Annotated in this window: 53 protein-coding genes and 1 tRNA gene (1 of these 54 running past the window's edge); 24 read left to right on the forward strand and 30 right to left on the reverse strand. The window is 58.7% G+C overall.

The features are described 5' to 3' along the window. Positions 1 to 2215, reverse strand: a 2215-nt coding sequence (locus ACRQEC_RS06025) for a hypothetical protein (protein ID WP_435730302.1), incomplete at its 3' end; no start/stop codon positions are given. Positions 2216 to 2484: 269 nt separating this feature from the next. Beyond that, complete coding sequence (locus ACRQEC_RS06030) at positions 2485 to 3369, reverse strand: LysR family transcriptional regulator (protein ID WP_284904838.1); 885 nt, start codon at positions 3367 to 3369, stop codon at positions 2485 to 2487. Between the two features lie 186 nt (positions 3370 to 3555). Between ACRQEC_RS06030 and ACRQEC_RS06035 the strand changes: the two genes are divergently transcribed. Then, positions 3556 to 3629, forward strand: a tRNA-Met gene (locus ACRQEC_RS06035). Here ACRQEC_RS06035 and ACRQEC_RS06040 read toward each other — a convergent pair. After that, on the reverse strand, positions 3589 to 3927 hold the full coding sequence (locus ACRQEC_RS06040; protein WP_369281070.1) for a helix-turn-helix domain-containing protein: 339 nt from the start codon (positions 3925 to 3927) through the stop codon (positions 3589 to 3591). The genes ACRQEC_RS06035 and ACRQEC_RS06040 overlap by 41 nt on opposite strands. A 110-nt stretch (positions 3928 to 4037) precedes the next feature. On the opposite strand from ACRQEC_RS06040, the gene ACRQEC_RS06045 reads away from it, so the two are divergent. Next, positions 4038 to 4277, forward strand: coding sequence for a MerR family transcriptional regulator (locus ACRQEC_RS06045; protein ID WP_297556136.1), 240 nt, complete (start codon positions 4038 to 4040; stop codon positions 4275 to 4277). A 7-nt stretch (positions 4278 to 4284) separates the two neighbouring features. Then, positions 4285 to 4842, forward strand: coding sequence for a hypothetical protein (locus tag ACRQEC_RS06050; RefSeq protein ID WP_284890613.1), 558 nt, complete (start codon positions 4285 to 4287; stop codon positions 4840 to 4842). Between the two features lie 5 nt (positions 4843 to 4847). Here the strand turns inward: ACRQEC_RS06050 and ACRQEC_RS06055 are convergent, their stop codons facing one another. The 3 genes from ACRQEC_RS06055 to ACRQEC_RS06065 all read right to left on the reverse strand — a co-directional run bounded on the left by ACRQEC_RS06055 (position 4848) and on the right by ACRQEC_RS06065 (position 6736). After that, positions 4848 to 5726 (reverse strand): hypothetical protein, encoded by an 879-nt coding sequence (locus ACRQEC_RS06055; RefSeq protein ID WP_284890615.1) that lies wholly within the window; start codon positions 5724 to 5726, stop codon positions 4848 to 4850. A 152-nt stretch (positions 5727 to 5878) separates the two neighbouring features. Next, complete coding sequence (locus ACRQEC_RS06060; protein WP_284890617.1) at positions 5879 to 6181, reverse strand: hypothetical protein; 303 nt, start codon at positions 6179 to 6181, stop codon at positions 5879 to 5881. Between the two features lie 270 nt (positions 6182 to 6451). Then, positions 6452 to 6736, reverse strand: a complete 285-nt coding sequence (locus ACRQEC_RS06065; RefSeq protein WP_284890619.1) for a hypothetical protein — start codon at positions 6734 to 6736, stop codon at positions 6452 to 6454. A gap of 303 nt (positions 6737 to 7039) precedes the next feature. Between ACRQEC_RS06065 and ACRQEC_RS06070 the strand changes: the two genes are divergently transcribed. The 5 genes from ACRQEC_RS06070 (at position 7040) to ACRQEC_RS06090 (ending at position 14847) form a co-directional block, all read left to right on the forward strand. Next, complete coding sequence (locus ACRQEC_RS06070; protein WP_284890620.1) at positions 7040 to 7510, forward strand: hypothetical protein; 471 nt, start codon at positions 7040 to 7042, stop codon at positions 7508 to 7510. A gap of 1171 nt (positions 7511 to 8681) precedes the next feature. Next, the gene (locus ACRQEC_RS06075; RefSeq protein WP_320756976.1) at positions 8682 to 9065 is read left to right on the forward strand and encodes a hypothetical protein; all 384 of its coding nucleotides are present in this window, start codon (positions 8682 to 8684) and stop codon (positions 9063 to 9065) included. 69 nt (positions 9066 to 9134) lie between these two features. Beyond that, entirely contained in the window at positions 9135 to 10160 is a 1026-nt protein-coding gene (locus tag ACRQEC_RS06080; protein ID WP_284890622.1) for a hypothetical protein, read from the forward strand. A 265-nt stretch (positions 10161 to 10425) separates the two neighbouring features. Then, the gene (locus ACRQEC_RS06085) at positions 10426 to 13401 is read left to right on the forward strand and encodes a VaFE repeat-containing surface-anchored protein (RefSeq protein ID WP_284890623.1); all 2976 of its coding nucleotides are present in this window, start codon (positions 10426 to 10428) and stop codon (positions 13399 to 13401) included. Positions 13402 to 13554: 153 nt separating this feature from the next. Next, the gene (locus tag ACRQEC_RS06090) at positions 13555 to 14847 is read left to right on the forward strand and encodes a hypothetical protein (RefSeq protein WP_435731879.1); all 1293 of its coding nucleotides are present in this window, start codon (positions 13555 to 13557) and stop codon (positions 14845 to 14847) included. Here ACRQEC_RS06090 and ACRQEC_RS06095 read toward each other — a convergent pair. Further along, entirely contained in the window at positions 14805 to 15056 is a 252-nt protein-coding gene (locus ACRQEC_RS06095; protein WP_284890216.1) for a hypothetical protein, read from the reverse strand. The genes ACRQEC_RS06090 and ACRQEC_RS06095 overlap by 43 nt on opposite strands. A gap of 103 nt (positions 15057 to 15159) precedes the next feature. On the opposite strand from ACRQEC_RS06095, the gene ACRQEC_RS06100 reads away from it, so the two are divergent. The 11 genes from ACRQEC_RS06100 to ACRQEC_RS06150 all read left to right on the forward strand — a co-directional run bounded on the left by ACRQEC_RS06100 (position 15160) and on the right by ACRQEC_RS06150 (position 26751). Further along, complete coding sequence (locus tag ACRQEC_RS06100; RefSeq protein WP_284890217.1) at positions 15160 to 15747, forward strand: DUF6668 family protein; 588 nt, start codon at positions 15160 to 15162, stop codon at positions 15745 to 15747. 10 nt (positions 15748 to 15757) lie between these two features. Then, the gene (locus ACRQEC_RS06105; RefSeq protein WP_274733723.1) at positions 15758 to 16054 is read left to right on the forward strand and encodes a hypothetical protein; all 297 of its coding nucleotides are present in this window, start codon (positions 15758 to 15760) and stop codon (positions 16052 to 16054) included. A 44-nt stretch (positions 16055 to 16098) separates the two neighbouring features. Beyond that, the gene (locus tag ACRQEC_RS06110) at positions 16099 to 16830 is read left to right on the forward strand and encodes a DUF8175 domain-containg protein (protein ID WP_284890218.1); all 732 of its coding nucleotides are present in this window, start codon (positions 16099 to 16101) and stop codon (positions 16828 to 16830) included. Further along, entirely contained in the window at positions 16818 to 18407 is a 1590-nt protein-coding gene (locus ACRQEC_RS06115; protein WP_284890219.1) for a hypothetical protein, read from the forward strand. Before ACRQEC_RS06110 ends, ACRQEC_RS06115 begins: the two co-directional genes overlap by 13 nt. Continuing rightward, complete coding sequence (locus ACRQEC_RS06120; RefSeq protein WP_336620281.1) at positions 18404 to 19897, forward strand: SCO6880 family protein; 1494 nt, start codon at positions 18404 to 18406, stop codon at positions 19895 to 19897. The genes ACRQEC_RS06115 and ACRQEC_RS06120 overlap by 4 nt, the downstream gene beginning before the upstream one ends. Next, positions 19894 to 21360: a putative type IV secretion/conjugal transfer ATPase gene (locus ACRQEC_RS06125; protein ID WP_284890221.1), complete on the forward strand. Its 1467-nt coding sequence runs from the start codon at positions 19894 to 19896 to the stop codon at positions 21358 to 21360. Before ACRQEC_RS06120 ends, ACRQEC_RS06125 begins: the two co-directional genes overlap by 4 nt. Continuing rightward, positions 21353 to 21679, forward strand: coding sequence for a hypothetical protein (locus ACRQEC_RS06130; RefSeq protein WP_284890222.1), 327 nt, complete (start codon positions 21353 to 21355; stop codon positions 21677 to 21679). The genes ACRQEC_RS06125 and ACRQEC_RS06130 overlap by 8 nt, the downstream gene beginning before the upstream one ends. Then, positions 21669 to 23429 (forward strand): TraM recognition domain-containing protein, encoded by a 1761-nt coding sequence (locus tag ACRQEC_RS06135; protein ID WP_284890223.1) that lies wholly within the window; start codon positions 21669 to 21671, stop codon positions 23427 to 23429. The genes ACRQEC_RS06130 and ACRQEC_RS06135 overlap by 11 nt, the downstream gene beginning before the upstream one ends. 42 nt (positions 23430 to 23471) lie before the next feature. After that, complete coding sequence (locus ACRQEC_RS06140; protein WP_284890224.1) at positions 23472 to 24251, forward strand: hypothetical protein; 780 nt, start codon at positions 23472 to 23474, stop codon at positions 24249 to 24251. Between the two features lie 192 nt (positions 24252 to 24443). After that, complete coding sequence (locus ACRQEC_RS06145; RefSeq protein WP_284890225.1) at positions 24444 to 25865, forward strand: hypothetical protein; 1422 nt, start codon at positions 24444 to 24446, stop codon at positions 25863 to 25865. A 7-nt stretch (positions 25866 to 25872) separates the two neighbouring features. After that, on the forward strand, positions 25873 to 26751 hold the full coding sequence (locus ACRQEC_RS06150) for a DNA adenine methylase (protein ID WP_284890226.1): 879 nt from the start codon (positions 25873 to 25875) through the stop codon (positions 26749 to 26751). A gap of 43 nt (positions 26752 to 26794) precedes the next feature. Here ACRQEC_RS06150 and ACRQEC_RS06155 read toward each other — a convergent pair whose 3' ends face one another. Continuing rightward, positions 26795 to 27565, reverse strand: a complete 771-nt coding sequence (locus ACRQEC_RS06155) for a hypothetical protein (RefSeq protein WP_435713541.1) — start codon at positions 27563 to 27565, stop codon at positions 26795 to 26797. A 245-nt stretch (positions 27566 to 27810) separates the two neighbouring features. On the opposite strand from ACRQEC_RS06155, the gene ACRQEC_RS06160 reads away from it, so the two are divergent. The 3 genes from ACRQEC_RS06160 to ACRQEC_RS06170 all read left to right on the forward strand — a co-directional run bounded on the left by ACRQEC_RS06160 (position 27811) and on the right by ACRQEC_RS06170 (position 29963). Further along, the gene (locus ACRQEC_RS06160; RefSeq protein ID WP_284890228.1) at positions 27811 to 28551 is read left to right on the forward strand and encodes a BglII/BstYI family type II restriction endonuclease; all 741 of its coding nucleotides are present in this window, start codon (positions 27811 to 27813) and stop codon (positions 28549 to 28551) included. Between the two features lie 55 nt (positions 28552 to 28606). Further along, a complete protein-coding gene (locus tag ACRQEC_RS06165; RefSeq protein ID WP_284890229.1) occupies positions 28607 to 29446 on the forward strand; it encodes an MT-A70 family methyltransferase in 840 nt (279 codons plus the stop codon). 154 nt (positions 29447 to 29600) lie between these two features. Continuing rightward, positions 29601 to 29963: a helix-turn-helix domain-containing protein gene (locus ACRQEC_RS06170; protein ID WP_284890230.1), complete on the forward strand. Its 363-nt coding sequence runs from the start codon at positions 29601 to 29603 to the stop codon at positions 29961 to 29963. Between the two features lie 79 nt (positions 29964 to 30042). Here ACRQEC_RS06170 and ACRQEC_RS06175 read toward each other — a convergent pair whose 3' ends face one another. The 3 genes from ACRQEC_RS06175 to ACRQEC_RS06185 are packed head-to-tail and all read right to left on the reverse strand — an operon-like array spanning position 30043 to position 32818. Further along, entirely contained in the window at positions 30043 to 30483 is a 441-nt protein-coding gene (locus ACRQEC_RS06175; protein WP_284890231.1) for a DUF4913 domain-containing protein, read from the reverse strand. A 47-nt stretch (positions 30484 to 30530) separates the two neighbouring features. Then, complete coding sequence (locus ACRQEC_RS06180; protein ID WP_284890232.1) at positions 30531 to 32417, reverse strand: relaxase/mobilization nuclease domain-containing protein; 1887 nt, start codon at positions 32415 to 32417, stop codon at positions 30531 to 30533. Then, positions 32414 to 32818, reverse strand: a complete 405-nt coding sequence (locus tag ACRQEC_RS06185; protein WP_284890297.1) for a MobC family plasmid mobilization relaxosome protein — start codon at positions 32816 to 32818, stop codon at positions 32414 to 32416. The genes ACRQEC_RS06180 and ACRQEC_RS06185 overlap by 4 nt, the downstream gene beginning before the upstream one ends. Before the next feature lie 419 nt (positions 32819 to 33237). Between ACRQEC_RS06185 and ACRQEC_RS06190 the strand changes: the two genes are divergently transcribed. After that, on the forward strand, positions 33238 to 33582 hold the full coding sequence (locus tag ACRQEC_RS06190) for a hypothetical protein (RefSeq protein ID WP_284890233.1): 345 nt from the start codon (positions 33238 to 33240) through the stop codon (positions 33580 to 33582). 77 nt (positions 33583 to 33659) lie between these two features. Here ACRQEC_RS06190 and ACRQEC_RS06195 read toward each other — a convergent pair whose 3' ends face one another. From ACRQEC_RS06195 to ACRQEC_RS06285, 19 genes are all read right to left on the reverse strand, one after another. Continuing rightward, positions 33660 to 39710, reverse strand: a complete 6051-nt coding sequence (locus tag ACRQEC_RS06195; protein WP_435734862.1) for a helicase-like domain-containing protein — start codon at positions 39708 to 39710, stop codon at positions 33660 to 33662. Between the two features lie 206 nt (positions 39711 to 39916). After that, positions 39917 to 40570, reverse strand: a complete 654-nt coding sequence (locus tag ACRQEC_RS06200; protein ID WP_284890235.1) for a hypothetical protein — start codon at positions 40568 to 40570, stop codon at positions 39917 to 39919. 190 nt (positions 40571 to 40760) lie between these two features. Continuing rightward, on the reverse strand, positions 40761 to 41150 hold the full coding sequence (locus ACRQEC_RS06205) for a hypothetical protein (RefSeq protein ID WP_284890236.1): 390 nt from the start codon (positions 41148 to 41150) through the stop codon (positions 40761 to 40763). A 75-nt stretch (positions 41151 to 41225) separates the two neighbouring features. Then, on the reverse strand, positions 41226 to 41780 hold the full coding sequence (locus ACRQEC_RS06210) for a hypothetical protein (protein ID WP_284890237.1): 555 nt from the start codon (positions 41778 to 41780) through the stop codon (positions 41226 to 41228). Next, positions 41780 to 42811 (reverse strand): C40 family peptidase, encoded by a 1032-nt coding sequence (locus tag ACRQEC_RS06215; protein WP_284890238.1) that lies wholly within the window; start codon positions 42809 to 42811, stop codon positions 41780 to 41782. Before ACRQEC_RS06215 ends, ACRQEC_RS06210 begins: the two co-directional genes overlap by 1 nt. Positions 42812 to 42824: 13 nt before the next feature. Then, positions 42825 to 44915 carry a coiled-coil domain-containing protein gene (locus ACRQEC_RS06220; RefSeq protein WP_435731876.1) on the reverse strand — a complete coding sequence of 697 codons (2091 nt, stop codon included), beginning with the start codon at positions 44913 to 44915 and terminating at the stop codon, positions 42825 to 42827. Beyond that, on the reverse strand, positions 44902 to 45159 hold the full coding sequence (locus tag ACRQEC_RS06225; protein WP_284890240.1) for a hypothetical protein: 258 nt from the start codon (positions 45157 to 45159) through the stop codon (positions 44902 to 44904). The genes ACRQEC_RS06220 and ACRQEC_RS06225 overlap by 14 nt, the downstream gene beginning before the upstream one ends. Beyond that, entirely contained in the window at positions 45159 to 45527 is a 369-nt protein-coding gene (locus ACRQEC_RS06230) for a hypothetical protein (protein ID WP_284890241.1), read from the reverse strand. Before ACRQEC_RS06230 ends, ACRQEC_RS06225 begins: the two co-directional genes overlap by 1 nt. Continuing rightward, positions 45528 to 46046: a hypothetical protein gene (locus ACRQEC_RS06235; protein WP_284890242.1), complete on the reverse strand. Its 519-nt coding sequence runs from the start codon at positions 46044 to 46046 to the stop codon at positions 45528 to 45530. It lies immediately after the preceding gene. 26 nt (positions 46047 to 46072) lie between these two features. Continuing rightward, positions 46073 to 46432 carry a hypothetical protein gene (locus ACRQEC_RS06240; RefSeq protein WP_284890243.1) on the reverse strand — a complete coding sequence of 120 codons (360 nt, stop codon included), beginning with the start codon at positions 46430 to 46432 and terminating at the stop codon, positions 46073 to 46075. Beyond that, positions 46432 to 46740 carry a hypothetical protein gene (locus tag ACRQEC_RS06245; protein WP_279058347.1) on the reverse strand — a complete coding sequence of 103 codons (309 nt, stop codon included), beginning with the start codon at positions 46738 to 46740 and terminating at the stop codon, positions 46432 to 46434. Before ACRQEC_RS06245 ends, ACRQEC_RS06240 begins: the two co-directional genes overlap by 1 nt. 11 nt (positions 46741 to 46751) lie before the next feature. Next, positions 46752 to 47600 carry a ParA family protein gene (locus tag ACRQEC_RS06250; RefSeq protein WP_279058345.1) on the reverse strand — a complete coding sequence of 283 codons (849 nt, stop codon included), beginning with the start codon at positions 47598 to 47600 and terminating at the stop codon, positions 46752 to 46754. A gap of 13 nt (positions 47601 to 47613) precedes the next feature. After that, entirely contained in the window at positions 47614 to 48429 is an 816-nt protein-coding gene (locus tag ACRQEC_RS06255) for a tyrosine-type recombinase/integrase (protein WP_279058343.1), read from the reverse strand. 417 nt (positions 48430 to 48846) lie between these two features. Further along, a complete protein-coding gene (locus ACRQEC_RS06260) occupies positions 48847 to 49515 on the reverse strand; it encodes a hypothetical protein (RefSeq protein WP_284890244.1) in 669 nt (222 codons plus the stop codon). Next, complete coding sequence (locus ACRQEC_RS06265; RefSeq protein ID WP_284890245.1) at positions 49512 to 50129, reverse strand: S24/S26 family peptidase; 618 nt, start codon at positions 50127 to 50129, stop codon at positions 49512 to 49514. Before ACRQEC_RS06265 ends, ACRQEC_RS06260 begins: the two co-directional genes overlap by 4 nt. A gap of 52 nt (positions 50130 to 50181) precedes the next feature. Continuing rightward, entirely contained in the window at positions 50182 to 50751 is a 570-nt protein-coding gene (locus ACRQEC_RS06270; RefSeq protein WP_284890246.1) for a hypothetical protein, read from the reverse strand. Between the two features lie 576 nt (positions 50752 to 51327). Further along, positions 51328 to 52758 carry a Na+/H+ antiporter family protein gene (locus ACRQEC_RS06275; protein ID WP_284890247.1) on the reverse strand — a complete coding sequence of 477 codons (1431 nt, stop codon included), beginning with the start codon at positions 52756 to 52758 and terminating at the stop codon, positions 51328 to 51330. Between the two features lie 243 nt (positions 52759 to 53001). Then, positions 53002 to 56082 (reverse strand): UPF0182 family membrane protein, encoded by a 3081-nt coding sequence (locus ACRQEC_RS06280; protein WP_284890248.1) that lies wholly within the window; start codon positions 56080 to 56082, stop codon positions 53002 to 53004. Between the two features lie 142 nt (positions 56083 to 56224). Further along, positions 56225 to 57328, reverse strand: a complete 1104-nt coding sequence (locus ACRQEC_RS06285; protein WP_284890249.1) for a YlbL family protein — start codon at positions 57326 to 57328, stop codon at positions 56225 to 56227. A gap of 141 nt (positions 57329 to 57469) precedes the next feature. Here ACRQEC_RS06285 and ACRQEC_RS06290 point away from each other — a divergent pair, with 141 nt between their 5' ends. Next, positions 57470 to 57671: the start of a zinc-dependent metalloprotease gene (locus ACRQEC_RS06290; protein ID WP_284890250.1), read on the forward strand. It continues 1340 nt past the right edge of the window; 202 of the gene's 1542 nt are visible here — the first part of the coding sequence; the start codon lies at positions 57470 to 57472; its stop codon lies off the right edge, out of view.

The following is a 57671-nucleotide window of genomic DNA, read 5'->3' on the forward strand; positions in this document are numbered from 1 at the left end:
CAGGCTTACCATCACCATCACCCCAAGCCGGGCAACCATTATTAGAAGCCGGCCCAGCAACAGCAGGACACTGATCCTTCAGGTCCGGAGTGCCGTCATTATCACCATCGGCGTTCGGATCACGCACCGTAATCGGAGCAAGGAGAATCTTCTCGCCTGTTGGGGTGGTCATCTTGACCGGGATGAGGTACTCACCCGGCTCAGCTTCGCCCTTCTTCGGCGCAAGCGAAATAGTTCCATCCTCATTAACCGTCGCCCAGGGCTGCAAGCCAACCTTCACCTTGTTTTGGTCGACGTCAGCAAGCAGTTCCGCGGGGATCTTTGCGTTGTCATCAAGCGGAGCATACGACGCGCCGCGCGGCTTGGTCCCGTTCTCCTTATGGAGGGGCGAAGCAACAGTCTCGGTCGTGTCAAGGTCGACCAAAGTGTGCTTGTACTCCGGGGTGGGCTTCGCAGCAAACGCATCCTTGGCTAGCGCAGTATCGCGCGAGCCTTCAGGATAGATCGTCGCTGTATAGATCTCATCATGGTCAAGATCAGCCGGAACCGTGAGAGGACATGAGTCCACGACTCCCAGGTTTGAAGATGTGGAGATGCACTTATGTACCTCGTTACCTTCAGAATCCGTCCACACAATTTCGTGGCTACTCGAAGGCACAAAACCGGTTGCCTCAGTCTGGACAGTCACGCCAGGAGCCGCAGGCTTCGTGGTCTGGTTGTATTCCAGAACCTGGAAATCACGATCCTCCATGCGGAGGGCGAAATCCTGGTCGATGATATTACTCTGAGCGGCATCAGTGGCGTAGTCAGCAACCTCAGCACCGTACTGATAGAGGTTATCCGGGAAGTTATCGAGAGCACCACCAACGCCTTCAGGCAAGACGGGTGCTACATACATGTATTCGACGTTGATATGCCGCGAGCTCATGTTGCCCTTGGCCCACCAGCCTTGACCTTCCGGAACCGGATCCCCATGCTTACCCGCATTGACAATTCCCTTGCGGTAGTAGGTGTCACCCCACAGGCCCTGGAATTGAATATGGTAACGACCCTGAGCATCGGTCATAGCATAAACGGTTTCAGCGAAAGCGCTCTTACCAGTTTCTTGCTCGTACTTGGCCATAATCTCCCGCTGCGCAGCTTTAAACCGGTCACGGGTATAGCCGTTGTTGTTCTTCTTCCACTCGTCAAAGCGATTCGCGACCTCGTCCTGAACGTAGGTACCAACCACTTTAACATTGGGAACAGCGATATCACCTAGGCTGTCCTGGAACATGCGGACCGCTGCGGGTGCGCCAAAGAGGTTTCTTTGGTCATAGAAGACACGCCCCTTGACATAGCCGCCGCCTTGTCGATTTTTGCTTTCCTTCCAGGTATCTTCCGCCGGGAACATCTCGCTAATTTGCGGCCGTTCCTGGTAAGAAATATTGAAGTTTTCCGCAGCGGACTGGGGCATAGCATTCCACGTCCCCACGTAACGTTGCGTCATTCCGTTGGTCACGAAGACGCCGTCGGACTCCACAAACGAGTTCACATACTTCGCTTTATCGGGGTTATCCGACCAAATGCGCAAGCCCTGACCAACCTGAGCTTTCCACTCATGCTCAATCCCAAGGGCATCCGTCCATTTAGGAAGCTTGATCGAGTACTTGCCATCGGCCTTTGTTTCGGTCCAATAAACCGGTGAGACAGCACCCTTCAGCTTTTTATTCTTAAAGTCAACCCACTGGGCGTATACCTTGACGCCGGCTAATCCTTCGTCATTGCCGTCAAAAACTGCGACATTTCCGCCTCGGTCAAAGAAAACCCGGCCGTACACCGAACTTTGAATTTCACCAAGAACGCCATCTGATCGCTCTAGTTCATAAGCATGTGCAGAAGGAGCACTGAACGTTGGGGCGAGGCTCAGGCTGAGAGCTGCAGCCGTGATACCGGCCCACAACTTCTTGCGGAGAGTACCCCCCCCCCCGCGTTCGCGTGCCAGCCGGAGCGAAAATGCCGGGTGCCGAATTAGGCGCCCCCGTGTAGTGAGACATCTTTTCTCCATTGGTAGATAATCGGATGACTTGCGGGTGCGCATATCGCCACTTAGGTGAATTTTGTGAAAGAGATGCGCCTGAGCATCACCAAAACACAATAAGTAACGCGCCACACCAGCTAAATCATTCAGAATCGTAACATAACTATAAATTGCAAATTCGCGCTTTAATAACATTTTATTAATCGCACGATTACGATTCTGACCTGGTGTTTCGCATTTAAACACCCCCCCCCCGCAGGGGACTTTCTACCTATTTGGCAGGTTTTGCTAAGAAATCTCCCAGGAAAATGTGAAGTAAATAACTGGAATTCCGGTCACACCACCAGACCGCTGTCGTCTTAAATTGAATTTCCAGCTCCAACTACCACTTCACTAAATATGCAGTGTTAATAATATTTCTATTAATGATGGATTGCGGTCTGTTTTCGTGTGCACATTATTATTTACTCCCGCATCTGAGCACAAACTCCGCGCACTTCCTCCAAAAATGCTAGTTCCACTCGCGTGAGCGCACGGCTCGGATCCCAGACCAGACTCGTGGCAGAACGCCTTGCCGGAGCCAGCGGAACGAATACCAGTCCAAGAGGCGAGCACCGCCCAGCCGAGCAATCGTTGATGATCGCGTACCCCACCCCAGCATCAACCAATTGCGGCGCATGATAAACCACGTCATAAATAACCTGGCATTGATCACCGTGATCGTCTAGCCACCGCTCCAACTGGCGATGCCCCACGCTATCATCCGGACAAATAAGAGGAAGACCTTCTAGATCGTCCACACTCACACTTTCCTTCGCGGCAAGAGAAGAAGCCGCAGGAACTAAAATCCCCCACCGATCTTGCGTTGGCAAGGACAGACGCTCATACCCCGCCAAATCCCAAGAATCCGGCGCAATGGCAAAAGATAGTGCGTTACTCGCAAGCCTTTCCAGAATGGTCTCTCTACGTATCCGACGCAGTGTTACGCCAACTCCAGGATGCTTATCCCGCACACGTTTAATGGCCCGAGCAACATCGATGACAGCGGCGCTTTCAACAGTACCCACAACCACGTGTCCACCAATATCGCCGTGCAGCATACTGAACTCTTCGACCGTACGCCGCGAGAGACTGAGAATCTCCCGGGCCCTGCCAGCAAATAGGACGCCGACAGGAGTAAGCCGAACCCCACGTCCAGATCGATCAAGAAGTTCTTGGCCTAAGGTCTTTTCCAATTCGCGAATTTGCTTGGTCACCGATGGCTGGCTGCAGTTCAGCTCAACCGCAGCTTCTTTGATCGATCCAACCCTTGCGACCACTACAAAGGCCTCCAGATGCTGCAGCTTCACCACGCCCCCATAAAGATATGCATATCTTGACTTTCGTTAGTTTACTTATACCACGCAATTTCGCGAAATTCGCACCGCAGAACCTGCTACCTTGAATAGATTCTCACGCACATGCACCATCCGCACCTAAGAGACAACGATCACACTTGCATTCATGCCGCAAAGCCCGTATAGTAGAACAGTCGCCGCGGGGTGGAGCAGTTCGGTAGCTCGCCGGGCTCATAACCCGGAGGTCAGAGGTTCAAATCCTCTCCCCGCCACTGACGAAAGGTCCTGCCTCTCTTCGGAGGCACGGGACCTTTTTTCTTGCTCCTGCTCCACAACAGAGTCCGGGAGTAACGCCGAGATCGGAACATTTAGGAATGCGGCGGTCGCGACCAGATCCTGAACAGACCACGGAGTTTTCCCCAAGGTTTTCCGCGAAACGCTTGCCTTTGTCAAACCTAGCCATTCCGCTAAATCCATCTGCTGCTTCCCTCGGCGGCGAAGCCAAAGGACAACATTAACACCAACAGCCTCATCACTCGTGAGGTTCAATTTCTCCATAGCAATCGACATGCACTAAACGTAACACCTGGTTACACCGCGCGCAACTCGACACTATTGACACGACTCGGCAAGTTACGTATCGTGTAACTCGGATAGTTACACATAACTAAGGGAATGGCATGTCGAAACAGATTCTAACGACTAGGGAGGTAGCCTCCTTGATGGGCGTCAGCAGAACCACCGTTACCCGCTGGTGCTCCGAGAACGACATCCGTGCCGTGAGACTCCCGTCTGGGCAGTGGCGCATCCCCAGGTCAGAGGTTGATCGTATTCTTGCGCCGGTTGCGGAGAATGCTTCGCCGACGGCGACGAGTGAGGTCTGTGCGGAGGTTCCTGGCCAGTTAGAAATTTTCGGGTAGGCACCCTATGGACACGATGGACGAGCTGGGGCAGTCGGTTGTTATCCAGTGCTGGAATTTGCATATTCCCAATGAGGGTGTGTACTCACCAGAACTGGGTGCGCGGGTTTGTCACCCGTGGGTGTATGTCGCTTTCGACGTGGACGGGATACCCGAAGAACACTTCGATAAAGCCTGCCGGGTGATTGAGCATTTCAAGGTGCGCGTGGAGGGTGGAGAGATTCGCTTGGGCTATGACCTGGACACGCTTCCCGAGGAACTGTGGGGTTGGTGTTTGCCGTGGCTGGTGTGTGGCCTGGCTTACCGCACGACCCCGGCTTTCGGCCCCAACGCTAGTGAGGGCGAGGACGTGTATGTTTCCCACTCTCAGATTGACCCGCTTGTGGGGCTTATTGCCGCGAACTATACAGACACCTGTATTGGTACGTGGCTGGGAGGGGAGTGCCTGAAGGTCGCGGCTTTCACTTCACCGGGCACGCTTACCCAAGCATCGGTTTTCCCGCCCGCGTCCTCGCAGATCTCTGCGGGGGATCTCAGTGAGTGGCTGGAGATCATCCCATGGTAAGAACACTACAAGCGCCGGCTGCGCCCGAATCTCTTTTTGCTGGCGCGCAGGTACTCAATGTCGTCAACCCGGATAAGCGTTCCAGAGCCGCCCTTCTTTTCTCGGGGTGTTCCGATGACAGCAACTGCGCGGTTCTTATAGCTTTTGACCGCTTCTATGGACGTGTAGATCTCTGCACTGAGGAATATCGTGAATCCGTTACGGAAATTCAAGAACGCCTTCCCGTAGTCGGCTTCACGCACGTTTGTGACGACTCCGTAGTAAATACCGAGTTTCCCTGGTTCGGGAGCTTGGGTGGCGCAGTTATGCACACACTCGGCGACGGTTCCTTTGATAAGGCCCTCGTCAAGCAACACGTTAACCTGTGCGTCCTGGTGCTGGTCAAGGATTCCCTCGACGGCCAGGGTCAAGAGATTTTTCAGGCACCCTACTTGTCGTTTTCGCCCTTTACCATCCCTAGCTGTTTGGCGTCCGCGCTTCTTGCCTTGAGAGTCCACAGCCGTAATATCATCGCTACCATCTTTGCCGGTAGCACCGCCATCCGTATCGGCCTCGCGTCTAAGGTCAATTGCGATATTGATGTCCTGAGCGTTTTTATATCGTTTGACGACCCTTTCCTCGTTCTCGTCTTCTGGCTTTTTATAGGTGGGGCTTTTCGAGGATTTATTGCAATAGTCGATGTGTCGCTTTCCGCGCCAGTGCGGAGTGTTACCCCACCCGCCAATATCGGCATCCTCGGTATTGATGGCAATAACCCCGCTAGAGCAAAGATTTCCGCGAAGATCGCGCCCACCGCAGATCATGTCGGTGTCTGCCAGGCCTCTTTCTTTGAATTCTTGGACCGTGAGGTATTCTTCTCCGTCTTTGCGGCGAGCAGTTCGCATATGTTCTTCCCTTCCATCTCCGTTGATAGGCTTGTGGTTATTTCTATTATGCGTGAGTTGGTGGGTGGGCGCGCTTCCCATTGGCGCGCGGGTCGGCTGGCCCTTTCTACTCCTAGAGAGCCAGCCGACCCTATATTCCTCAGCCGGGTTGGCTACGCGGCCGTTTCTTGGGTGTCGCCGTCACTATGTGCGGTGTCCCGGACGGATCGCGGTTCTGCCACATTCCTACTGTTGGTGATGAATACCGGGCCATTAATAATGATGTGCTCGGCGTTGATAACCACGCCGGGACTGGCTACGCCTGGCGTGCTTGGCATGTCCGGCATGCGTGGCGTCTGCGATGTGCTCGGTGTGGCGGGTGTGGGTTTTGGTCCGTATCCCCACAAGGTGAGGGTTGCGGTCCAGGCGGACATGGCGTTACTAACCGCGCTAACAAACAGGAAAATAGCTTCCATAATCTCCCCTTTCGGGATTGTTGGTAGGAGCACGGGCGGGATTGCTCGCACTCGGAGGGAAACGGTCTGCGTTTTTGTTTCCCTCTACTTAACTAGTGCGGCTAACACACACATTTTGTGTGTGGGTTCTTCTCGTGTTTTGGTGAAGAAAGGGAGGCATCACTGGCAACGGTGGTGTAGCTCGCCGTGTTTTCCACTGCGGCGGGCGGGCCGGCTGGCTCTTCGGAGTCCTGGAGAGCCAGCCGACCCTAGTCTTGCCGCTATGCCCGACTACCTCGATGTTTTAGGAGCGTGGTCTTCGTCGTCCGGGGCAGCATCCCGGATGGGCTGTGTCTCGTCCGCGTTCGGGTTATTGGTGATGAATACCGGGCCATTAATAATGATGTTCTCGGTGTTGATGACCACGCCGGGACTGGATACGCCTGGCACGCTCAACGTGGGAGGTGCCGGTGTGGTGGGTGTGGGGTTGGAACCATACCTCAATAAGGTGAGGGCTGCCACGCAGCCGGACATAAGACTGCCAATAGCGTCAATAAGCATGCAAACGGTTTCCATAGTCTCCCCTTTCGGGATCTCTGAGGGAAACACGGGCGGGTTCGCCCATGCTGGGAGGGAAAGGGTTTCGGTTTTTCCCTCCCGGTTAGTTGGTGTGCGCTGCACACTCACTCCGTGTGCGATTCGCTCTCGTGTTTTGGTGAAGAAAGGGAGGCGCCACCGTCATTGGTGGTGTGGCTCGCCGCGTTTTCCACTGCGGCGGGCGGGCAAGGGGTGGGCTGCCACGAACACCCTTGTTTGTGGCAGCCGACCTCGGCCCTATTACGGCGGCCCGCGCTTCGTGCGCCGCAGGGAGGTGGCAGTATGAGCGATACGGGTTTGTTTTTCTCTGTCCGGTCTTATCCCGTGCTTCTTGAACGCGATGTCGTTCTTGACCCTGATCTTTCGTATGAGGCACTTGGCGTGTGGGTGGCGATGCTGGCCATGCCCAAAAACGCTGAGCGGACAGTGAGCGCCCTGACCGGGCGTGGGTTTGGGCGCGACCGCGTTACCCGCGCGATAAGCGAGCTTGAACGCTACGGGCTGTTTTACCGGTGGGAGCGCCGCTTGCCTGAGGGCCACGGGTTGCTCACGCAAGTGTTCGAGCACCCGGTCTCGCCTTTGACTGCGTTTCGGTGCCTACCACTCAAGATTCGCCCGTTTGTCACCGAATGCCTATCGGTTCCGGGCGTGGATGTTAGTGAGTTGCGGGCAAGCCTGGCCGCCACACACACGCCCGGCGTGACTAATAGGCCAGCCACTGGTGATAGCAATGTGGGGGTGTGTCATGGGTGAATACTTTGCAGTGCGGCGGGGCGCTACGGCGCTACCAAACTCCATGATCTTCAACCGCGCCCTCACTTATGACGCGTTGGCATTGGCCACCGTGTCGCTCTCGTTACCGCCGAATGCTCCTGTGGGTTATCGCGATCTCATGGGCCGGGATATGGGCGAACACAGGGCACGTAAAGCCCTCGCGCTCCTAGAAGAGCAGCATTATCGTTTCCGGTTCCGCACCCGTGCGTCGGGGCAGATCCGCGAGTTGGTGGTCATGTTTGATACGCCTGTGTCCGTGGGTGAGGCGCTTTGTGAGATTCAGGGGCGGATGGAGAGCGGAGCGATCACCGCCCGCCAGGTAGTTGCCTGTCCGAGCCACCCGGGCGAGTTCACACGCAGCGCACCGGCCGGCGAGTTCGGCATGGAAGATGAGGTGCGCCTTGACGAGGCACCAGCCATGCCGGCAGCGTCTTCCGTCCCAACGGGAGGCGCGGGCGAGGGCGCGGAGCCAATCATTACAGCTGTACCCCTTGTGGATAACCCTGAAACAGCCGCCGCTAGGCCTGTGGATAACTGTGAAACGCCCGGTTCAAACTGTCCGGCAGTTTCAAATTTCGGGAGTGACCCGGGTAACGAAAACGAGGGTGATTTTCACCGTGCCTGGAAAACCTCGGCACGGTGGGAACCGCGAGATTCCGCGGTAGTTGAACCCGGTAGTGAGTTATCCACAGGTTCTCACCGTGCGGGGATTACCGGAGCACGGTGGACCGCAGCACGGTCAGCCGCGGCGCATCTCTCTAAAGAGAGATCCAATAATTCCTCACTACGTTCGGAATTAACCAACCAACCAACGCAGCCCGCGGTTTTTGTGTCGCAGGGGTCTGGCATCGTGGTTGGTGTGGAAGATGATTCCCAGGTCGAACATCCCGAGCAGGATGCGGGTGGGGGTGTCCCTGGCGGGACTACCCCACATCCCGCGCCGGCCGTGGTACCTCCGGCGCGCTGTGAGCCTGTCCCGGCCATTGAGGGCCAAGCTCGGCGCGAGCCAACGCCGAGCGGTTCGGGTCGGCCGGATGCCGGGCAGACACCGCCGGGTAGCGGGCAATCGCCGAGCACTGCGCAACCGTCAAGTACTGCGCAGCCGCCAGGCTCGCGGCAGGAGTGGGCAGCGAGCTTGATCGGTGAGTGCGTGCCTCGTGACCTGGTGCGTTTCTTGGCACCGTCCCGGTTTGTGGCGGTTGCCCGGGATTTGCAGGCCGCGCTCAATGCAGGCTGGCAGCGCGCGGAGATTCGCGCCCAGCTAGCCGGCAACGCTTTGGGCGATGCTCACAATCCGGGTGGGGTCATCGCGCATCGCATCCGCGATATTGCGCTGGCTAGGCCGCCGCGCCCGCCGAAGCCGCGTAGTGCGGTGGTGGTGGATACCAGGCCGGATCCGGGTGAGGTGTGTGGAATGCCTGAGGGGCTGCGGGCGAGGGTTTCCCGCTCTCGCTCGCCTGCCCCGCAGCCGGCCTCGACTGGGCCGCCGGGTGAGGCCGGTGTGGTGCGGTGTAGGGGTTCTGGCAAGGCCTGATGGCGGGTTAGGCTGAAGAAAAGACAACCGCAGATTTTTGAGAGTTTTTAGCGAAAGGAAGGGCGAGCCATGGGCGAGCAAACAACCACGGTTGACGAAACGGCTACTGCCGTGGCTGGCGACGAGGCAGTCGGCGTCGCTGGCGAGACTGCTACCGGGCAAAGCCGGCGTAGGCGTGTGTGGCTGTGGCCGAGCGTGGCTATCGTGGCCGCGGCCTTGGCCGGCGCTGGTGTATATCTGGCGCAGCGTTCAAGTGGCACCGGTGAGGCCCGGGCGGCTTACAGCGAGGCCGTGACGGTCAACGAGCAAGCCCGCACCGCGCTGCAAGCCGCGGCCGATGGTGTTGGTTTCACGGCCGAGCAATGCGAGGCGGATGGCGGCGCGCCCGCGGACTGCCAGGCACTCTTCCGGGCTGTGGAAGCGGCGCGTGCTGGGCTGGCTGAGCCTTTCGAGGCTGCGGATGCTAAGGGTTTGGATGCTGATTCGGCGCGGTCCCAAGCGGAGAACCTGCGGGCTAAGGCCGCGGATTTTGAGACGCAGGCGGCTCAGATCAAGGACGCGACCGGGAAGCTCAACGGGCAGTTTGAGGCAGCGACCGCGAGCTACCTGAATGGCGACGCGGCGAGTTTCGCGGCGTCGTGCGAGACCGCAACGGCTAATGCCCGCGTGGTTGAGGGTCTGGCCGGCGAAGCTGACACCCTGAGCGCGGACTGCAAGGCTCTCGCGGCTTCCGGGAAGGGCGTGCGGTTGTCTGTTCTCAAGGAGAAGGCCGCGGCTCTCCAGGGCCGGGTCGATGCGTTGAATGGGAAGGTGGCGGCCGCGCAGGCTCCGGCACCGTCCGCGCCGGCAGCCGTGTCTGGTGGTGGTTCGGAAGCCTTGAGCGACTACTCAGATTCGGGGTATTCCGCAACGGAAAACGGCGGGTCTTCGTCGTGGTCGGATGACTCCTATGAGGCACCCGCAGCACCCGCCCCTGCCCTAGCTCCTGAGCCTGCTCCGGCGGACAACGGCGGATGGGTAGACACCTCGACCGGAGGGAATTTCTGCGCGGGAACAGACTCCAATGGCAATAGCTGGACTTACGAATGCCCCTAGAACGACAGGGGTCGCGATCCTAACGGAGGTGACACCACTCTAAAAGAACTTTATTAGCAGGTTGGGGAACAGCTGCAACTGTTCCCCAACCCTAGGAAGTCAAGATAAGCCCCGCTAATGGGGCTGTGTAGGTACTCAACATTCCATAAGGACAATTATGTCGAAAAACACGTGCATTAGGCACAAAAGCCGCTCTGTCGGCACGTTAACCGCACTCCTCGCAGCATTCGCACTCATATTTTCCAGTCTGCTTGGCGGTAACGCCATGGCTGCTTACGATTCCACGGTTGGGCGCGGCATTGACCTCATCGGTATCAATGCCGCGGGTGCTTTGCGGCTTGGCCCGCATATCAACCAGACACCGCAAATCGGTGGGACGGCTATTGATGCATCTCCTCAATGGTGTATTGATGGGAAGAAGGCCGACCCAGGCCCGGGAGACCTGACCTCAATCGCGACCCTGACTGACTCGGCGCAGCATATTCCCGAGTTGGCTTTGACGACACCGCAGGCCGCGTGGCTCCTCAACCGGTACCAGGGCAATACGGGCGATGATACGAATCTCGCGGCGTTGAGCTTGCTCATGCATGCGAACTTCGAGAACAGCGCAGCGGTAGCTATCGAGATCGCCGGGGCCACGCAAACCCAACAGCCGGATGTGTGGGCACGAGCTTTGCAATACGTTGCCGAAGCCCGCAATAGTGCAGCAGTCGGCTACGAATCCGGCCACGTAGAGGGCGAGAGCCAGCGCGAGGGCAAGCTATTCAACATCGGTATTCATCCTGATAACGCTGATTTTTGGGTTCCCAATATTCCCGTAAAAATTACGCTCACAGGGCCTGCCGTTTTCAAGGAGACCGGCAGCACAGTATGGGAGGGCGTTACACAAGATCACCCCATCACACTCGAATGGAAAGCCAGCGGTAATGGTGTTGTTCAAGCGGATTACGCTTACAAAACCAAGTTCCGCACGACTCTCACAAAGTATGGCTCGGACGGGAGCGTCCAGGACATGATTACCTACGGCAACCGTCCGGCGAACGATCCTGAGACCATCACAGGGCCGGGGCCGTCGTGGCGTGTGATTTTTGATTTCCAACCCACCGGCACCAGCCAAGCCACCAGCCAGGAGATCAACCTCGACGGATCGATCACCGACACCCTGACGACCTCGGTCGATAAATCCTACGGTGACGGTAAGTGGACGCAGGTGAACGGTGCTCCCGTGCCCGTGGTTTATACCGCGACCGCGTACTGGGCGGGCCGCACCAAGCCCGCAACCGCGGGTACTGTCCCGGCGGGTGCCGAGGTTCTCGGCAGCGTCGATGTCACCGCCAGCGGTGAGGGTCAGAAGCTCGAAGCTAAGCTCACCACCCCGAAGCGCGGGTATGTCACCTGGGTTTGGAGCGTCGATAAGGCCAAGCAGGGCGCGAACAGCCAATACATCCACCAGAACTGGAGTGACTCGTTCGGTCTCGATAACGAAACCACGTCGGAGAATTTCGACTTCCGCCCCGTGGGTGTCTCGCATGTTGCTGACGCGAAGGTGATCGACAAGGGAGCCATCCTCTCCGATACTTTCGAGGCTAAGGCCGACCCGCAGTATCGGGATGGTGAATGGACACGCATCGTGCCCGCGAACGGTTCGTTTGATGAGGGCACTTTCGTGCCGGTGACCTACCGGGCGAGCGCGTATTACGTCTCGCCGACCGAACTGCCCGCCACCGCAGATGCGGTTCCGGCATCGGCGGAGTTGATTGAGTCCGTGACCGTTGTAGCGAACGGCCCCGGCGAGCTTAAGGCCACGCTCTCGCAGCCGACGAGCAAGGCCGGGTTCGTCACGTGGGTCTGGGAAGTAAAGGCTGAAGACCAGCCCGCGGATAGCGCGAAGTGGATTAAGGCCGGGTGGGCCGACCAGTTCGGCCTCCCGGACGAAACCACGAGCGTGCGTTACCCGGCACAGATCGACTCCACGCTCTCGATTCGCGACACCAAGTCGGGTACCTATTTGGTCGATGACGTGTTCGTGACGGGCCTGCCGAAGAATCACCCGGATTTCGCGGGTGGTATGGGATTCAAGCCCGACACCGCAACTATTGAGCATGAGGTGTTGTTCTTCCCCCACGGGCTAGAGGTGACTGAAGCGAACCGCGCCAAGGCGGAGAAGATTGGCGAGACCGTGAGTATTCCTGCGAAGAACGGGTTCTATCCGAGCGTGGGTGACACGTCGTGGCTGGTGAAGCAAGACGCGAGCGGTAAGAACCTACCCGGCACGTATGTTTTCGTCAGCTCGTTTGCGGGTGATGATCGCGTCCAGCCCCTGGTGACCTCGGTGGAGGACGTGACCGAGCAGTTCACCATCACGCCTGAACCGTCGATTCACACGACCTTGACCCACGAGAATACGCATGTCGCGCCGAACGTGGAGAAGGTGGAGCTGGTCGATACCGTTTCTTATCAGAACCTGAAGCCTGGTAAGGAATACCAGCTTGAGGGTGTTTTGATGGATAAGGCGACCGGCAAGCCACTCATGGACACGAATGGCGACAAGGTGACTTCTCAGGCGACTTTTGTGCCGGAGACACCGAATGGCACCGCCACCGTGAAGTTCGTGGTGGACGGGTCGTTGTTTGCAGGTAAGCAGACCGTGGCTTTCGAGCGCCTGACGCAAGACGGCCGCGAAATCGCCGTACACGCCGACATCAATGACCAGAATCAGACGGTGAGTTTCTCGAAGCTTCAAACCACGGCGACCGACAAGACCGACGGCGATAAAGTGATCGCGCCGGTGCCGAATGCGGTGATCACCGACCGGGTGTGCGATGTTGCCGGCACGCTCGTGCCGGGCACAGAGTATGAAGTCACTGCGGCTCTCATGCTGGATAACGGCGACGCGCTGCTTGACGCGAACGGCAAGCCCGTGACGGTCACCTCGAAGTTCATTCCGGCGGCCGCGAACGACTGCGCGAGCATTGACATCAGTTTCGATGCGAGCAAGCTGGCGGGTAAGCGCGTCGTCGTTTTCGAGACCGTCCAACAAGACGGCCGCACCGTCTCGGTTCACCATGACCTGAAGGACTCCGAGCAGACCGTGTCGGTGGAGATTCCCGGCGATGGGGATAACGACAAGTCGAAGCGGCGGCTAACCCGTACCGGGGCAAGCATCCTCGGCGGCGGCGTGCTAGCGCTTGGGTTTATCGGTGTTGGCGCGGCTGCTGTGCTGCGTCGTCGTAACAACTAACCAAAAAATCCCTCCTACATATAGGTAGGTAGGTGAGTGGTGTGCCCGCACTCTGTTGTGGGTGCGGGCACACCCTCCCCCGTCCTCGGTGGGGTGACCACACTATTCTTTCCCTTTCTTTTCTTTATCTTTTTCTTCCTTTTTATTAACCCTGTGTATCCGTGTGAGGAGGTGGCGCTGGTGGGTGAGCGGCTTGGCGTGTGGGCACTTGAGCAAGGCGGACGCACCACCGCAAATGCTCTCGCCCTCCTCGGCATTGTGGCGTTGTTTGCTGATCCGGCTGGGGTATGTATCCTGACGCCTACGGATTTACAGGCACGCGCAGGATTGAACAAATCCAGCTTTACGCAAGCATTGGCCGAGCTTATTGATGCGGGCCTGCTCGCGGTGCAAGAATCCACCACCGGCACTGCTTTTAGTGTTCTTGCGCCTCGCGAGTATTTAGACGATGCCACCGCGCCGGTCTCGGCTGCGGGTGAGTTAGAGCGTGGTTTGCGGATTATTTCGACAACACTGTCCACCACGGCCGCCAGCGACGCTGGCATGGCCGGCACTGCTGGCACTGCTGGCACTGCTGGCACTGCTGGCACTGCTGGCACTGCTGGCACTGCTGGCACTGCTGGCACTGACCACGCGCCTACCACGCCCGCGCATGTCAAGGTGGCGGATCCGCTTACGAATGACGGCTTGGCCATGGTTTTGAAGTATTTGGATGGGTGTGGTTGGGGTGATGAGGCTGTTGTGGAGCGCCTTTCGATGGCGATTAGGGTACGGGCGCGCTCTCGGCTGGCGGTTCTTGTTAGGCAGTACCCGTGGCTTGGTTTCGATGAAGTGGTAGGGGATCTCATCTCGCGGGTGTGGGAGGTTATGCGTACGCGTACGCGTGAGGTGGTGGGTGCGCGTTTTCGGTGGGCGTACGCGATCAGCCGGGCGGTACGGCAATTCTTGGAAGCCGATATGCCGGCCGAGCCGGTGGACTACCAGGGCACCAGTTTCGAGGAACAGGCAGGTGGGAGTGCTTCGGGTGGGGCAGATTACGAGCATGGGGATTCTCGGGTTTTGCTTGAGGACGCGGCGGGATGGAGTGCGGGCGCACAGTTCTTGGTCGGCGAGCTGGTGGCACGCGGTGTTGACCAGGGTGTCGCCTGGCATGGAATGCGGCGGATGCTTGAGCTTTCCGCACAGTGGGGTTTTCACACTCGGACGACGCACGCTCGGGAAGACCGCGAGTTGGCGCGTTTGGGGATTAGCAAAAACGCTATCGGGGCGTGGATGGGGCTTATTAACGGGTCACGCCGGGAAGGTGCGGAAGGTTCTTTTTTACTAGGGTTCGCGCGTGGGCGCCGCTCGTTCACGGAGAAGGAAGAGTTCCGGTTGAAGATCATTGTGGAAGGGTGTCCTTCTCAACTCTCCTCAGATTCTCCCGTATCGGGGGTGGTTTCGTGAATCTCCCATTCGCTGATAGAAGAGGTAGTGACCAGGCTGGTCGTCCATACGATGCCGGCTTTCTTTCTTGCTGCGGCTCGGGCTTCGTCCAGGCTCGTATACCAGGTGGCTTCCTGAACGAAGGGCGGGAGCCGGTCGCTAGTGACGGCGTAGATCGTTTCGATGGTGGTTTCGACCACGCGTGGCCATCCCATTTTTTCCTGACTCATGAGCATCCTCCTTTTCTTGATGCACTGCTCTTTTTTGCGGTGCTACTAACTAGGGGGCTTTGCACGCACACGACCAATGAGTTTTCCCAGGAGGTGGGCGCTGGTGCGTAAACACAAAACGAAACAACCCGCGCGGGCCGGGCTTGCCTTGCCCTGGGGCCAGCTCCCTGACCTGCCAGGCGAAGGCACTTTCCTGCCGTGTGTATGGACGGATCCGAGCACGGCGGTGTTTGCGGTGGGTGCGAGTGGTGGCGTGGGCACGACCACCATGGCTGCGTTGTGCGGGTTGGTTGACTTCGGGCGTGCGTGGCCGGTCTCGGCCCCGCAGGCGGCGCGGTGTGTGGTGGTTGCCCGCACCACCGCTACCAGCATGAATGCTGCGCGTGAGTGCGCCGCGGCGGTATTTGGTGGCCGCGTGAGCGGCGTCGAATGTGTCGGGCTTGTGCTTGTTGCTGATCAGCCCGGGCGCTTGCCGCGTGAGCTAGCCCGCCAGCGGGCTTTGACGGAGTCCGTGTTTCCGGCCTCCTGGCGACTCCCTTACAGCCAGGCGATAAGGCTCGGGCGAGAAGACCCGCAGCTCGCCGCACATAAGGCCATCCAAGAACTGCGCTCCCTGGCAAGCGCGGGCGAAGAACCAGAAGTTTTTATTGACAGTATCCCCGCCGCTGGTGGGGTGTCCCTAGGTATCTAAAGGAGAAAACATGTTTACACAACTATCGGCCCTGGAAGCCTACCTTCACGCGGCGCTTTTACCGCTTATTGAGGTGACACCGACCCAGCCCCCGGGAACGGAGAAAATCACGCAGATTCTCGGGTATGTGGCCTGGGGTGCAGGCGTTTTGTGTTTGCTCGGAATCTTTATTGTTGCGGGCAAGCTCGCCATCAACGCAAGGCATGGTGAGGGCCTTGAGGAAGCCAAGGGGCTGTTGTGGGTCTTGGCGGCGCTCGTGTTGATTGGTTCAGCCACCTCGCTTATCGGCGCGTTCATCACCCTATAAGCACCCACGAAGCCGAGACAAGGAAAAGATTGGAGGGGACAGGCATGAGTAAAGACAATAAGCCAGGCCGGGGCCTGGGTGTAGGACTAGCGATAGGCGGCCTACTCGTAGTTGCTGGCGTGGTGGCGGTGGTGTGGGCGCTCATCGCACCCGCGACGCCGAGCAGTGAGTCTGCGCCCGGGCCGGTCCCCTCCGTTCCTGCCACCGCGGCTCCCGCGCCGCAGGCGTCGGCGGTGCCTGGGTGTGGTCTGGATTTTAGTGACATGGCGCTACCAGACCGGAATTTCACGCCGGTCTGGCAGGACGGGCCGCTCGGGGTGCGGCTAGCCACGCTTCCGGGCGCGGGTCCGTGCGAGCAGACCCCTGTGGCTCGTGGCTATACGAATACGCCTAAAGGTGCGCTCCTCGCCGCACTCAACTACGTGTCGCTGTCGTCTGTTGGTGGCCCAAACGCGCAAACGGTTCTCGACGAACTCTTGGCTGACGGCCCAGACAAAAAGGTGCTGTTGGAGGCGGCGGGTGAGCTAGCCGGGCGGGTGCTTCCCGCGCCGCGTCTTGTTGGTTTTCAGGTCTTCGACTACGACCTAGACAAGGCGAGTGTCGGGGTGGCGTTCATGCTGGATGCGAAGCCGGGCGTGGTGTTTGGGCGCAGCCTCGACCTTGTCTATGACAAAAAGGAACAGACGTGGCGGACACGGCCGGTGGCGGAAATGAGCACGGTTTTGACCGTCATTGACCGGCCGCTCTCGACTGGGTGGGTGTTATGGACACGGTAGTTTTCGCTGATTACCTCGCGCCCGCGCCAATGTGGGTGCCCGGCGGACCAGCACCGTCTGTCTGCGTGACGGATATATGCGGTTGGAATATCCTGAACCCGCTCGCCTGGGTTGGCAAGGGCATTGGAACCCTCGTCGGTTCTGTCGTTGAGTTGCTCGCTGAAGCAATGGCCGCAGCCTCAATGTGGCTCCTCGAGTTTCTCGTAGGCTTCGTATCCTCCAACCCAAGATTGAATTTGGAGGATACGGAGGCGATTACCTGGATCCATGACTCGCTTTCCTACGCAACCGGGCTTTTCATGCTGCTCGGTGTGCTGGTGGGTGCGGGGTCGATGGCGTGGCATCGCCGCGGTGAACCCCTACGCGACATGCTCGCCTCAGTCATCCAGTTAGTGATCGTAAGCGGCGCGGGCGTGACAGTCGTCCAGCTCCTCATGGAGGCATCTTCCCTTTTTTCAAGCTGGCTCTTGGCTTCGTCGGGGTCGATGGAGAGTGTTCAGGCTGCGATCAATGTGATGATTGATGAGGGCACGAACCTCGCTATCCTGACGATCTTCTTGCTCGCGGCGATGCTACTCGGCACCCTCCTAGCATTGATTTTGCTGTTGTGTCGGGATTCTTTCTTGGTGTTGTTGATTGGTATTTTGCCGCTTTCGGCAGCGGCCACCAACACCGCGGTGGGGCGGCAGTGGTTTGAGAAAACAAAAACCTGGATTATTGCTTTCTTGCTTTATAAGCCGGCGTTCGCGATCATCCTCTCGATAGGGATGCGGCTGATCTCGTCGGGTAGTCCGCCGACCATGACCGCGCGGGTGGAGGAAGCCTGCGGCACGTTCGACGAAGCGAAGCTCGAGGCATATCAGCAGTGTGTCCTGGAGCAGATGAAAGCCGCCATCGGAGACGACAGCTCGCTCACGAATTCCGTCACCACGATTTTGGTTGGTGTGGGTGTGCTGTGCTTGGCGGGGTTTGCTATGCCCGCCCTGATGCGTTTTGTGGTCCCCGCAACCGCCTCCATGAGTTCAGGCGCGGGGATGAGTGGTATCGCGGCCGGCCTCGGCGGAGCAGCGGGATCTTTGGTGGCGTCGGGCGCGATTAAGGTTGCGCGCGGCGGAGTAGCCGCAGCCCGGGGTGGGGTTTCGAAAGTCCGGGCCGCCCGCGCCGCAAAAACAAGCACCACTGGTGCTGCGAGCGGTGGTAGTGGTGGTGTGGGTGCGACCGGCGCAGCCACCACGGGAACCACCGGGACTAGCAGGACAGGCCCGGCGAGTAGGAGTGGCGCGGCTAGTGGTGCGACCAGCGCACCCGCACCGAATACAGACAGCGGGAAGAAGGTGTCGCGGCGTGCGCGGGCGGCGAAGAAGCAGGCACAGACACCCACACTCCCACCCACGCCTCCGGCGTCGGCGGGTGGTCAGGCTAGCGGCGCAGCCCCAACCCCGCCCGCGAAACCGGCCTCGCCTTTCGCCCTACCCACCCGGCAGCCCGGCCGGGGCGCTTTCGATAAGGCCCGCCAGACCGGCGCCTTCACGTCGAACCTAGCCAGCGGTGCGGACGAGAGTGAGGAGCAAGCATGAGCACACCCAGAACCTATGGGCATTGGAGGCGGCCCCAAGCCCCCGGGATAGGCAGGCTTTCCGGGGCGCTCACCGTCGGTGTCTTCGCGCTATTGATTTTGATGGTGTTGGTGCAGATTATTGCTGGGATTATCCCCGCCCTGGTACTCGGTACCATCTGTGGCTCGCTTGGTTTGTTGTTTGCCCGCAAAGACGTGCACTCCGTGTCTTTGGCGGGGAAGATTGGAGAAAGAATGCGATTTTGGCGCTCGCGCAGACGCGGTGAGAATCTCTACCGCGGCGGCCCACTCGGCATAACGGGTGGCCCGTTCATGCTCCCGGGTATTCTCGCACCCACGAGGGTGGCTGATTTTGTGGATGGTTTCGGACGGGATTTCGCCGTCACAACCACCGGAAAAACGGGCACTTTCGCGGTCGTGTTTGCTTGCGAGAGTGAGGGAGCATCCCTCGTCACTCAAGACCAAGTCGACACGTGGGTGGCGCGCTGGGGCCAGTTTTTAGCGCGCCTGGGCGAAGAACCAGGATTGATCGGTGCGAGCGTCGTCGTTGAATCCGCCCCCGATACCGGCTCGCGCCTCCAGCGGGAAATCACCGCAAACAAAGCAGAAAACATCCCACCGCTCGCTGAGCAAATGCTTTCCGAGGTAGCCGACATCTACCCCTATGGTTCCGCGTCCCTGCGGGCCTACGTGACCCTGACGTTTGAGAATCATTTGGGTAAGGGTAGTGGGAAAACACTGGACCTTGAGGCGGCGGGTCAGGAACTCGCCACCCGCCTACCTTCCCTTTCCCAGGCGCTGACTGGTACGGGCGCGGGGTTTGTGCGTCCTTTAGATTCCGTGGGTGTGGGGCGGTTAGTGCGGCTTGCGTATGACCCGGATGCTCAAGAGATTTTCGACGACGCCCTAGCCAGCGGCGAGGCCGTTACCTTGGGGTGGAATGAGGTTGGGCCGAGTGCTACGCAGGCCAACTGGGATAATCTTGTCCACGACAACGCGGTGTCGGTGTCGTGGGTTATGAGCGCAGCCCCACGCGGAATAGTCCAATCCAATATCCTTGCCTCGCTGCTCGCGCCTTCTCCTCGTATTGCCCGCAAACGCGTGGCTCTCTTGTATCGGCCTATCGAGGCCGGACGCGCGGGCGAAATTGTGGAGAAAGACAAAAACGCGGCATCGGTGCGGGTCTCGTCAGCCGCGAATGTGCGGGCGCGTGATGAGGTTGCCTTGGCTCACGCTATGGCGTCGGCGGCTGAGGAAGCCGCGGGCGCTGGGCTAGAGAATTTCGGGATGATCATCACCGCGACCACCCTGCGCGATGCCGGGGACGTGAAAGACATGGCCGATGCGGTGGGGTCGTTGGCATCTAGCGCGCGGATTCGGATCCGTAAATGCTATGGCGGGCAAGATGCCGCCTTCGCGATCTCACTACCTTTGGGGATTATGCCAGGGCGTTATTCCGTGATTAGTGAGAGTGTTCGGGAGGCACTATGACCAGCCAAAGCAATACCGCGGCCTCAATGAACGGGCGGGTGCCTGGTTCGCGTGGGTTTACTGGGCGCGGGGGCGGCCGGCAAGCATACGTTCCTACGCTCCCGCAATGGCGCGGCACCTCGGTGCAGGTATGTGGCCTCTGGCCTTTCGCTAGTGGCGCGCCAGCCCCCTTGATTGGCGTGCCTTTCGGCCAGTGCGAGAAAGGCGGAAGCCTCTCCCCGGTCTGTTTCGATCCCATTAGCTGGTTTAGGGCGGGCATGATTTCCAACCCCTCCATGTTTGTCCTCGGCCTACCGGGTTTGGGTAAGTCCTCAGCGGTGCGGCATATCAGCCTCGGCCTGGCGGGTTTCGGGGTTTCCACAATGGTCCTTGGTGATTTGAAGCCGGATTATGTGGATTTGGTGGAGGCTATGGGTGGCCAGTGCATCACCATCGGCCGCGGCGGGGTGAGCCTGAATCCACTAGACACCGGAAACACGCCCGCAGCCGCCAGCCAGCTCACCGGGCAGGCCCGCCTCGATCTATTGAATAGTGCTCATGCTCGCCAGCTCACCATGCTTTCCTCTCTTGTTGAGCTGGTGCGCGGGGAACGTATTACCGACCGCGAAAGGACTATCCTTGACCGGGCCTTGCGGGTGTGGGATACCCATAATCCGGGAAGCGTGCCGGTAATCGGCGACATCCTCACTATTGTCCGGGCAGCCCCAGACGACGTACGACTCGCGGCACTTGATCGCGGCTCCATCGACCGCTACCTAGAAGTCACGGAGGCTCTCGAGGCGTCACTGATGGCTTTGCTTGGTGGGCGTTTTGGGCAGATATTCGCCGCCCCCACAACCACGCCTATGCGGATGGACCGTAGCGTGGTCTTTGATGTCTCCGCGGTGTCGGGTGCGGATGAAGCATTGCAGGCTGCAGTGTTGCTGGCGTGTTGGTCGTATGGGTTCGGGAATATTACGACGGCGAACATGCTCGCCGACGCCGGTATAGACACGCGCAGGCTGTTTTTCGTGGTCATGGACGAACTCTGGCGCGTCTTGCGCGCTGGGGAGGGCATGGTCGACTCCGTCGACGCCCTCACCCGCCTCAACCGCCAATGGGCGGTAGGCCAGGCCATGATCACCCACACGATGAGCGACCTCGAAGCCCTAGCTTCCGAGCAAGCCCGAGCCAAGGCACGCGGGTTTGTGGAGCGTGCCGGCGTGTGCTTGCTCGGCGGCCTGCCTGAGCGTGAAATGGGTTTGCTTCGCGGTGCCGTACGCCTGAATTCCGCGGAGGAAGACGTACTCACGTCCTGGCAGGATCCTGGAAGCCTTGACCCCGACACCGGCAGGCTTTCGGCACCGGTTGGTCGGGGGCGGTTCCTTATTAAGGTCGGCCGGCAGCCCGGCATTCCAGCCGAATGTGTCCTCACCCCGTGTGAGCGAGATTTGTCTGATACTTCTTGGAGATGGCATGAATAACAACAATAACCACTTCCACCGCCCCATTCCGCGTCGGGTGTGGTTCTCGATCAGTCTCGGGATCCTTTCTACCCTCTATGCCGGACTCTTACTGGCATCTTTTGCCAGCGGGGAGGACATCCCCACCTACCCGTTCAGTATGATGTCCGCTCTACTTAGCGGACAAATAACAGCCAAAACATTGACCCTGGGCATCTTTTTCGCGGTTATTTTCGCTGATCTGACAGGGCGGGCCACCTGGCATCTCCTGCGCTACCTCACCCGGGCCGGACAACAGCGTAACGGCTCCAACGCCTCGGAGGACTGGCATGAACAATAAGCCCGGAACAACCGGCGATACCGGCGTACTGATCGCAACCCTCACCGCTATCGGCGTCGGCGTGTGCCTATGTTTATCCCTTTTCCTAGCCGGCCTCATCACCGGGGAAGCCGTACCGTTTAATCCGCTTGTGCTCGTCATCTACCTGGCAACCGGCAAGCTCCACGTGAGCGGAACAACGTGGGTGATCGCCGGGCTTTTCGCGGGCGTTGTCCTGACTATCGCCGGGGTGGTTTCCTGGCGCGTGTACCGGGTGCGGGGACGGCGGGTACGAGGAGACAACAAAGCCAGATTGACCGGCGGGCGCTCTGCGCGCCAGGCCCTCCAACGCGCTGTCGTTGCCGAGAAAGCCCAGCGCCTGGGCATCACAGGAGATAACCCCGTAGGTTACAAGCTTGGGCGGGCGGTAGACACCGGCGAGATCTTATATGGTGATTTTGAGAGTGTCTCTTTGATGTTGTCCGGGCCGCGTGGTGGTAAAACAGCCGGCTACGCCATCCCCTTGCTTCTCGAGGCGCCCGGATGCGTGCTCGCGACATCGAATAAGCGCGACCTCGTCGACGCCACCCGCTATGCACGCGAGCAACTGGGGGAACGGGTGTGGGTGTTTGACCCCTGCAACATCTTGCAAAAACCAGGCACGATGTGGTGGAATCCCCTCACCTACCTCACCAACGCTGCTTATGGCGGGAGCCTCTTCTCGCGCGCCACCCACCTAGCGAAAGTGCTGGGGGACGCGGCCAGGGCTGGCAGCACCACCAAAACCTATGACAGCTTTTGGGATGGCGGCGGGGAACAAATCCGCGCGTGTTTGCTTGCCGCGGCCGCGCTTGAGCACCGCTCCATGGCCGATGTGTATGCATGGGTGCAATCCACTCTGGATGAAACACCGATAGACATTCTTCGTAACCACGGGATGAGCGAGTTGGCGGCGCTACTCCGTGCACAAATAGACTTGCCCGCCGTCACGAAAGGCGGTATGTGGGCGCACGCCCGTAGTGGTTTGGAATGGGTGGGCGACCCCGAGACGCGCACCTGGTGGGATGGTGGCGGGGCGGAATTCAACCCCGCAGTCTTCGTGCAAACCCGCGAAGCCTTGTTCTCGATGTCCGTCGACGGCGCAGCAATCTCCCCGCTGGTTGCGGCCCTGACGGCCGTAACCTGTTTGGCGGCTGAAAACTACGCACAAGCACAACGCGGCGGGCGGCTCTCTACGCCAATGATGGTCGTGCTCGACGAAGCCGCGAACGTGTGCCCGTGGCGGGAGTTGCCGCGGCTTTACTCTCACATGGGTTCGAAAGGCATCTGCCTCCACACGATCTTGCAATCCTGGTCGCAAGGGGTGAGCGTGTGGGGTGAAGCAGGGATGAACGTGCTCTGGTCCGCGGCGAATAACGTGCTTTATGCGGGTGGTGTGAAAGAGACCGAGATCCTGGCGAAAATCTCGAAGCTTATCGGCACCTATCGCACCTCCCAACGCTCCACGTCGCTCTCGAAGGGGGTGCGATCGACCTCTATCTCCCAAAACTCGCTCGAAGTGCCTATCGCTAGCGAGGCGGAGCTGGCGGCGCTACCGGCTTGGCGTGCCTGGCTTTTCGCCTCAAAATCCCGACCCACGCTCATCCGGCTGTTGCCGTGGTTCGAGGGAGATAAGAAAGAGCTGGTGGAGGAGTCTATTGCCCGCTACGGCTCGAACGCCACACCGACCAACACCGTGCCTGGTGGGGTGCGGGATGCCTGGAACAACTAACAAACAACCCTATTTATTGAGATCAAAGAAAGAGAGAACACCATGAGTGAGCAGACCGAAGACATCATGGACGAAACTGCCGAAAGCTTGGCGGCGTTGTTGAAGGCGGCATCAATGATCGTGGCGCGCGTACAGACCGAGTATGCCGCGCATGTGCAACGCTCGGCACAGCGCGCCGCCACCGCCCAGCAGGCTTTCACCGCGCAATTGGGGGTGGCGCGTCCTTTCCTTGCTCAAGCAAACAACGAGAGATGGTGGGATAGCGCTAGCGCTCTCGATATTGCCCGCATGTATGGCCTAGCAAAGAAATATGCCGGGGCCGATCCGCTGGCGGCGCAAGCACATGCGCGTGTTTCGTCTTTCCTGGAAGACCACGGCATCACCGCCGACATGATCGACGGTGCCGACACCGACACGCTCACACAGGAGCAGGTAGACCGGCTCACCGCCGCGCTTGATGCCAAGCCTGACGTGGCGGCGTCGGAGAAGACATCAGCGGCCGCCACTAACGCGGCCGCAACCACCCCGAGGGCTGGTGTGCCGGGTGCTGGTGTGGAGGGTGAGGCGGCGGCTGAGCCTGTCGCGCCGGTCTTGGGTATTGAGGCGATGAAGCAGAGGATAGCGCAGATGCGGGAGAAAGCCGCAGCCGCCGGTGTCAAATTCGGCGATGCTACCGGCGAAGGAGCACTCACCGGCGAATTGAGCGTGCAGGCCGCCTGCCCTGGTAACCCGGCCGCACGAGCGGACGCAGTCGCGATGCCCGGCAAGAAGAAGCCGAAGGCAACGAGCGTGGCCAGTGAGCAGGCGTCGTTGGCTCAGTAGCATTTTGTGGAAAGTCGATCCTATGGGTTCATCTTGCGTCATGGGTTAGCATGATCTCACGTGATTGTTTTGTGCGTTATCTCGCTTCTTGAGCGAAGAAGCGCACAAAACGATGACAGTACGGCCGCGCCGATTGTCTGTTGCGATGGGAAAGATTGCCGCCGCTAGGCGCATTTGCAGAGAGATGATGCTATGGATCAGCAAGATATCTGGGTAAGTGAGCTTTCTTTAGACCCCGAGAATCCTCGGATCCTTACCGGTAATTCAAACGAATCGCCCGACTCTGCCATGTGGCGTAAAGTGGGGCATACGATTGTCAAACTAGCCCAAGACATTGCGAGCAACGGGCTAAATTTTTCCGACCGTCCCTACGTTATCCCCGATCCTAAAAACGGAGGTTATATCGTTTTAGAAGGCAATCGTCGGCTTATTGCTATCAGAGCCATACTTGACCCTGAATACGCGCCAGAGCAATACAGGTCTGAATTCACCAAGATACATAACAGTATTGATCTCACCCTGTTTGAAACTATCAAATGCGATGTCTACGAGTCCCGCGAGAGCCTCAAGCATTGGATCGAGCTTAAGCACCAGGGTCCGATGGACGGTGCGGGAACCGTTGCCTGGGACCCCGAAGAAAAATATTGGCATCGCCGCCAAAACGGTAAAAAACGTCAATTTGGGGGTGAATTATGGATATGGATGGATCGCGAATATCAAAGTCCTGACTGGAAAGAGCTACTTGCTAAAGCGAAAGCTGGTCAATGGTCCTTCTTGAATCGATTGACCAAAAGGGAATTCCGCGAAAAATTCAAAATGAAGCTCACGAATGGCGAAATTAGTTCAGAATGGTCATCACGTGAACTCGAACGAGCGCTCAAGCATCTTGTGCAAGAAATAGCTGAAGAGCAAATCAATTCACGGAAGCTTCATAATAATCAGCAGGTAACCATCTATGTCCAGGAAGAGCTTGAACCGCTACTTCCCGAGTCACAGCCTAGTTTATTGCCTCCGCAGCTACCGTCACTGGTAAGTGAACAACCGGCTAAAGCTGCGAGAACGCCCGACGAGAAAGGGAAAACTAGCACCGTCTCCACCCCCAGACGCACGTATACCCCTAAACCGAAGGAAGACATCAGATTCTTATTTGATGGAATAAAATTCTCAGGTTTACCTGATCGAATCCATGAACTTGCCGCGCAAGCCCAAAAACTTAATCTCGACGAAGTTCCCGATATTATTGGTATAACCATTAGAGTTCTGGTCGAGCTACTCACCGAAGCTTACGTCAAACCTTCCAAAGAAACAACGCTAAGAAAAAATGTCCGAACCATACTTGAATCAGTTAAGAAACATGATGAAAATAAGTACAAAAGTGAGGGATTCAAGATGCTTTACGACAAGATGTGCATGCTAGAGACCTCGGTAGAGGCTATGATCGCCGAGGCGCACGATTTTGTCCACTCATCAACATGGGTGGGCAACGGGGCAACCGTACGGACGATGAGTATACTTTGGCACCCTCTCGTACACTTCCTGGTTGAGCGACTCAAAGCAGGCAAGACACTCGACGATGACATAAACAGTGGCCACACAAGCGAAAATTTGCCATGATAATACAGTGAAGTACATATCCCCACTGCGATATCCCGGCGGCAAAGCTAGGCTTTACCCTTTCCTCAGCCGGATTATCGCCAGTCAACCCTCTAGGGTGCGCACGTACGGCGAGCCTTTCGCCGGCGGAGTCGGCGCAGGACTGCGCCTGCTAGTCAACGGCGACGTCGACCGACTCCTAATTAATGATGCCAACCCCGGAATCGCAGCCTTCTGGCGGATATGCACGCAACACTCCGATGAGCTAGTCTCTATCATTCAGACCACTCCGGTCACCATTGATACGTGGCATGGACAGCGGGAAATCTACCGGAACCCCACCGCTTATGATGATCTAGCGCTTGGCTTCGCCGCGTTTTTCCTCAACCGGACCAACAGGTCAGGCATTCTCAGCGCCGCACCTATCGGGGGCTTAGATCAGAACGGCAAGTGGAAGATTGATGCACGCTACAACAAGGCCAACCTCGCGGAACGCATCAAACTGATCGGTAGCCTCGGCTCGAGAATCGAAGTATCCGAGAAAGACGCCAAAGAGTTCCTCTCCCGCTATCAGGAAGCGCAAGAAGACATTATCTTCTACGTCGACCCCCCTTACCTCGCAAAGGGTAAGAAGCTATACATGAGTGACTTTTCGCTCGACGATCACACTGCACTGCGAGATACGTTACGGGAGATAACATGCCCGTGGGTCCTCACCTACGATGACGATGCGCTCATCTACGAGAATCTTTATAAAGGATTCCGCCTGGCTCGCTTCGGTATCGCCCACACCGCTAACGTGAACCACCTAGGCTCCGAGATCATCGCTTTTTCCCCGAATGTAGTTATACCTGACCTCGAGGTAACACGAACAAGATCAGCTCTCCCCATCAGAAAAACTCAGTAAACAGCCAAACCCGATACCAGTCGCGGAACCATCAGGAACAACTTCAGTTCATTTCGCAAGGGCCACCGTTCTGTTCCAGGATCAGATACTGTAACCGCAGATCATTGAGCGCATTCTCAAATAGAACTGTCGTAACAGTTTTAAGTCTCATGAGAGTTAAGGGGATGTAGAACAACACAAAATATATCGTGATGATTTCAATAACAAGGAGCATTAGATGCCCTACATAGTCATCAAGCGGAGGGGGGTCTGGGGATTTTAAAAACTCGTTGATAACATCGACATTCAAAGCCAACGCGAAACATCCCGCTAAAACTGCAGTAAATATAAGCGAAACGAACAATGGACGTTTCCAGCAGGGATCTTGCACCGCCACCAGGAATCGATTCCCCATAGAATGGGTGTTTTCTTTGAGCCAATCAAGAACTTGGATTTGATTCCGTACACCGTACTGACGAAGTGTTTTTTCAACACATCGCTTTGCCGGAACACGATAGTTTACCACCAAAGCATTTGTCCAAATAATGAAAACGCAAAGGGTGACAGCCGATAAAATAAGGCACCAGAGGTAGAGAGGCAGCAGCTCTTCTATTTTTGATTCATCTATCTGTTCTATATGGTCATACAAAGGTATCAGCCATACAAACAACAAAGCCCTCGACCATCTAAGCCAGACAAACCGACTCGCACAAAGAAGCCAGGTTAACCAACCGAACTCGCAAAGCCAATTGAACCACTTAGTATCAGGGCGACATTCAAGCCTCTTTTTGAATGTTTTATAAATATCTTCAGGTGTAGCCTGGAGGAAATCCATTCGTTCATTACTACCGGACACTAGACTCGCACCTCTCCACACTTACCCCTGACATAAGCAAACAGAGCACCGACTGGATTATTAATCGGAAGATTCTGCATGGTAATGCAATTTATCGTAGCAAGTTTAGAACACCATTTTAGACTCCAGGAGGTACCAGGTTCAGTTGCAGTTGATAGAATCCTCTCGAATGTCCATAGCGTAACCAACGCGACCGGAGACGCTGTTCTTGAAAGACTGTAGGAATGAGTGATTTCGAAGTACCTGGCAGTGATGTCGAGGTCGATATTGAGCTACCGGGAACGGTCCGTCCCCCGACGGTCAAGCTGCCTTCCGGTTACCATTACGGGGTTACGCGCTACGCCGATGTGATATTACAGCAGGCATTCCCCCAAAAATTCTCCGACATCGTTTCAAATCTTGAGTCTTTCTATATCGATTATGCCGAGGACATTCAGGCGGGTGGCGGCTCGCGGGCACGGCACACGGCACGTCACGACCAAGGACTCACGGATCGTGGTTGGTCGAAGCACAACGTCACTATTGAGAAGCTCGTCGACGGGCAAGCCGTATTCAAGGTTCGCAACCACGAGATAGACGTTTTCACCATGGGTGACGATGGCGACTACCCTGGTATCGCCGATGAGATGGAATGGAACAACAAAGACCCGTTTTTCCATCGAGACCTAAATAACTTCCAGGCTCTACATCGAGAGGGAATCATCGCTGTAGGTATCATCGTCACCCGCGGACCTCGACTGCAAGAACTTCTTGAGTTCCTGGGCAATCACGGCGATTTCCCTAAGACGAAATATGGCAAATCTACCACGCATTGGAACAAGCTCGTACCGATGATTGATATGGGTGGCGGCGGGGAGTGCCCTCTGCTGTGTATTGGGATAGAGCCGGAGAAAGTCCGTGGTCTTCCCATGTGCCTGCTCAAAGATTTCCGGTTCTCAGACGGCAGCACACTCGGCGAACAATAGACGGATATACCCAAAGTAGATCTCATATGAGATCTACTTGTGTTATACTTTTTGCGTGCAGAACCAGATTGAACCGTTACGGGAGAATTCGACCGTCACCCCACTCCCTAGAATTAGTGGTGGCTTTAAAACTATTCTCGCCGATCCGCCTTGGCGTTTTCGTAATCGTACCGGGAAAGTAGCCCCAGAGCATCGTCGCCTGGACCGTTATTCCACGATGAGTCTCGACGACATCAAGGCCTTACCAGTTGAGTCCGTATGCTCCGATAATTCACACCTTTATTTATGGGTCCCGAATGCGCTGTTGCCAGAAGGTCTTGAAGTCATGTCTGCGTGGGGATTCCGGTATGTTTCCAATCTTGTTTGGGCTAAGCGCCGTAAAGATGGAGGCCCCGATGGGCGCGGGGTGGGCTTCTACTTCCGTAATGTCACCGAACTTATCCTCTTTGGAGTGCGGGGGTCTATGCGCACTCTTGCTCCTGCACGCAGTCAAGTGAACATGATTGAGACTCGGAAACGAGAGCACTCTCGCAAACCTGATGAACAGTACGATCTGATTGAGCAGTGTTCTCCCGGGCCTTTCTTAGAACTTTTCGCACGGCATCCTCGTGAAGGTTGGACGGTGTGGGGAGATGAGGCTTCTCCCGATGTTGAACCTCGCGGGAAAGCGCATCGCGGGTACCATGGCGGTCCTTTACTGGTCCCTGCAGTTGAACCTCACGAGAGGCTCAGTCCGAAGTTGCGTGCAGCTGTCGGAGCGAGGTTGTGCCAAGAATACGAACAGGGTTCTAGTATCCGCGAGATCAGTTCGCAAACCGGTTACTCGATTTCACGGGTACGAACGTTATTGCAAGATTCCGGGGTTACTTTCCGCGAACCCGGGCGTCACTATTAATGTGAATGCAACCATTTTGCCTGGGTTGATCGGGACGTGCGGCATATATTCGGCCGAATAACAGGTACCGAGTAAGTGACTGTCCACATAAGCTTCATCGAATCGCTACATGCTTCAAACTGGCCGACTGCTTATATGAAAGGAATGCGAGCTAATGGATAGTGCGGTATTCAAAGGAACCCGCGCCGCTATGGGACTCAGCACCGCAAGTCTTGCCGATCGTCTCGGCATTTCTAAGCGCATGGTTGATTTGTGGGAAGCTGGGCGGTGTCCTGTCCCTGAGGACATTACAAAACGACTCCTTGAGTTCTGGGACCATTGGGTAGGGGAACTCGATAGACTCATGAATCCTACCTACGCAGATGCTGAAACCTTGATCTACTACCGCACCGAGAAATCTTATACAGATGCACACCCGCACGCATCTTTTGATTATCACGAATATAACGCGCTCGTGACTGCGGCTTTTGCCGCGTGTGCCGCCGAGGGATTACCTCGTAAAATCATTTGGGCTTAATCCTGATTGACATCGGCAAAGTAATCGAGTTGATCGTTCACGCGCATGTGCGTCGCCAGCGACACACCAGCTGCGGCATCTACCTCACTGCCGGGAAGTAGATCGACGGGGTGGGTGCCGCTGGTGTGGGTGCGTTTTCGCGCCTCGCAGCTACTTCTTCTCCGGTTTCTTGGGTGAAAGAAACGAACGGCAAAGAAAGATCGACGCCGCTGCGGGCGTAGTGCGTCGTCGCCGTGCATCCTTTGAACACGTTGTTGGGGTCTAGTAAGACTCTCATCATTGGGTCGGCGACGTCGGTGAACCATGCAGCCAGGCCTCCGACGGGCCGCTCGAAGCGGTATATTTCCCACGCTTCCCACATGGCCCGCATCCGCACGCGGGCCTCGGGGTGATCCCACCACAGCGGACACCACACGCAGCCCGTATTTATTGACCTGCGGTAGTTTGGTGCGAGCCATTTCTCGAAGAATTCGAATTCATCGCCATACATTGGTTTGAATTTTCGCTCTTGTCCGGCCATCCCGTTCCCTCCCTTTCGTGTGCTTCTCCGCTCGCCGTCCTACGGCGTCACAGGCCATGCCCGACACTCGGGGTGCTGCCCTGCTCGGGTTTATCGCGTCCGCGACCTCGCCCGTCATCGAACTGGATGTTGGGGCGCGCTGAGCCGTTATATTGGCTCCAGTCCACCGGATTGTATTCCACTCCTGGCAGTCGACCGCCGGCGTCGGTGCGTGGTTCAGGCACGGCAAGTGTTGCGAGAGCGGTCTTGGTTTCTTTTAGCGTGCGGCGGGCAAGCGTGAGTTCGCCGTGGGCCGCCTGAAGCCGGTTAATACCCACGACGATACGTTCCATTGAGTCCATGACTTGGTTGCTGACCCATGCAGCGCGGCTGCGCGGCCGACTTATAGCACTGAGTGCGCGTAGCCCGCTGGTAAACGCGGGCGGGTAGCGGCGCGGCGCGGGTGTGTGTTTGGTTTGGGCGCGCCGGCCTAGGACTTGGGATGCACGGGCGAAGGCGCGGCCGTGTTCTGGGCCGTAGGCGTTTGCGAGGCCGGCGAAGATGGCGGATGCACGCCCGCATGTATCGGCCACCGCCAGGCAATCGCTGGTGTCTGTGTGCTCGATGTCTGTAATGGTTTGGGTGAGTGCTTTTCCGAACTCACTCCATACCTGTGCCTCATCATTGTCACGTGTGCGGGAGGCGGGTTTCCATATCGCTACCGCGCTTGATCGCGTAAGCGGGTTGTCCCACCACGTCTCGCGCAACACCGACAAAGCGACGTCGGCCGACATACGGCTTGAAGAGTACCAGGTGGGTTTGTGTCCGGGTTCGGGTTTAGCGGCCACCGAATACGAGATTGCTTCACTTGCTTCGTCGTTGAGGTGTGCGGATACGAGCAGGCCCGATGCACGCAACCGGGTGGCGAAGTCGCTCTCACTGGCGACGCTGCCGGCGATGTCTCGGATTTTTTCTTCAAGATTGCGTGCTTGCGCGGGCGTATGCGGTGCCGGGTCTTTGAGCGGGTTCCAGAGGTCGGCTGCTTTGCGACGCTCCTCTAGGGTGTCGTTCCACTGGGTGCGTAGGCGGGTGAGGGTGAGGTCGCGGGCCACACGTCCTCCGCCAATCCAGATAGCACGTTTACCGGGTTCTTGTTTGGTGACGGTGTAGGCGACGACACCTTGGCCTTTCGCATATCGGGGCCGGAACTGTATGCCGTGACGGAGGAGTTCTTCGAGGTATTCAGCTTCGGTAGAAGCTGCCCCGGCGGCCAGTCGCATCGCTGTCTCTAAATCGAGACGCAACTCCTTATTGTCCTCATTCTTATAGCCGCGGCTGGCGTAGTTATGTTTGCGTGACTCGAGGACCGCTAGCCCGTATTTTTCCTCGAGTACGGTGCAGACTTCCTGCGAGCGTTTGTAGTCCAACCACGTGTTTGCTTTGGTGCCATCTTCACGCACGAGCACGAGCGCGATATGGATATGGTCGCCGCCATTCTTGGTGAATCCGTGGCGCACAGCTATCCACTGGCACGGCGACTTTGGATTGTTTGCTCGGTTGTCGAATTCCATTCCCTCCACAAAATCACGCGCAATATCGCCCCATGTTTCGTCGCTCAAAGGTTCTTCATCCGGATGCAAAGACAAGCTGCAATGCCAGACGTGTGCGGGTGTTTTTTCTTTCGACACCGGGATAGCCCGCTCTTCGTTATAGTCCCAGCGGGTGACTTCCCCGAGGATTTGAGTGCCGTGTTCGAGCCTGTTTTGGTCGAGGAGTTTCGCGACGATTCTTTTTTCGTCTTGCTCGAGCACGCGCCCGCCGTATGCCCACTCGGCGGCGATGTCTTCGCTGCCGGAAATGATGTGTTGGTTAGTGTGTTCGTTCGCGCGCCCCGGTCCAAACAAGTAACGCACTAGGCCGGCGACGTCGCCGCCGCGCATGATGTTTGGGATCATAAAAGCTCCACCAACCTAATACGAAGTAAGTTGATCGCGTTGACTTGGGATCGTAGCTGCGCAGCAACTTCACGCGCCTCCGCAGGGAAGGCTTGTTCGCTGTTTGCCCAGTGTGCGATCTGGTTGACGTTCGTGGCTTCGCCTTGGATTTGCCGGCGCAGTTTGCGTAGCTCGGCGAGTACTTCGCGTATCTCTCCGGCACTCACTTGCTCAACTTTTTTACCCAGTCCGAAGCGCACCAAATAGTCCGACATCGAGACGCGCGCGCCTGCCGCTTTCATCTTGAGTTCCTCATACTGGGAGGCGCGAAGCTTCAAATGAAAAGACCTGCGCGGGTCATCTTTGGGAGCTGTTGAGGCGTACGTGATCGGCGTGCGCACCGACTCCGCGCTGCTCGCCATCACGCCACCGCCTTTCCCGCAAATAGGCCGCGGTCCGCGCGCACAGCGCGCGCAAACACGGGCGGCCCCTTACGGCTAGTATAGCCGGTCAAGCTGATTCGTGCACATGAATCTTTAGCTTGCTCCACGACACGCGTGTCGTGGAGGTTACGCGCAGCGCTGAGCGGGTCGGCCGGGGCGGGTGGCCGCGTAGCGGCCGGGCGCTCCGATTTGCGCGCGCCTTGGGCGCGCGCCTGCGGGGCCGCTGGGGTGTGGTTGGGGTGTGGTTGGGTGGGTGGTGTATTGCGTGTGCAAGGGTGCCGGGTGGCGTGGGCAGTGCGAATTGTTGCCAAGTTTCTTGTCGGGGTCGTGTGCGTGCAAAGCCCCCTAGTTAGTAGCACCGCAAAAAAGAGCGGCGCAGTGATGTAAGGAGAATTTTCGTGGACGAAAACATGGACACTAACGCGACGACTGGCAGCGCTGGATGCGCGAGTAAAGAGGTGGAGGCGTTGCGCGCGGCCGAACAAGAACGCTTCACCAAACGACTCGAAGCCGGTGTGCACTTGCAAGAAATAGCGGCGCGCTTGCGCGCGCTTGAGGGTGAGTATCGGGGTGCGTGGACGGTGGCGCTTAAGGCTGGGTGGAGTGAGCGCGAACTGAAAAATTACGGACTAACTGCGCCGACTCAAGCGCGTAAAAAGCCGCGCACCAAACGTACACCTAGCCCGAGCGTAGATGCACACAACGTGGAGCAAACGAGCAACGAACAAGACGGCGCAATGTAGTTCGTGACGCATGCAAGGCGGGCGAGACCTGATCATGTGGAGGTCTCGCCCGCCGCGTGTTTCGGCATCGCAGTTTGTTACATGAGTGCGTCACTGTGCTCGCGTGGATCGCTCGCTCCACGTGCGCCAGCTGTGCGTGCTGCGTTTACCGCTCGGCTCACCGCAGTGAAGATCGGCGCGGCCGCTTGGCGTTCGTAGTTCGCTGCACAATACGCTCTGTATTGTGCACGTACCTCGCTCGCGTCGTCGTTCCACGTCGGGTCAACTTGGTGGCAGTAACGTGCGTCTTCCCTACTGCCAAGGAAGAGCGCGCGCACCAGTTGCGCTGCCCCGCGTAGGTGTGCTTCGCGTGGTCGGTCTTCGCGGTAAGCCGCGCTTGTTTCGGATCCGGGATACGCAAACAAGGACGCGCGATAACGGCTGGGCAGGAGCGCATCAACCTCGGGATCAAGGAACACTATCGTTCCCGCGCTCTCATAGGTTGCGGTTTCAATACCCGGGGCAAGCACCTCCACGCGCTCGGGTGTTTCTCCTTTGTAGATAGGTGGAACATACCGCACGTTCACGCTCTCCTCGCTACTGACGTCATCGGTGTCTGCGGTATCAAGATCGCGCACATCAGGTACATCTGGCTCGTCGACGTCAGCGCGCCACCCGGGCGCATACTCGTCGAGATAGGCGGCGTCTTGGCGTGAGTCGAGGAGTAACGCGCGGGCGACTTGCCCGCTCCCTGCAAGGTTGCCAGTCTGCGCAATATCCAGGTCTGGGTAGGCATACAAGGCGGGTTCGCCAGGTTCGGGGAAGAGTCTTTGATACGGGACACCAACTTGCTGATTGCGGGCTTCGTCGAGGAATGTGACGACCTGCTCTCCATACTTGGCGATGAACACGCCGGGTGCGGCCTCGGTGAGAGCCGTGCGCTCGATGCCGTCGTAGAGAGTAGGGATGCTCGGACGCATAACATCCACGGATTGTTCTTCGCCTGTATGCGTAGCGACGTCAGCAGTGCCGGTTCCTACTGCCGGTGTAGTGCTCTCTCCAGATACCGCAGCGTCATCGCCGGTATCGCGTTCCTCGTTCTCGGCGCGTTCATCTACCGCACTGTGCTCGCCGCGCTCTGCGTCTTCTGGTGGCGTGAGTGGGGTGCGGTGGACGAGTGGCTGCGCCACCGTGCCCGGTGCGTGGGTGAGGGGGTCGGCCATGGCTTCCAGCTCAAGCAGGTCTGCTACAAACAGGTGTGTTTGCGCGTTGCTTGTTAGGCGTGTGAGGGCTTGGCCGTTTTGGTTGCCGGCAACAATTCCGAGCACCTCCCAGGTGTATTCGCGTGACTCGTAGCGTGCGACCGTGGGGAGCGCCTCCCAGTTGTCGATGGCATCTATCGGGGTTGGTTTAGGTGGGAGGGGAATACGCGGCCAGGTAGCTAGCCCCTCGAAGAATCCCTCGTGCTCCTCATATTTAATGCCTTCCCTGAACCGTGCTTCTTGCTCGCGGTGGGCTTTGGCATCTCCTTGGTCTTCGAGGGCGAGAGTGATTTCTTTCGACCGGGTACGCACGGCCGCATACTCTGCCTCGTGTGGGAATTCTTTGGTAGAGAGTTCTCGTGCGCTTTGGGCTTCTTCACGCAAGAACGCGAGGTTTTCTTTTTCTTCATCAAGACGCTGCGGCAAAGACGCCACAAGATTCTCGAGGCGTTGGATAAGACCCGATTGGCCGCGCTGCAAAATAGAGAGCGGAATACCGGCCCTTGGCCCATACCGCACATCTTTCAGGTCCACAGGTGTGAAGATGATAGAGACATCGGAGACGACGCCCATCCGGCTGTCGGCCTCAACGCGGGCGACATCAAGCTCGATCCCACCGAGTTCGATTCTCACGCCCTGAGGCACCGAGTAGGTGCCGCCGGTGCGGCGTACGTTCTCGATGATGTAGGGGGAGATGCGAGCGGATACGGCTCGGGAGAGGGCTTGGGCTGCCGCGGCCCGCTCCGTAAACACACCCCGCTCAATCCTGACCGAGAATTTATCGCCGCTCGTATCACGGATGTAGCTTTGGAGGTCCTCCAGGGTGGCGATGGTTTTCTCGCTCGCCCGAATGCGCAGGTCGAGGGTGCGGGTGTCGTCGATGGCCCGGTTACGAGTCCTCTGCCAAGACGAATGCAAGGCTCGATATTTTTGCAGGGTTGCGTCGACTTCGCATTTCTCGAGAAGCAAAGGGTTGCCGGTGGCGATGGCTTTCGCACGCCCGGCCTCCATTTCTTCCGGCGAGACATCCTCGACAGAGCGCGTGCCCGTCTTGTTGGTCATGATCTGTGCGATCGACCTAGCTTTACGTTCGTTTGTCTGCCACATATAAGCGGAGAAGGAACCCGTCACCACGTATCGGTAGTTGTAGACTTCTGGGTTTTCGTTGCCTTGCCTGACCATGCGGCCGTCTCTTTGGGTGATGTCGGTGGGCCGCCATGGCACGTCAAGATGGTGGGTTGCGATGCAGCGTTTTTGGACGTTTGTTCCGGTCCCCATTTTCTGGGTGGAGCCGATCAAAACCGCAACCCGGCCCTCGCGGCAGTCCCGGAACAGTTCTTCTTTTTCGGGATTGTTTTTCGCTTCGTGGATGAACCGGACTGAGCCTTCCGGCAGGCCCAGCTCATAGAGTTCTTGGCGCAGCGCGTCGTAAGTATTCCAGGTGTCTTTGGGTGTGTCGTAGTCGCAGAAGACCAGCTGGAGAGCACCCGGGATAGCGGATTCGGCGCCGTCGATGCCGCTGTAGCGGTTGTCTTTGTTTTCTTCCCAGATCCGGTAGATGTTACGTGCGGCGACTTCACTGACGGGGTGGTCGATGGGCGTGCGGCCGCGCAGCCTCAGGTCGAGCGCGCCAAGCCGCCCATCAGTACTCAAGGCGAGCATGTTGTCGTTGCCGCTACTGCCGGCGGCGATCCTGTCCGCACGCCTCGCGATATCGTCCATGAACGCCCGCATGTGTTCTCCGCCGTCGATGGAGACGATTTGCGGGGCACGCTCACCATCCGCGTTCGGTGCAAGCAAGGGAATGTTGAGTGAGAGTTCGGCCGATGTTTTGACGTCGGCGGCGATCCCCCACAAGCTCAAGAATTCGGGCAAATTGTGGAAGCGGGAGATGCGAGTACGCATGCGGAATCCCCCCGAGGGCGAAATCTCGGCTTTGCGTTCCGAGCGGGTGAAAGTGGCGGCGAAAGCATCGAACGGCTCAATACCGGCCTCTTTGAGCACGCTGGGCGCTAGGTATCGCATCATCGTATGGGCCTCCGCGAGGCTGTTAGAGATGGGGGTGGCGGTGGCGAGCGTGCAAATCCTCCCACCCGGATTCTTCGAGCGTAAATAGTGGAGTTTCATGTCCAAGTCGGCCGTATATTCATTGCCTTTGCCCGCGCCAACACCCTCCAGTTTCGTGATGATCTGGAGGTTTTTATAGCGGTGGGCCTCATCAGCGATAATGTAGTCGATGCCGGTTTCCTCAAACGAGATACCGGGGTCGGTGGGGTGATCAAGCGCCTTTTTCAAGGCACCTTCCAGCGATCTCATTTGGTTGGTCATATCTTGAATCGTGGAGGAAGAATCACTAGCCTTAATCGCGTCTTCCAGCTCCCCTATACGCGCCTCAATGTATTCTGCTTGGGTTTTATTTGAGCACCCCAGGGCCTTGAATTGCTCATGAGTCATCACGACCGCGTCCCAGTCGTTGGTGGCGACTTTCGCAACAAACTCACGCCGCCCCGCTTTCGTTAGATCATCCGGGGTAGCGGTCAGCACACGCGCCGCGGGATAGGTTTGCTGAAACTCCGAGGCAAACTGGAACAAGACGTTCGCCGGCACGGTAATCACAGGCTTATGGATGAGACCGAGGCGTTTGAGTTCCATCGCCCCCATAATCATGGTTTTTGTCTTGCCTGCCCCGACCTGATGGAACAGACCGACCGCTTCCTGGTAGATCATGCGTGCCACGCCCGAGCGCTGATGCGAATACGGGACGATGTCTTTCGCGAGGCCCGGAAGAGTGAGCTTCTCGCCAGCTCCTGTGTAGTCACGGGGAACGAATCCGTTAAACATTTCGTTGTAGCGGGCCTCGAGCCGTGCGGCGCGTTCGCCGTCTGCCCAGACCCATTCGGTGAACGCGGTGGCCATTTCTTCCATTTTCTGGGCGACGGCCGCGGTCTCTGCCCTGTCAATGTATTCTTCACCGTCAATGGTTTTTGACTTGACCGTGATAGGGCTGTGATTGAGGAGGGCCGCAAAAATTTCCGTGCCGCTACGGCGTTCCGTGTTCCATGTGCGGCGGGCTTTTGCGGAAGGCTGGTAGCCATCCTGGACAGCTTTCCAAGCACCGGTAATCGGGTTATAGCCAACTTGCCCGACGCGTTGTTGATGCCAGCCCATCACCACTTGAGAGTAAAAATCGTGATGGTCGCCTACGCTGATCCACGGCACACCCGGGCTAATCTCAATATCGGAGAGCGAGAGCGGTTCAGGCATAACGGCTTTGAGAGCCGCGACATTCTCGCTCATGCGGGAATCTGTTTCGAGCGCGTCTTGGGCGGCCACCAACTTGGCGTGGATATTCCCCGACAGATAAGCACTGCGCTCGACAAACTCGTTGGTTTCTGGGTCGAAGAAGGTATGCTCGCGCAAGCCCGCCGCGACTTCCTCGCTAGTTTGGCCGGTGAGGTAGCTAATGTATTCGGTATCGACGCGGCCTTTCTCAACCATACAGATCGCCAGCGCATCCTCAATAGTGTCGGCACCTAGAGGTTTGAAGGTGATGCCGATTTGGCGCCGCTCAAGGATCCCAGCCGGCCGAGCCGTGCGGGTGTCTTTATCGAAAATCTCGATAGCCATCGTCAAGGCGGCATCGGGGTCGGAACGGAAGACACGCACCGCCGGGAGATCCACCCAGGAAAGTTTTTCCTCCCCGGTTTTCCTATCCGTATACCAACGCTCTTTCTGTGAGTTGAGTGGACCATACTTGGCCACATAATCCTCATAAGTGGCTTTGAGGCGGGTGCGGGCCGCGTTGAGCGTGGGCGGGTTTTCCTGGGTTTGGGACTCAAACTCCACCAACGCCCGCACTTGGTCACGCAAATCAAGCAACGCAGTGAGCTGTTCGGCCGCGTTTTTCGCAATCTTCACCGGCGTATTGCCATTCGCGGTGTAGCGCTCGAACCCGGCCTCGGTCTTGGTAATGCGTCCGAGTTTTTCCTGATCGACTGGACGCAGCGCTACTTCACCCTCATAGCTTTCTTGGCGTGGGGTGAAGATGAGACCGGCCTCCCTCGCTTGGGAGGTGATCGCGGCGAGGGTGGTGGCAAGCTGGCCCTCCAGCGTATCTAGATTGCTGGCCACGCTCAGAGCTGCGCCGTATTGGTTGGTGGTTTCTTCCCACTCCCCGAGCACGCGCCCCGGGTGGGTGTGGAAGTATTCATTCACCGGGAACTCGCCCTCGCCGGTCTTGAGTGGGTGGGTGTATTCCCAGTCAAACGGCCGCGGTTCGTCGTTTTTCTCGCGACGCCGGAAAATCAGGATGTCGGAGATGACATCGGTCCCGGCCATCGCCTCATGTGTGCCGGCCGGCAAACGAATAGCACCCACGAGGTCGGCTCTAGCGTAGAGTTCGCGCCGGATCCCCGGATTCTTCGCATCCATCGTGTAGCGCGAGGTAAGCACCGCGACAATGCCGCCAGGCCGCACCTGCGCTAGCGCTTTACTGATGAAGTAGTTGTGGATGGTGTGATTGCCCGGGTTATAGACCGGGTCATACGGGCGGTAATTACCAAACGGCACGTTCCCGATAGCCGCGTCAAAATAGCCGTCTTCGTCGAGGTCCGTATCTGTATAAGACTGCGCTCGTATGTCGGCGTTGGGGTAGAGCCTGGCGGCGATAGCGGCAGGGGTCGGGTCGATCTCAACACCCACCATCCGCACCGCTGCTGGTGCGGTGCCGATGAACATACCGACGCCACAGCCGGGTTCCACCACCCGCGCGCCTTCCGCCAACCCTAACGACTGGAGGGACTGCCAAAGGAGGCGGGCGATAGTGGGCTGGGTGTAGTGGGCATTCGCCGTGGACTGTAACGCCTGCTTATAAGCTGCCTCATCCACGAGAGACTGCAAAGTCTCGCGTTCGTGTTTGTAGGTGTCGGTGCGAGTGTCGAAAAGCGCGGAAAGGCCTCCCCACCCAGAAAACCGCGCCAACACCTCCTGCTCGGAGCTACTCGGGGTGCGGTCACCTAGCTGGGTGAGGAGGCGCAGTGCGGCGAGGTTCGCCTCGATACGGGCTTTCTCGCCACGAGGGCTGACTTGGGTGGTTAGCCCATAAGCCGGCCGGCTTCTTTCAGCTCGATCGCCCAGCGTGCGTTGTCCCCCCGTTTCGGGTCCAGGCTCGCTGGCGCTAGCCCGATCATCGCTTCCTCCACTTTCTCCCACGTAAGGACGTACGGGTCGATATCCAGCATCGAATCCTGGCTCTTGAAAGCTTCCTTGAAGTCGGCCACCGTCAGGCTCGGTGATTTGTCCCCGCCCGTCTCGGAGATGAATCGCATCACCCAATCCCAAGACATTTCTTCCACCCGGTTCTCGGCCTGCTCGATCATCTCGGCCCTCATCTCGGCTATCGCTTCCGGGTCCTCCAGCTGATCCCCGCGCAGCACCCAGTCCGACATGTCCCACCACTCGGTCATCCACTCCGAGGCGAGGATTGTCGGAAGCGGTTCGGGAAGGTCCTGATTCTTCCAAATCTCCAAGGATTCCTCGGCTTCGTACTCGTCCATGATCGCGGCTGCTTCGTATGCTGCTTCCATCCGCGCCGTCGCCGCTGCGGTCTGACGTGCCGCTACCTGATCGGTCCAGTTCTCGCTGGCTGGTGGGTAGGCCGCTAGGAGTGCTTGCTCGAGCGCGTTCTGTGTCTCCAGCGTCGCTTCGTTGATGTTCGCTTCCAGTTGTTGGCGGGTTTCCTTGCTCATCGTTGTTTTCTCCTTGAGGAGTAGTGGTTGTGTTGAGGTAGAAGGTGAGGTCGAAGAGGGCTTCTTGCCCGCTCGAGATTTTTGTGCGTCGCACCATTGCTAGTGTCTCCATCCTCCCGGGCATGGACCGGGAATTGTTTTTTGGGGTCACTAGTTAGTGCGTGTGCAAAGCACACCGGCTTTTTTCGTTTTAGGGGTTGCGGGCCGCGGCCGCGATGAGTGGCGTAAACATCAAGATGATCAATATCGGAAACAGGATGGTCCACATAATCCCCTTCAAAATCCCGAAGAAGATGCCGTGCACGTAAATCTGGTAGCCGAATACAAGGAAGAAGAACACGAAGTACCATCCCCAGCTCGACCCGTACTTGTCAGGCATGGAGAACGGGGCCATGATTGCAAACACTATTCCGGTAATAAGGAAAAAGGTGCGGTAGTGGCGACGAATCCACGAAAACACCCGGACAAGCCGGCTTTTCGGGCGGGCCGGCTCTGGCATGTAGACACCGGCGTCGTAGGTTGGGTACCCGTATGTCAGGTCTGGCGGTAGTGGCGGGTAGGTGTTGGTTGGTTGGCTCATTTTTCTTTTTCCCTTCTCCCCAAGGCTGGTTGTGATACTATACTACAATGGACTTGCGCGGTTGTCCCTAACCTGCTACTTGGCGGTCGCAATGTTGCTTACTCGCCAAGTTCCATCTTCTTTCGTGAGAGTGAAGTTGTAGAAAGCTGTCTCCGGTGTTCCCGTCCAGCCATTCTCGCTAGTCGGGGTAATGGTTACTTGACGGTCGGCATAAGCGACATCAGCGGCGGTGGCTGGTGGGGCTTGCCCCCACAGTGGCTCGACGGCAACGCTTGTGTATGCGTCGTTGGTTTTGAGGGTTTCCCAGGCTGCTCCCCCACGCACCTGCGCCTCCTCGCCAGGCTGGAGAGACTCGACAAGGTAGCGGCTTGCTCGCTTATAAGCATCAAGCGGGCTGGCATCCGTGCGCGAGTCTTGGCATGAAAGTAAGAGCGCGACGGTGTCGGCGACGCTTTCCACATCCGACTCATTGGTTCGCGGGGCGTTTGTGAGGCAGCGTGGCACCTCTAGTACCGGCGACGCCGGAACAGGCATGGTCGGCTTTGTTTCGGGTTCAGGGGCTTGGCAGCCAGCGGCCACTACAAGCACGAGCGCAGTTATTGCGCCGATGGTTCTGTTTTGTGTTGTCATTATGGGATCCTTAGTGCTTGCGGGAACATCTTGTCAGCGCTGTCTCCCCACCCGAGCGGGTAGGTGTTCACACCATATCCGGGGGCTGCGTCAATATATTCGCCATTACCGATGTAGAGCGCGACGTGGGTGATGTAGTCGACGTTCGGGTCGACGCTTGTTGACTGGAACGCGAGAATATCGCCGGGCTGGAGGTGTGCGGCGTCGGCTGGCACATAAGTGCCACCGAATTGAGTTGCGCTATAGAGTGCGTTTTCGCATTTACGCCGGGCCGGCGTCTCACCAGGAATAGACATGGGCAAATCAATACCGCGCCCGTTCTTAAACGCTGACCAGACAAGGCCGCAGCAGTCGAAACAGTCGGGTCCCATGCTCCCGCACGCCCCGCGACCCTCACCCCTATAGGGTTTGCCGCGTTGGGAGATAGCCCAAGCAACAACCGCATTATTCGAGCCACCCGCAGCGGTGGGTGCGTAGCGGGTCGCCGCTAGATTCTTGATTTTCTCCACATAGGCCATGGTTTCCGGGTAGGGCGGGATACCCCCAAAAGATTGGACGGCGCCGATTCCGGCGTTGTATGCGGCTAAGGCGAGGTCAACGGGATCACCTTTCACCTGCCCGCCTTCGACAAAGTTCTTCGTGCTGGCGAGGAGATCACACATGTAATGGCCTTGGCTCCAGATGGCATCTTGTGGGTTGTTGACATCAGCGACTCCGTCTCCGTCGCCGTCTTTACCAGCAGTGGCCCAGGTGGTTGGCATGAATTGTGCGATACCAAGCGCACCCGCGCTCGATACTGCGGTGGGGTTCCAGTTTGATTCAGCCTCAATCTGCGCCGCAAGCAAAGCCGGGGTGATGCCTTCGCAAATCCCGCCGGCCCGCGCAATGATGCCTGCGTATTCGGGTGGGATATTACTCGCAGCGCCAGTAAGGCTCGCGCTGCCTTTGTTGTCGCCGCCGAGGAGGATGATCATGAGCGGGGCAAGCAACGCGAGCAGTGCGGCTGCGCCTATATAGATAGTACTTTTCACGGAGAAGTCCCCTTTAGTAGACGGTGATTGTCCCGGAATTCACCAAGCCATCCGCGCTCACAGACCACGAATAGGTGCCCGGCTCCATAGTGATGCTGGCTTCGAAGAAGCCACTACCCGCAACTGTTTGGGATCCGAGTGATAGGGAGCGTCCGCCAACGCTTGCGTAGACGGAGACCGGGACCGCGCCGCTGGTGCTTACGCTTGCGCTGATCGTGACCGAACGGCCACTCGAGCTGGCGTTGGCGGAGAGGTCGGTGACGTAGGCCGGCTCCGGGACCGGTGCCGGTTCAGGTGCGGGTGCTGGCGCCTCTACTGGCTCGGGTGGCTGCCAGTCTGGTTGCGGTGCTGGCTGGTCGTCGGTGCCTTGAGGCGCGCTCCCGCCCTCGCCCACCGGGGGCGCTGGGGGTGCTGTATCTGCTGGCGTTGCTGGCAAGGCGGGCGAAGGTGTTGAGGACGGAGTGCTCCGCGTCGTCGGTGACACGGTAACGGTAGGTACTCCTGGGGTAGGAGTAGCCGTATCCTCACCTGCGCTTGCGAGGAGGAGGTGTGCGAGGTATCCAGCCGCTAAAGCCAAGACAAAGGCCAGGATTCCGGCGAAGGCTTTTAGGAGACCGCGGCGTCTATCTCCCTCCTTGTCATCACCAGAAGTAGGGTTTTCCTCCGCGGGTGCTGGCGGGATAGTGGGAGGGCGCTGAACCACCGGCAAACTGACGGTATCTACGGGCCGGCCGGCGCGTAACTGGGCACTGAGCCGTTTGTTTTCCGCCTCCAGCTCGCCAAGTTTGCGAGATTGTTCCGCGTTTTTTGCCTGTACTTTTTCAAGGGCAAGACTGGCGGCTGCTAGCTCGGTGTGTAGCTCTCGGACCTGACCTGCAACCGTGTTGCGTTCGCGCTTGAGCCGGTCTTTATCCGCCTCAAGCGTCTGCATATATTCGCCGCGTTCGCCTAGCACCTGACTGAGTCGAGCTTGCTCTTCGCGGGCTTGAGCAAGCTCAAGACGCATAGCCTCAGCCTGTTCACTCTCTTGCGTACCTTCCTCTATCTCACGCCGGAGTGCTTCGAATTCTTGGCGCTCGGCTGCGTGCGCGTCTCGCTCTGTGGCCAGGGATTGCTCGGCCTGTTGGAGGGCCGTGGTTTTCTCAACCAGCGCGGCCTGGGCTTGCTCAAGCTGACGGAGAGCCTCGGCGAGCTTCTCACGATCTTCAGCATTCTGAGCTTCCAGCGCGGTTATCTTTGCGGTTCTTTCTTCAAGCTGGGCAGTGAGCGCGGATACCTGGACACGTGCCTGCTCAAGCTGCCCAACAAGACCACTGTTGGCGGTCTTGAGTTTCTCGTTGTCTTCCCGCATCCGGACTAAATCTTGCTGGCAGGCAGTAAGGGCTTCACGGGTTGCCTCGGCATCACTGAGTGCTTGCTGCGATGATTCAGCTTGTTCTTCTAAATCACGCGCGTGCTTGCGTGCTTCGCTGAGTTCGTTGCGTGCTGCGCCTAGTTCGGTTTCTAGTGCCGAGCTAGATGCCTGGGCCTGCTGTAAAGCAAGCGTTTGTGCGGCTACTTGTTCTTCGGCTTGTGTTGCTGCACGCTGAGCACTTTCGAGGCTGGCTTGCAGGCGATCAAGTTGAGCAACTAAATACTCGCTCTCATGCTCGTCAATGGCGTGAGCGTTTCTGAGGTTTTCACACTCTGCCTCGAGACTTCGTTTTTCCAGGAGCAGGCTGGCGTATTCACGCTCAAGGAGACGCAAACGCCCATCTTCTAACGTGCCCACAGGGGCGGGCGGAGCGGCGTCAGTAGTTTCTGTTTTTACTGGGACTTCTGACGACGACGCGCCCTCCCCCGCGGCCGTATCCGCCGGCGGTTCCGGCGGTGCTGGCACGGCTGGCACGGCTGGCACGGCTGGCACGGCTGGCACGGCTGGCACGGCTGGCACGGCTGGCACGGACGATACTTCCGGACTCCACTCCTGGCCGTCAATCCGTATATGCCCACCCGGGGAGACAACGGCGACTGCACCGTTGTCGAGGTTGATTGTAATAGGGGCATAGAGTGCCATGCTCGCGGCGGCTTCCAACCGCGCGGTATCAGCCTTAGATAACTGCATCCTCATCCCCCTCCGTTTCAGGTTCGTTTTCGCCTGGCCTGTAGCTGCGCCAGGTTCCATCTTTTTCGTGCTGCTTCTGGCGGGCCATGAAGCTAGCAAGTAACTTCCATCCGGCATCGCGGTCCATGCCAGCATGGCTGGCGCTGCTGGCATTGCCAGCAGATACGGCAGATGTCTCATTGCCGGCATTGCTGGCGGGTGTCTCCTCGCTGGCGTTGCTGGCCTGGTTTTCTTCTGGCTGCATTACTTGCTCACCCCCACCGTGGGAGCTTCGGCCGGCCGTGCATCTGAGAGGCCAATTTCGGCAAGGGAAGGTACTTCGTCGAGGAATTCTCGGATGTAGATGCGGTGTTTTTCGCAAGCGAGGTCCATGCCCCTTGCGTGCTGGTAGGTTGCGTAAGATTCGCGTGAGTTCTGCCAGGCTTCCCACGCCCGCTCACTATCGTCGTGTTCGTAAGCAAACTCTTGCTCTTGTCGGGCTTCTTCGTATGCTTCGTAAGCATCGTGTGCTTCTCTGTCGTATTCCCGGCCCTTCCGGAAAAGTAAATCGAGCATTTGGGTGGCGAAGTGCTCACGCGCCGCCGCAATAATCGCTTGAGGTGTGGGTTCCATTTATTCCCCCTCCTCCACCGTGGCGGCGTTGCTTGGTTGGTCGTCTGGAATGGTCAGGTCGGCCAGGGAGGGGACTTTGGCGAGGATTTCGCGGATGTAGGTCTGGTGTTTCTCGCACGCAAGATCCATGCCTTGCAAATACATGTATTCCGCGTAAGCATCCCACGCCGCACTGTATTCATCGTGCTTGTAAGCCTCGCCTGCTTCGTCTCGGGCTTCCTCATACGCTTTATGGGCAGCGCCAGCCCCACGGTCATAGTCTTCGCCTTTACGGGAAAGACGAGAGAGCATTTCGCTTGCTAGGTGTTCGCGTGCGGCGGTAATAATGCGAGCGGTCCACGCCTCGAAAACGGTATCCGCGTCGCTGGTGAGCTTCCCAACTACTTCGTCCATGTCGTAGTCGGCCTCGGAGAGTCCTTGTTTTTCCAGGCTTTCTAGCCCGGCGTTGATCACAGCTTGACGGACCGTATAGCGGATGTCGTGGGTGGTTAGTTTCGAGGATGCATCAAGGTAGTACATGAGAGGTTCCTTTCGGTCTTGAGGTTTTAGATGTTGCCTTTGGGTGCCGCTCCCGCAACAACCGGCACGACATTCGTGTAAGTGTCCACGCGAGCGTTGAGAATCGCGGTTATCCACTCGGAGAGCGAGATGCGGTTTCCAGTGGCGCAATCGGCGAGCCACGCACCCCTGATCCGGTCGGCGTCTTCGCGGGGGAGTCGAATGGTGATTTTCGTGGCCTGCTGGCTGCCAGCGGTGCCAGCGGTGCCAGCGGTGCCAGCGGTGCCAGCGGTGCCAGCGGTGCCAGCGGTGCCAGCGAGGATGTTATCCTCTCCGCCCGCGACGATGGGGTTCGTAATGGGTGCTTTCTTGAGCGTCTGTAACGCGCTTGTATCAGGCTTTTTCATTACTGTTCTTCCGTTTCTGTTTTGTGCGTGTCTTTGACCTTGTCGAGGAGTTTGATCGCCCGTTCGAGTTGGGCGTAGGTTTCATTGAGCGTGAAGTACAGGTCAACGAGCTGCTGGTCGCTGCCGTGTTTGATGATGTCGTTGCCCGGCATTCTCCAAGGGTCGGAGTCCAGGCGCATTTCGAGCAGGGTTGCGTTTGATGCGGCTGCGTGCCAGAGCGTCACGACATCGTTTGCGATCATGTTCCGGAAGTTGATGTCGTGGGGGTTGGCAAGCAGGCGGAGCAAGGTTTTCTTCGTCATTTTCATCGCTGGCCTCCTTACAGAGCGGTGCTGCCATTGTTGGCAGTGCTGGCAGTGCCAGCAGATACGGCCACGCCAGCAGGTGCGGCAGCGCCAGCGGATACGGCGTTGCCGGCGAGTGTGGCTTGTAGGGTCCTGAATGCTTCTTCGATCAAGGCGTCGGCGTCGCCGATGGGGATGTGGTTGGTTGCGGTGTGGGGGAATGCCTCACGCGCTGGCATATACCGAGCGAGTAGATAGTCACCGTAGGTGGCTTCCAACTCCGTTAGCCACCGCCGGGTATCCAAGCGTCCTTGCTGATAGGAGTTCACGAGGATGCCCGCAAGCTCAAGAGCCGGGTTGTATAGAGATTTAATGGTGGCGATGGTCGTGATCATCTCGGCCACCCCATCGCAAGCGGTTTCACGTGCCGTGGTCACGATTAGCGCGGTGTCTGCGGCGACGAGCGCCCCGGTCGTCAACATCCCCAGCGATGGCGGGCAGTCCACCACGATAGCGTCATAGGCATCGCGTAGCGGTGTGAGGATGGTCTTGAGCCTATATTCCCGGCCCAAAGTCGTGTCGTTTTCCCGATCCCAGAGCGCCCGGTCGGCGGGGAGTAGATCAATACCCCAACCCGGCACTGGCAGGATTGCTTGACGTGCAGTTTCGGGTGGTGCTCCAGCAGCCACCGCGGCGAGCACGTCGTTGAGCGTGAGCGTCTCCGCGCCGACGTCCACGCCGAGCGTCGTCGTCGCGCTTCCTTGCGGGTCAGCATCCACTAGCAACACACGTTTGCCGGAGCTGTGGGTAATACGGTGTGCAAGGTTCGTGGCGATGGTCGTTTTACCGACACCGCCTTTTTGGTTGCAGATAGCGATGATCATGGGGTTCTTCTTTCTATAGTCCTGGGATGTGGGTTGGTGCTGGCATGGCCAGCGGGGCTGTGTTTGCTGGCACGGCTGGCATTGCCGTACCTGCTGGCAGTGCTGGCGCTGCCGCATTGGCTGGCATTGCCGTATCCGCTGGCAATGGGGCGCAGTATTTGTAGCGGTCTTGTCGCGCGCCGAGCATCGCAGCCCGGATTACGGCGGCATTGGATTGGATGTATCTCTGCGTTGTATCGACACTCTCGTGTCCGAGTAGTTCTTTCACTGCTAAGACGTCTTGCGATGCAGCGTATGTTTTGGTTGCGAAGCGGTGCCGGAGAGTGTGGAGAGTCCATCCATCGCGGAGTTCCCGGCGGGCAAGCTTGCCAACCCAGGATCCGGCGAGATGTCCTTCCTTTTGCCCGGGGAATAGCCATATGCCCGTGAGGTTGAACTGCTCCCGCATCTCGACGTAGATGTCATGCGGGATTGGCACTATTCGGATTTTTCCTCCTTTCCCGCATATTGAGAGGGAGTAGCCCAGTAGGTCTTTCATAAGATGTCCCTTTTGGATTTGGGCGATTTCGCTAGCTCGTAGCCCGACCTCGCCTGCTAATCGCAAAATGAGTCTTGTCCGTGGAGGTGCTCCATCAAGTGCGTCCTCATAGACTTCTTCGGGCGTTGGTCGTGCCGGAGGTGTTTTCCTGTGCACCATCGGCAGGACCGCCGCTGGGTCATCAACGTGATGGGCTGCGGCGTACCAAGAGAAGAAAGCTTTGATGGATTGGTAGTAGGAATGTCGCGTTTCCGTGGCAATTTTCTTTTTGCCCGCCCATTCGATAATCATGGCGGCGGTTACTTGGCCTGGAGGGCATTTCAAGGCCCGTGCGAGGGTTCGGACGAGGCCTATTCGGGTTTCTATAGTTGCTTGCCGGCTTCCGCTAGCAGAGAGTAGATGTTCCCATTTCTCCAGTTCAAGATCCCAACCTTCGGGAACTGGCCATTTTCCAAAGTTATTTGACATGCTTAACTAATAGCGATTTACACGCAGTTTTCACCTTTGAAACTGCTACGCTGTAAGCGTGTAAGTCACCTCCCCGCCACTGCGGAGGGAGCGAATTTTTCGGCACAGCTTGCGAATAGCGAGCTTCAACCCGGAGGTCAGAGGTTCAAATCCTCTCCCCGCCACGAAGAAGAGCTCCTGACCAGGGAAATCACCAGGTCAGGAGCTCTTGTCATACCCGCGCTCACGTTAGCAAGCTGCCTACTCTAACCGCGTCCACCCGTTATTGGGATGATCCGGCTGGAACCCGGCCCGCCCATCTAGCTCGCACCGATACCGCACGCCCTTGTAGATCACCTCGGCGCCGCGCAGGTAGATGCGGTGCCGGAACCACAAGTCCTGAATCGGCGCATCGGAAACCTTGACCCAGTATGGCTCGCCCACGCTCGGCGGACGCTCAGACACCGTATTCGGGTTATGCGCCACACCCCACGCGTACTGGTACGTTTTCCCTTCAAAAATCACGTAATCATGGTTGTGATAGTGGTGGAAGTGGCGGTATTCCGCGGTGTTTTCCGAGTACACCATGGGCCGCACCCACCGCTCGTTCGGGTCCAGCGGATTGAAATCCGGATTCGCGGGGTCAATCGTGTGCAGCGCCGTGAACACGCCCACCACCTCACCGTTCTTTTTTACGACGACGATGCTCCCTTTCGTGATGGGCGCGGTCGGCGGATTGTCAATATCGAAATCCACCACCTCCGGGGCAGCGGCATCATCGGGATCGGGCATGTACCACATGCCTATCACCACGTCGCCACCGCCCTCAAGCTGCACATTCGCAGCCTCGCCCCAGAACCCGTTGAGTGGCGCGAGCGCGATGGCCCAGGAGGAGACGACGCTCATCACAGATGTGCCCAGCGCGGTCATTCTCGCTCACCTTCCCCGCAATCAGCTGCCGCACACTCGGCTTCCATGCACTCAACTTCCACACGCTTGGCTTCCACGATCCCAGCTGCCGCTCTCCCGTCATCACTACCACGCCGCGGGCGCTGGATCGCGCTTATCGCCCAGATTCCAAGGGCGCAGCCCACCAGCGTGATCACGCCGGGCACCGAACGCGCGAAGAACACCGCGTGCCCGATCTTCGGTATCACGAACCCGACCTTCCCGATGACTTGCTCGCGGGTAATGCCCCAGTAATCCCAGTCTTTCGGTTCATCCACCCCATAGCGCTTGGTTTTCAGCAGCACACCACCGTCCGTATCGCGGCGCTTATCGGCAAGGTAATGGACAACGACGAAATTGGTCGCCGGGCTAACCGCGATAATATCCCCCACTTTCAGCTCCCCTATATCTGCCCGGACAACGCCAACGACGTCGCCGCGATTAAGGCGAGGCGACATGGAATCGCTCGACACGATAAGGGGACGGCAGCCCAGCGTGTTGATGAGAAGGTTGGGCTGCAGGGCCGCGACGGCGAAGAAAAAGGACAGCACGAAAACCGCGAGCAGCAGCGCGGTCCGCGCGATACGTTCGCGCACCGGGCCGCGCCTATGCTCACGGAGGTTCTTCGTTTCGAGGGCCGCGCTCACCTTAGGGCTGGGTGACGGCGAAGGTGAGGTTCACCTTGATGTTTTGCCCCACGATGGCATCGTAAGCGGCCTTGGTCGCGGGCTCCGCGAGGGTGACCTTCACGGTGACCGTAACCGATTCGCCGTCCGCCTTGATCTGGGTGCTTGTCGGGGTGACTTCTACGCCCACCAGACCGTTATGCTCGGCAGCTCCCTCAATCTCATGGGTTTCGGTCACAGCCAGCGTGCCAGTTACGTTATCGCTCGCATCGATCACATCAGCGCTATCCGGCTCCTGCCACTTCACGGTGTAGGTCACGTCAAACGACTCAACGTTCTCGCTCGTGCCACCAATGCTCACCCCGGTTTTCCCGGCGGGAACCAGCTTCTTCCCCTGGCTAGCAAGAGCCTTCGTGACATCCAGCTCGGTGGTCACGTTCTGCCCCTGGCCGATCACAACGGTTTCAGAATCGTTATGCGCCGCCGGGTTGGACACAGTGCCGGCCCAATAGGTGTAGGCACCGCCCGTGAGCAGCCCGAAGATGCAAGCCAAAAGAACCGGGATCAACCAACGCTTTTTGCGTGATTCCACAGCGTTTCTCCTTCACGAAGTCAGATGGTAGGTGAGGTAGTCATGCAGCCATGGAAGACGAGGGGGCGAGCCCTCGCCGCCGCGCTCTGCCCATTCCTTGTAACGGCAAAGCGCTGCGGAGCTGGTTGTGCGTCGTCGGCCTTCCCTCCACGGCGTTAACCTTTTACTTATTGTGCATGAATATGCGCGCGCATTCCACGTGAGATCCAACGCAGCCGCGCCACGTTAAAGCTCCGGAATCTTCCCAGTTCCCCTCGATGCGGAAGCCACCCGTGAAAAACACCGACACACGCTGATATCAGGTAAACCTGAATGAAAATGCCCCGATATCTGGTGAACGGAATTCCTGCCCGATGAGCTGACGCAATGGACCACGGTGAGCGCCTCACTCTTTACTTAAAGAACCCAAATCCGATCCAATCCAGACTTATTTTCCGTGATTTTATTCTTATACATATGCAATTGAATTCTCACTGACGCGTTCTTCATCCGTGTTGCCTCTTCACACGCGACGAGAAGTAGTTACGGACACCACACGCCGCGCCAGTCCCCCGCGCCCGGCGGCCATCACCCCCGCTACAGCACCAGCGAAGCAACCCAGCCCGCGATGAGCAGCGGAATATTGAAATGGATAAAGGTGGGGATGACCGAGTCGCGGATATGGTCATGTTGGCCGTCCGCGTTCAGCCCCGCCGTCGGCCCTAAAGTGGAATCCGAGGCGGGAGAACCGGCATCGCCCAGCGCGCCGGCCGTGCCGATAATCGAAACCGTGGCCAGCGGGGAGAATCCCAGTGTGGCGCACAGGGGCACGTAAATCGCCGCAATAATCGGCAGTGTGGAGAAGGACGAACCAATCCCCATCGTCACCAGCAGCCCCACCAGCAGCATCGCGAGCGAGGCCATCGCCTTATTGCTCCCGAACATTGCCGCCGTGGCGTGCACCAGCGGCTCAATCTGCCCGCTTTCGCTCATGACATTCGCGAAGCCCTGAGCGCTGATCATAATGAAGCCGATGAGGGCCATCATTTTCATGCCGTCGGTGAAAACGTCGTCGGCTTCGTGCAGCTTGACGGCGCGCGAGAAAATGAAGACGCACAGACCCACCAGCGCGCCCACCAGTAGCGCGTCGGCGTCCGAGTCCACCGCGTTGAGCGCCAGCTGGATCCCGAAGCACACCAGAATGGCCACGAGTGAGACCACGATGCGGTAGCGGGAAATCGCCGGGGCCGCGCCGGTCGCGCCAGAACCGTTCGCGCCAGCCGCGCCAGAGCCACCCGCACTGCCCGCGCCAGAGCCGCCCGCGCCGTTCGCGCCCGCTCCCCCATCCACCGCCACATCGCGATATTCCCGCGGCTTGCGGTACGTCACGAACACCGCGAGCAGCAGACCGACCACCATCCCCGCCGCCGGAATCGCCATCGCGCTCATGACGTTAATGCCGCTCACATCCATGCCGGCCTTCGCGATATTCCCCAGCAGAATATCGGTGAGGAAGATCTTGCCGAAGCCGATAGGCAGGAACATATACGTGGTCACCAGGCCAAAGGTGAGAACGCAGGCCACCGCGCGCCGATCCAGCCGCAGATTATTCATGACCACCAGCAGCGGCGGGATGAGCAGCGGGATAAAAGCGATATGCACCGGGATGAGATTCTGGCTCATGACCGCCATCGCGCAAATCCCGGCGAGCATCGCCCAGCGGGTGAAGGTGCGTTTGCGCGAGCCCGCGCCATCGGAACTGCGCAGATGGCCGAGCATCCAATCGGCAAGCAGACGCGGCAGCCCGGAATGGGCCACCGCCATCGCGAACGCACCGAGCAGCGCGTACGAGAGCGCGATTTTCGCCCCGGCACCCAGGCCTTCCTGGAAGGCCACCATGGTCCCTTCCAGACCCATGCCGCTGAGCACACCGCCCACCAGCGCGCCGATAAACAGAGCCAGTACCACGTGCACACGAAGTACCGCGAGGAGGAGCATCAAACAAACAGCCACCACAACAGCATTCATAAGGCTGAATATACCCAGTCCCGCCCGCGGCCTGGATAAGTATCCACAATTGTGCAGCTTTTCTATTATTTCTTGCACTACCGGCCGTTGTGCGTCGCTGTTCCGCCGTATTTTTATCGACGACGCCGCCACTTCCGCCCCCAGAGGCGCCAGTGGCGGCCACCCGATCTCGGGTGGCCGCCACGTGAGAGGAGCACTGCCAGGCCAGCCCTACCGGGCTGCCGAGCTGCGCCCTATGCGGGATTACTTAGCCCCTTCAAGCTCCTTCTGGGCTGCGATGGCCTGATCCAGCGCGGTCTGCAGGTTCTTCTGGGCCTGCCCGTAGGCTGCCCAATCCCCGCTCTTCATCGCGCTATCAGCCTGGCCCACCGCCTGCTTCATGCTTTGCAGCGCGGCGTCCAAACGCTCTTGCGGGGTGCCACCCGCGGCCGGAGCCGGAGCGGGCGCCGGCGCACCGGGCGCAGCGCTGGGCTGCTGGGGCGCGGGCTGGGTGGGCGTCGTCGTACCGGGAGCAGGCGTGGCACCCGGGGTAGCACCGGGCGTGCCCGCCGCGGGCGCCTTGCCCTCCCCGGCGGAAATATCTTCCTTGACGTTCTGCAATCCGGCGTCCCCGGCCTGGGCACCCGAATCACCGCCGAAGGTCTGGTTGAGGGCCTCCTCCAGGGTGGGCGCGAAGCCGATATTCCCATCACCGAAAGCCGTGAGCACGTACTGCATAAGCGGGTAGGTGGTGCCCTGCGAAGCCTGCACGTAGACCGGCTGCACGTAGAGCATGCCGCCACCCACCGGGAGGGTGAGCAGATTACCCATCCGCACCGTGGTACCACCCGAACGCAGCAGGTTGAGCGCGCGGGACACATTCTGGTCGGAGAGGAAATTATTCTGCGCCTGGCCCGGGCCGGGAACCGTGAGGTCGCGCGGCAGCTCGAGGAGCCGCAACTTGCCGTAGCCTTCGCGCTTCTCCCCCGGCGTGGATCCCGCATTGGAATCCACCGCGAAGAAGCCGGTCATAATATTGCGGTCCGTCTGACCACCCGGGATATAGCCCGTGGACAGGGAGAACTCCGCGGAATCCTGGCCCGGCATCTGCAGCGTCAGGTAGTAGGGCGGCTGCTTGCTATCGGTTTGCGCCGCGGCAATCCCGCTCGCCCCGGCCGTATCCACCGCCGGCTCGTTCGGAACATTCCAGAAGTCACCACCGGAGTAGAAGGAGGCCGGGTCCTTGACGTGGTAGCGGGTCAGCAGCGAGCGCTGGGTCTTGAACAGATCCTCCGGGTAGCGCACATGCGCCATAAGATCCCCGGACATCTTCTCCAGCGGCTGCACCATGCCCGGGAAGATCGATTCCCAGGCCCGCAGGATCGGGTCCTTCTCATCCCACTTGTAGAGGGACACCGAGCCGTCATAGGCATCCACAACCGTCTTGACGGAGTTACGAATGTAATTGACATCCTGACCCGAAGCCGCACCGTACATGCCGCGCGAATTGAGGGCGTCCGTGGTAGCCGCCGCCAGGGATTCCCGCGCCGAATACGGGTAGTTATTCGAGGTGGTGTAACCGTCGATAATCCACACCAGGCGCTTGGGGGTGGCCGGATCCCCGTCCATATCCACCACGGCCGGGTAGGCCTTGGAATCCAAGGTCAGGTAGGGGGCCACCTTGCGCACCCGCTCATGCGGGTCGCGGTTGAAGAGGATTTGCGATTCGGAGGTCACACGGTCGGAGAAGAAAATATCCGTGGAGCGGAACTTGATGGCAAACATGAGCTTGTCAAAGAAGTTGCCGACCGAGGGGCCGCCGTCGCCCGTATAGGTATTGAGAACCTGCGAGCCTTCCGCAGCGTCGGAAGGATAGTCAATCTCCCACGGCGCGGTTCCTTCCGGCGCGCCCACAATGGAGTATTCGGGGCTCTTCTGCCCGAAGTACACGCGCGGTTCGTATTCGCCCAGTTCACCCTGGGAAGGAATACCGTACTGGAGGAATTGCGGGGCGCCGGAAGCGGAGGTGGTATTGCCGTAGGCGGCCACCACTCCGTAGCCGTGGGTATAGACCGTGTGGTCATTGACCCAGTTGCGCTGATCCGGGCCCAGGCCGTCCAGGTTGAGTTCACGCACCGCGATCACGGTATCCCGGTCCGTCTTATTGAGGTTGTAGCGATCCACCGCCAGCTGGGAAGCAAAACCGTAGTACTGGCGGTTCTGCTGCATCTGGTTGAAGGTAGGCGAGACGATATTCGGGTCGAGGAGGCGGATTTGCGCGGTGGATTCCGCGTCATTACGCAGCTGCCCAGCTTCCGCATCCGTGCGGGCGTTATAGGGGATCGTTTCGATGTCGTTCAGGCCGTAGGCCTTGAGGGTGGCCGAGATATTGCGGTCAATATACGGCGTTTCCATCTCGATAGCGTTCGGGGTGACCCGGAAGCGTTCCACCAGCGCCGGCCAGGCCCAGCCCACCGTAGCGCCGGTTACCAGGGCCACTACCAGGCCCGCGGTGATAATCCGCCAGGAGCCGCGCAGCGCCGAAATCACGAAGAGCACCGCGATAGCCAGGAAGGTAATCGCGAGGATCGTGAGCCCGGGTAGCTTGGCGTTAATATCTGTATAGGACGCTCCGGAGAAACGATCATTATTGGAGAGCAGCAGGGTGTAGCGGCTCAGCCAGAAGTAGGCGGCCACCAGGATAAAGGCGAGCAGCCCCAGTACGGAGAAATGCACCCGGGCCCGGTTGCGCACCCGCACCTTGCCCGAATCCACCGTGACCCCGCCGTAGAGGTAATGGCCCAGCACCGCGCCAATCGCCCCGATCACCAGCAGGGTGATCGCGAAGCTCAGCGCCGATTGCAGCACCGGGAGTGTGAACACATAGAAAGCCACATCGCGCCCGAATTGCGGATCCGTATCCCCGAAGGGCGTGCGGAAAATCCACATGAGGTAGGTGCGCCATTCCCCGGAGAGCGGCGCGCCGAAAATCACGCCGGCGAGCAGCGGCAGGCCTAGGTTGGTGGCCCAGCGGTACTTTTCCGCCGCCTTCCGGTAGTTCGCGACGCTGGGGGCCATAATGCCCTCATCCTTGCTGCGCGCCAGGCGGAAATTCAGCCACAGCACGATGGCAACCAGGAGGGTGCCGATGGTGCCCAACGCGATGGTCCAGCCCCATTGGGTCCAGAACACGCGGGCCGCGCCGATTTGTTCATACCATTTAACGTCGGTGTAAACGCCCGATCCGACGACGAGCGCCACGAGCAGAATGGCTAGAACACCCAGTGTCCACCAAAAAGCTCCCGGCGTCTCCCGCCTCAAACGGGGATGTGCGGTTGTACTCAAACGAAATCCTCAACTTCTTCCGCGGCGCAGCGCAAGGCGCGCCCGGCCATCACTATTCCCTATCAAACATAGCGGAAAAAGCTGAGAATCGCGCGTGCGTCAACGGTTTTTTGGTACGACGACGCCGCCCGCGAACACGCCCCTACCGGCCCGCGGCCACATCCTGGCAGGTGGGAAGTTTCGGGGTCCGCCCCGCGCCAATATCCCGGACGGCTGCTGCGGCGTCGTCAAAATTCCGCACCGCCCAGATACGTAAGCCTTGCGGTTCGTACCCGATAGTTTCCCCGCAATTCGCGGCCGGGGCAAGGAAATCGGTGGCGCCGCGCTCACGCGCCCCCACGATCTTGTGCTGGATGCCGCCGATCGGGCCCACCTCCCCGTTGAAGGCGAGGGTGCCGGTGCCTGCGATGGCGGCGGCGCCGCCCAGGGAGCCGGGGGTGAGTTCGTCGTACATGCCCAGCGCGAACATGAGGCCGGCCGAGGGCCCGCCGATGCCTTCCACCGCGTAGGTGACGGTGGCCGGCAGTTGCACATCCTCCACCGCGAGGGAAACGCCCAGGAGGGAGCCGGGGTGGACCCAGCCGGTTTCGTCCGGCGGGAAAGGCGCGGTAATGATCGTGGTGGTGCCCGCTTCGCCGCCGCGCTGGTAGGAAACCGTCACGGTGCTGCCCGGTTCGGTGGCGTGCAGGACTGTGGAGAGGTTCCCGAAGGTGGAGACGGTGGTGGGGGCGGCACCCGGAGCGGTAATGCCGGTAATAATATCGTCTGGCTCAAGCTGGCCGGCGGCCGGGGATCCTTCCGGGATCTCCACCACCCGCAGCTTCATGGTGACGGGGTGGCCGGCCTTTTCCAGGGCCACGGCGGCCGCCACCGTTTGGGAATTATTCATGAGTTCGGCGTTGCGGGCATCGTCCTCCGCGCTGGAGAGCGTGGGCGGGTAGAGCAGGCGCACCGGCACCAGCTGGGATTCCTGATCCACCAGCGCCCACAGGGCGTGTGCGCCCAGGGTTCCCACCTCGGGATTGCCGGCCGCGGAGACGGTGGTCATATAGAGCTGGGTATCGGTGGGATAGGTGGGCACGCCCTCCACCTTCACCAGCCGGGTGCCGGCCACTTCCCCGGTTACGTCGAGGGCCGGGCCGGCCATTTCCACCGTGTAGGCACCCGGGATAAGGAGGGCGAGGGCCGCCAAGCTCGCAAAAGCAAAGCCGCTGCGGCGTGCTGAGCGGGAAGCACGTTTCTTCATCACCTATCCATCATGCCTGATCGCGCGGCACAGTCCTACCGCTGCTCACCCTTGCATACCGGCTGCTGCGCCAGGGGCTGAGGCGCCTACCCGCGCGGGCCGGCGGTGTTTTAGGCTTAGTGGTGGACCTCGAGGAGAAGAATGACTGAGAATTCACAGCCGCGTGACGAATGGGAAAAGATGCTGCGGGCGGTCCTCGGCGATGACGCTGCCGAGGAAATCCTGCGCTCCCTCGCCCCCGGAGGCAATGCACAGCCCGGTAGCGTTACGCAGCCCGACGGAGCTGCCGGCAGCGGCACGGGAAGCTCGAGCAGCATCCCAGGAATGGGCATGCCCGCCGATA

Source organism: Actinotignum saccati (assembly GCF_051265055.1).
Taxonomy (GTDB): domain Bacteria; phylum Actinomycetota; class Actinomycetes; order Actinomycetales; family Actinomycetaceae; genus Actinotignum.

Coding starts and splice junctions, on each gene's coding strand:
- ACRQEC_RS06080 (WP_284890622.1), top strand. CDS start 9,135: ATGGGCGAGCAAACAACCACGGTTGACGAAACGGCTACTGCCGTGGCT.
- ACRQEC_RS06285 (WP_284890249.1), bottom strand. CDS start 57,328: ATGAAGAAACGTGCTTCCCGCTCAGCACGCCGCAGCGGCTTTGCTTTT.
- ACRQEC_RS06130 (WP_284890222.1), top strand. CDS start 21,353: ATGAATAACAACAATAACCACTTCCACCGCCCCATTCCGCGTCGGGTG.
- ACRQEC_RS06220 (WP_435731876.1), bottom strand. CDS start 44,915: ATGCAGTTATCTAAGGCTGATACCGCGCGGTTGGAAGCCGCCGCGAGC.
- ACRQEC_RS06065 (WP_284890619.1), bottom strand. CDS start 6,736: ATGGAAACCGTTTGCATGCTTATTGACGCTATTGGCAGTCTTATGTCC.
- ACRQEC_RS06145 (WP_284890225.1), top strand. CDS start 24,444: ATGGATCAGCAAGATATCTGGGTAAGTGAGCTTTCTTTAGACCCCGAG.
- ACRQEC_RS06055 (WP_284890615.1), bottom strand. CDS start 5,726: ATGCGAACTGCTCGCCGCAAAGACGGAGAAGAATACCTCACGGTCCAA.
- ACRQEC_RS06115 (WP_284890219.1), top strand. CDS start 16,818: ATGGACACGGTAGTTTTCGCTGATTACCTCGCGCCCGCGCCAATGTGG.
- ACRQEC_RS06180 (WP_284890232.1), bottom strand. CDS start 32,417: ATGATCCCAAACATCATGCGCGGCGGCGACGTCGCCGGCCTAGTGCGT.
- ACRQEC_RS06175 (WP_284890231.1), bottom strand. CDS start 30,483: ATGGCCGGACAAGAGCGAAAATTCAAACCAATGTATGGCGATGAATTC.
- ACRQEC_RS06160 (WP_284890228.1), top strand. CDS start 27,811: ATGAGTGATTTCGAAGTACCTGGCAGTGATGTCGAGGTCGATATTGAG.
- ACRQEC_RS06230 (WP_284890241.1), bottom strand. CDS start 45,527: ATGGAACCCACACCTCAAGCGATTATTGCGGCGGCGCGTGAGCACTTC.
- ACRQEC_RS06225 (WP_284890240.1), bottom strand. CDS start 45,159: ATGCAGCCAGAAGAAAACCAGGCCAGCAACGCCAGCGAGGAGACACCC.
- ACRQEC_RS06120 (WP_336620281.1), top strand. CDS start 18,404: ATGAGCACACCCAGAACCTATGGGCATTGGAGGCGGCCCCAAGCCCCC.
- ACRQEC_RS06085 (WP_284890623.1), top strand. CDS start 10,426: ATGGCTGCTTACGATTCCACGGTTGGGCGCGGCATTGACCTCATCGGT.
- ACRQEC_RS06095 (WP_284890216.1), bottom strand. CDS start 15,056: ATGAGTCAGGAAAAAATGGGATGGCCACGCGTGGTCGAAACCACCATC.
- ACRQEC_RS06140 (WP_284890224.1), top strand. CDS start 23,472: ATGAGTGAGCAGACCGAAGACATCATGGACGAAACTGCCGAAAGCTTG.
- ACRQEC_RS06255 (WP_279058343.1), bottom strand. CDS start 48,429: ATGATTATCGAATGGGCGGGCAAAAAGAAAATTGCCACGGAAACGCGA.
- ACRQEC_RS06275 (WP_284890247.1), bottom strand. CDS start 52,758: ATGAATGCTGTTGTGGTGGCTGTTTGTTTGATGCTCCTCCTCGCGGTA.
- ACRQEC_RS06110 (WP_284890218.1), top strand. CDS start 16,099: ATGAGTAAAGACAATAAGCCAGGCCGGGGCCTGGGTGTAGGACTAGCG.
- ACRQEC_RS06170 (WP_284890230.1), top strand. CDS start 29,601: ATGGATAGTGCGGTATTCAAAGGAACCCGCGCCGCTATGGGACTCAGC.
- ACRQEC_RS06200 (WP_284890235.1), bottom strand. CDS start 40,570: ATGAGCAAGGAAACCCGCCAACAACTGGAAGCGAACATCAACGAAGCG.
- ACRQEC_RS06235 (WP_284890242.1), bottom strand. CDS start 46,046: ATGTACTACCTTGATGCATCCTCGAAACTAACCACCCACGACATCCGC.
- ACRQEC_RS06070 (WP_284890620.1), top strand. CDS start 7,040: ATGAGCGATACGGGTTTGTTTTTCTCTGTCCGGTCTTATCCCGTGCTT.
- ACRQEC_RS06050 (WP_284890613.1), top strand. CDS start 4,285: ATGGACACGATGGACGAGCTGGGGCAGTCGGTTGTTATCCAGTGCTGG.
- ACRQEC_RS06185 (WP_284890297.1), bottom strand. CDS start 32,818: ATGGCGAGCAGCGCGGAGTCGGTGCGCACGCCGATCACGTACGCCTCA.
- ACRQEC_RS06060 (WP_284890617.1), bottom strand. CDS start 6,181: ATGGAAGCTATTTTCCTGTTTGTTAGCGCGGTTAGTAACGCCATGTCC.
- ACRQEC_RS06260 (WP_284890244.1), bottom strand. CDS start 49,515: ATGACCGCGCTGGGCACATCTGTGATGAGCGTCGTCTCCTCCTGGGCC.
- ACRQEC_RS06135 (WP_284890223.1), top strand. CDS start 21,669: ATGAACAATAAGCCCGGAACAACCGGCGATACCGGCGTACTGATCGCA.
- ACRQEC_RS06205 (WP_284890236.1), bottom strand. CDS start 41,150: ATGAGCCAACCAACCAACACCTACCCGCCACTACCGCCAGACCTGACA.
- ACRQEC_RS06105 (WP_274733723.1), top strand. CDS start 15,758: ATGTTTACACAACTATCGGCCCTGGAAGCCTACCTTCACGCGGCGCTT.
- ACRQEC_RS06250 (WP_279058345.1), bottom strand. CDS start 47,600: ATGATCATCGCTATCTGCAACCAAAAAGGCGGTGTCGGTAAAACGACC.
- ACRQEC_RS06245 (WP_279058347.1), bottom strand. CDS start 46,740: ATGAAAATGACGAAGAAAACCTTGCTCCGCCTGCTTGCCAACCCCCAC.
- ACRQEC_RS06040 (WP_369281070.1), bottom strand. CDS start 3,927: ATGTCGATTGCTATGGAGAAATTGAACCTCACGAGTGATGAGGCTGTT.
- ACRQEC_RS06210 (WP_284890237.1), bottom strand. CDS start 41,780: ATGACAACACAAAACAGAACCATCGGCGCAATAACTGCGCTCGTGCTT.
- ACRQEC_RS06125 (WP_284890221.1), top strand. CDS start 19,894: ATGACCAGCCAAAGCAATACCGCGGCCTCAATGAACGGGCGGGTGCCT.
- ACRQEC_RS06240 (WP_284890243.1), bottom strand. CDS start 46,432: ATGAAAAAGCCTGATACAAGCGCGTTACAGACGCTCAAGAAAGCACCC.
- ACRQEC_RS06155 (WP_435713541.1), bottom strand. CDS start 27,565: ATGGATTTCCTCCAGGCTACACCTGAAGATATTTATAAAACATTCAAA.
- ACRQEC_RS06045 (WP_297556136.1), top strand. CDS start 4,038: ATGTCGAAACAGATTCTAACGACTAGGGAGGTAGCCTCCTTGATGGGC.